This window comes from Citrobacter sp. KTE30 (assembly GCF_000398825.1).
Taxonomy (GTDB): Bacteria; Pseudomonadota; Gammaproteobacteria; order Enterobacterales; family Enterobacteriaceae; genus Citrobacter; species Citrobacter freundii.
This window is the reverse complement of the sequence record NZ_KB976055.1, coordinates 3,430,854-3,488,524: the sequence shown is the minus strand read 5'-3', so window position 1 is coordinate 3,488,524 and position 57,671 is coordinate 3,430,854. Positions and strand designations below refer to the sequence as shown.

Below are 57,671 nucleotides of genomic sequence, written 5' to 3'. Positions count from 1 at the left end.
GCTGACGATATTATCAACTCAACCCAGGAACTGATTGATATCGCCACAGCCACCGGCGTCTGGCTGCATATTTCGCATATGAAAGTTTGCGGCAAGAAAAACTGGGGGCTGATCGACCAAATGCTGGGCATGCTGGAACAGGCGCAGGAAAAGGGGATTCGTATCTCTTTCGACCAGTATCCGTATGTGGCGGGCAGCACGATGCTCGGCGTGATCCTGCCGCCCTGGGTTCACTCCGGTGGTACGGACAAATTACTTGAGCGTCTCGCCTCGCCCGAACTGCGCGCCAAAATGATTGACGATATTCAGCAGGGCATTCCTGGCTGGGATAACTTTATCGATTTTGCCGGTTTGGACCAGATTTTTGTCACCAGCGTGAAAACGGCAAAAAATCAGGATGCTGTCGGTTTGAACCTCGTCCAGTTGGGCGAGCTGCGTGGAAAAGATCCGTACAACGCCACCTTCGATCTGCTCTTTGAAGAGGAAAACGCCGTGGGGATGGTCGACTTCTACGGTACCGAAGAGCACGTGATTAAGTTTCTCTGTCGACCTGAACAAAACGTCTGTACCGATGGCTTGATGGGGGCTGGCAAACCGCACCCGCGCGTGTTTGGCGCATTCCCTCGCGTGCTCGGTAAATATGTTCGTGAAGAGGGATGTCTGAGCTGGGAAGCGGCAATCCGCAAGATGACGGGGAAACCTGCTGAAGTATTGGGTTTGCAGGATCGCGGACTGCTGAAGGTCGGTTATGCAGCGGATATCGTGATGTTCGATCCGAACACAATTGCGGATAAAGGCACTTTTGTTGAACCCAATCAGTACCCGGAAGGGATTGAAATTGTCATGGTTAATGGGCGCATTGCCTTAATCAATGGCACGGAAAGTTATGCCTGTAGCGGTACGGTTATTAGAAAACAATATTAATAAATAACGCTAAACACGCATGGATCTATCGCGACTATTTATGGCCGCGGTAGATCACTACACCCTAAGGACATCACAATGAACCTACAAACGTCTTTACCTTCAGGTAAACCCAAGACCTGGAAAGCAAGATATACCGTCCTGACACTGATCTGGCTGGCGTGGCTGCTCTCTTTTCTCGACAGAATGGTGATGAGCGTTTCACTCCCTTATATTGGCAAAGATTTAAATCTTGATACGACTCAACAAGGTTTAATTATTAGCGCCTTTTTTATTGGTTATGCCGCGTTTCAAATTCCCGGTGGATTACTGGCGGATAAGTTTGGCTCGCGAAAAATCATGGCCATTGGTATTGCATGGTGGTCTGTGTTCACCAGCTTAACCGGCGCTGTGCTGACGCTGCCGCTGATGTTAGCAGTACGTTTCTTCTTTGGTATCGGTGAGGGATGTTTCCCGTCGGCCTCATGGAAGATGATATCAACTTATTTCCCGTCGAAAGAACGTGGCCGCGCCACGGCGATTCAGTCAACGGTAAACACCTTAGGCCCAGCGCTGGCGGTAGTCGTGGCGGCAAGCATCATCGGGGCATTTGGCTGGCACATGGTTTTTATCGTGCTGGGTATTCCCGGTCTGTTTATCGCCGCAGGTATCTACTTATTTACGCGTGACAACCCGAAAGATCACCCTGCCATTACGCAACAAGACCTGGCGGAGCTGGCTGCTGACGACCAGGGGAGCCTGCAAAACACCAGTGCTATCGCGTTTAAAGACGTACTCAAAATGCCGGTGCTCTGGCAAATGGCCAGTATCTGGTTTTTGTTTGATATCACCTTCTGGGGTTTTTCAACCTGGCTGCCAAGCTACCTGATTACCGTACGAGAGTTTTCTCTGGCAAAGACCGGTGTCATGGCGGCCATTCCCTTCCTGTTCGGGGCTGGCGGAACATTATTAGGTGGTTATTGCTCAGACAAATTCAAACCCCAGCGTAAAACGCTGTATGTCGTAACCTCTGTTATTGCCGCGGGTTTCCTGTATCTGACCTTCAGCGTGAGCAGTGCAGATATGGCGGTGGTTTATCAGTGTATTTCAGCCTTGTTCATGTTTTTCGCTATGGCAACGTTCTGGGGTATTCTGATGGATACCATTCCCAGCAACATCATGGGGCGGGCATCCGGTATTGTTAACTTTGGCGGCCAGATGGCAGGGGTTGTATCAGCGCCCATCATCGGCTGGTTGATCCAAAGCAGCGGCGGAAGCTATAACAGCGCCTTTATCTTTATGATTGCCGCACTGTTGTGTTCTGCCGTCGTTACACTGACTGTGAAAAGCTCGCATGCAGTAGGGGCATTGCCCAGTAAAGCCTGATTAATCGCTGCCTCCCTGTGGCACTGCTGCTCCAGAGCTGCAGGGAGTTTCTCTCTAAATTCAGCAGGTTTGTACTCTTGTTCTCCATATTTGACCTGGTATGAAATTTATTTTTAGATAGCTATTCGCATATCCCCCTCGCAGTTCTGATGAACAATATCCCGGTTATATGTCCCAAAGCATTAAGAATAAATCATAATAAATGAGAGATTTGTCCTACGTGTGTAGGAATATTCCTTTTATGTTGTGTTAATGGTTTGATATTTAGATAGGCGCAAGGTTTAAAATTTGTAAATTACAGTGTTGCGTTTATACCTTGTTCTGCATTTTTTATAAAAAATGAATAAAATATACGCGTGATTATGTTAGGATTTACCTGATAAAGCCTTATTTTCAGAAATTATAATGTTGAAGGCTCGCCTGCTCTATAGCCATCGCCTCTCTTTATTTATCGGGATTCTTATACGCAATGAACGCGATAATCGTTGACGATCACCCATTGGCACGCATTGCCATCCGCAACTTACTCGATACTAATGGTATCGCTGTGACCACCGAACTCGACAGCGGAGATCAAGTGGTTCAAACCGTTGAAAAAACTAAGCCGGAGCTGTTGATTATCGATGTAGATATTCCCGGTATCAGTGGCATCGAAGTGCTGGAGCAACTGAGAAAGCGGCACTATGCTGGTGTAATCATTATCATTTCAGCCAAAAATGAATTTTTTTACGGTAAACGTAGCGCCGAATACGGTGCCAACGGATTTGTGAGTAAAAAAGAAGGTATGAATAATATTCTTGCCGCAATCGAAGCAGCAAAAAATGGCTATAGCTATTTTCCCTTTTCCCTTGAGCATTTTACTGGTTCATCCGTCAGCGAGCAGGATAAGCTTGATACGTTGTCGAATCAGGAAATGAGAGTATTGCGTTATATCCTTAATGGCATGGATTACAGCTCAATTGCCAGCAAAATGAATATCAGTAATAAAACGGTGAGTACCTATAAAAGCCGGTTGATGGAAAAATTAGATTGTTCATCATTAATGGAAATCTATGATTATGCGCAGAGAAATAAAATAGGATAGAGTAATGCTGGAACGCTTGTTTATTTTTTTGATGGTCATATTTACCATCGGGTTGTCTACGGGTGTAAGCTCAGCTCGGCAAGTTGAGCTAAAAAGTAACTATAATACTTCAGTACAAAATATCAGCTTGAACAGGGAAGAAACAAACTGGTTAGCGCATAAAAAAACCTTGGTTGTTGGTACCTGGTTACCTGAAGTCTCCCCCATTGTTTATCAAAATAGCGGCGAATATTATCGGGGAGTCAACGCAGATTACCTTGCGTTAATGCAAAAGAACCTCAATCTGAAAATCATTATAAAGCAGTATGATAATGAGCAAGAGGCGCTGGCCGCGCTCGCCAATAACGATGTTGATACGCTGATAACCCAACTGTCCCGACGCCAGGATGTGGGCGGAAATTTGTTGCGTACTTCGGTATTGCTGACGACGTGGCCGACGCTTGTAACATCACTAAAAAACACTATGCTGCCGCTGACCACGAACCATCAGGTTAGCGTCGCGTGCGTGCGGGATTGCCCTTTTCTCGATGTTATCCAGGGGGCTTTTCCTGAGGCTAAAGTCTCATTTTATGACGACGAGTATCAGGCCATGGCCTCGGTAGTGAATGGTGATAACCAATATTATATTGGTAACAATATCACCAGCAGCCATTGCATCTCTCGATACTTCTCACAATCACTGGTTATTACGCACTACTTTGATAAGCAAGAACAATATAATTATTTTGTCGTTAACGAAGATCAGCCGGTATTAAGAAATATTCTTGATGGTTTCATTACGTCAATCAGTAATGAAATTCATATGCAAGTCATGCAGAACTGGCTGAACCGCGGCAACCTTGCCTATCTGAATGCACCTATACCTTTCACCACTCAGGAAAAAGCGTGGTTGAAGAAAAAGCATGTCATCCGCATTTTAATCAACCCAGATTACCCGCCCTATACGCTGGTCGATCGCAGCGGTGAATTACGCGGTATTCTTGGCGATTTACTGAATATTATTCATCTGCAAACGGGGCTCGATTTTGAACCCATTTTAGCTAACTCTAAAAGTGAGCAGACAAAGCAAATAAGCGGCGAACAGTGGGATATGTATCCCACTATCACGCTCACTCATCAAAACCCGCACAATTCGACCTTTAGCGATCCTCTGATGAATGTGGCATTTGTGATGATCACTTCCCGTGAGGAAACCGCCGACTCGCTACTGGAGAAGCCGATACGTATTGCGCTACCAGCCGGGCATGTACTGGAAAGCGAGCTGAAGCAACGCTATCCGCAGGCCACCTGGGTTAATGCTGATACTGGCAGTGTTGCGATGGTCATGGTCAAGGAGGGCAGCGCTGATGCGGCAATTGCTACCGAATTGTCAGCAAGGTTTATGGTCGATCATTACTATCAGAAAAATATGCACTTTTTTAGGCTTCCAGATATGCCTGGTGCCTCTGTAAGTTTTGCGATTTCTTCTCACGATCCTATGTTGAAGTCTGTTATGGATAAAGCGCTACAGGCCATACCGCCACGTGAGATTTTGCAGATGACGGAGAAGTGGTCGAAAATTTCCAATACGCAGGTTGATTTATGGAGTCGATATAGCAAACAGTTCTATCAACTGGGGATATTCGCGCTGCTGCTGATAGCGATTAGCCTGATCTGGGGGATCTCACTCTCCCGTGAGGTAAAGAAAAGGAAACTATCTCAGCGGCTACTGGAAGAGCAGCTTCATCTCAAAGAGGCATTATCTCAAGAACTGGAAAACGAAAAGAATAAAGCGATTGAAGCAACCAAGGCCAAAAGTCGCTTTCTGGCGAGTATGAGCCATGAATTACGTACCCCGGTAAGTTCGATTGTTGGCTTTGTGGAATTACTGTCGAGTTCAGAACTCAGCCCGGCACAGCGAAAAGAGGCGATTGCCCTTACCGGGGCGACAGCCCAGTCATTGCTTGGGCTGATCGGTAAGATTCTGGATCTGGATAAGATTGAGTCTGGTAAATACCAGGTTGTTCCTCAATGGACGGATCTCTCGCAGCTCATTGAATTGCAGTGCCACTCTTTCGATGCTTTAGCCAGACAGAAAGGCATTACGCTGGCTTGCGTTAGCCAGTTGCCGGCAAACGAACGGGTATTTGTCGATCAGCAGGCTTTGCGGCAAATTCTCACCAACCTGGTAGGCAATGCGTTGAAGTTTACCGAGCAGGGCAGTATTCATGTGACGGCCCGTTTGACGCCTGACGGGGAGAATCACGGTACCCTGACCATTGCCATTAGCGACACCGGTTGCGGGATTAGTGAAGAGGAGCAGGCGGGGCTGTTTCATCGTTACGCTCAGGGGCGTTGCGGGCGTCAACAAACCGGTTCCGGTCTGGGGTTATTTATCTGTAAAGAACTGGTGACGCTGATGGGCGGGACGCTGGAGTTGATGAGCGTCCCGTTGCAAGGAACCACGTTTACCATAACGCTGCCGGTTGAAACGGCTCGACAGTCGATTGTACCGGATGGCGATGCGCCTGGTACTCTGTTACCACTTCCGTGTCTGTCTATTTTGATTGCAGACGACAACCCAACCAATCGCCTGCTGCTTAAGCGACAGTTGAATGCCATTGGCTACAACGTGGATGAAGCGTGTGATGGGGAGGAAGCAGAAGCCAAACTGGCGAAAAAATCGTACGATCTGCTGATAACCGATGTAAATATGCCGAAAAAAGACGGGTTTGATCTCGCGGCTTCGCTACGTCGTCAACAGCCGAATTTACAAATATGGGGACTGACGGCCAGCGCACTTCCACAGTCACGCGATCGATGCCTGCAAAATGGTATGAATTTGTGCCTGTTCAAGCCTGTGTCGATTCAGACACTGACACATGAGTTGAGTAAAATCGAAACCGGTTATTCGTCTCCTTGTTCAATCCGGCATTTGAAATTCAATGTGTTGACGGAGAATACCGGCGGCGATCGCGCACTAATGAACGAGATTCTCGAGACATTTCGCGAGGCAACGCTGAATGATATACAAGCGGCTGAGAAAGCTGTTCTGCAAGATGAACCTCAGCTGTTTTTGCGCGCTCTTCACCGGTTGCATGGCTCGGCGCAAATTCTGGGCATCACTGCGCTACAAAACCTGTGCGAACCTTTCGAATCCAGACGACCTGACGATCTTCCTCTGGCAGTACGCCAGGAGGCATTGCAGAAGATTATTGCTGTTATGCGGGAAATTGAGATTGAGATAGACAGTCTGATTAGCCATTAATCCCCCTGATCGGGTGGCCGTAGCTGCCCGATCAGGAGAGAAAGTCCTGGTTCAACACTCCGTAGTGCTGAGTATTACTGGCCTGCGCCGATCATCTCGCTATCGATCACAATACCTTCTTCAGCACCTTTTAACACAAGGTTTGCTTCATAATATTTACCGGAAGACAGCAGTTTTTGCGCGCTGGTAACGGCTTTACGAGTCTGATTCAGGGGCATCAGGTATTGGGTCTGAAGCACGCTGATACCAGCCAGTTGCAGGGTATCCACTGCACCTTTCCAGTCGCCTTTGGCCATTTTGCCATTCGCTGTTTTGATAGCGGATTCTTTGGCTGGAGTGGCAATATAGTCTTCTGACAGCGCGATCGTAGCGTTAATAACCACGTACTGATCGTCAATCATCTTGGCTTTAGGCGCAGTTTTTACAAATTTCGCCCAATCTTTGCTGTCGCCTGCCAGCAGGGAAGCGGCGTCATCGGTTAATTTTTTAGCGCTGTCAGGCTGTCCATGAAACAGGGCCAAACGAGCAAGCTGAATATCACGCATCGCATTTGCGCCTTGCACTGCGACCTGCATAATATCGGCAGCTTCTTTTTGAACATTTGCGGTAGTAGCTTGCGCCGGAGTGGTTGTGGTAGCAGTAGCAGCCATCACTGGTGCTGAACCCATCATGGTTGCAAGCACACCCGCAAGAATAATCTTTTTCATTACTTTCTCCTGAATAAATTTGGTATATGTCACCAAACGCAATAAGCATATTAAATAATGTTAAAGAGCGAAATCAGAACCACGATAGAATAATGACCGTTTAATCTTACAAGTGTCAGATGTCTGACATGTGTAGGAATATACGCATAGCGACATTCTCTTGTTCTTATATACGCTTCCTTAGCGGAAGTCTTATCATTCCATTGTAAGTAACATATGTTGAGTGAGTAATAATTCTTGTGTCAACAGGTTACATTGCGTTTATGTATAACGGAGGATGTATGTTTGTTTTTAATCAGCGTAGCCTGAGAGCGTTTAATGAAAAAACACTCGTTCATTATAAAAAGCATGCGACGATTATGGCGGTGTTGATGTTGGTTTGTGGCATCTGCTGCTTGATTTATCCGATTGCTGCAGGTGTTTATTTAAGCTATGCAACTGGCTTTATGTTCCTGGTATGTGGTTTTTATTCTATTTATAGCCTGTTTAGCTCAAGTAAAAAGCAATTGAAAGCCAAATTTACCTATGCCTTTTTTGCTATCGCGTGGTTACTGCTGGGTTACTGTTTCCTGGTGAATCCTGTGATAGGCATGAATTCATTGGCAATGGTATTTTGCTGCCTGTTTATTCTGGGTGGTATTTTTCGTATCGCATCTGGGGTCAAACTGTTCCACAGTCCGGGTTATGGATGGAACATTTTTATTGGTATTTTTGACCTGCTTATTGCCGGCGTCTGGCTGAATATGGATCCCGACAGATCGTATGTATTTACCTCAATTTTTATTGGTGTCGAGATGATCTTTAGTTCTTTAGCTTTTATCAGTCTGCGTAGAAATGCGACGCTGGTAAAAACTGATAAGCTCGCCGATAAAAAATAATGCTACCTCTGGAGCGCATAGTGAATATTAAAATGATGGTTTCTGCAGCTATTCTTGTGACCTCTGTTATGGCGCCAATGACCCGTGCTTTTGCTACTCAGGCAACGGAAGCTGCGCCACAAGATATGACCTGTAAAGAATTCGTTGATATGAGTCAGCAATACAAGACGGCAATTGCCTTTGTGATTGTTAATAAAAATTCGGACTTTAAAGGCGATGATTATGTTCCCCTGCATGAGGTGGAAACGGAAGCTGTACCGAAAATGGTTAAAATGTGTCATCAGCATCCGAATACAAAACTGGGTGAACTGGCTGTAAATCTGAAAGGTTCCGGTCTGCACTATTGATTAACCGTTTTGATAGCCTGGCTTTAGTTAGAATTGACAACCTCTGTACCTGCCCCAGTTGTTCCCCTACAAGAAAATCTGCGTAATGCTTACCCCGCTATCCACGAGAAACTCGCTGGATAGCCGTGCCCGCTAATAACTGTAGACCTGACAAATGAAGTCCCATCCCTGGATTTAATAATCTAAACCCAGGGATAGGGCAGGGGATCAACGTCGGGCTTTAAATCGCGCTAACGTATTTTCAACGAGTACAAAGAATACTGGAACAAAATAGATCGCCAGTACCGTCGCGGCCAGCATCCCACCGATAACCCCCGTACCGACGGCATTTTGCGCGCCAGAGCCCGCGCCGTTGCTTATTGCTAGTGGAATTACCCCTAGGATGAAGGCCAGTGAGGTCATCAGAATAGGACGTAAGCGCATTTGCGCGGCTTCCACCGCGGCTTCAAGCGGCGTTTTCCCTTCTTTCTGCATAATCTCGACGGCAAACTCGACGATCAAAATAGCATTTTTAGCCGATAGCCCCATCGTGGTGAGTAGGCCGACCTGGAAATAAACATCATTGCTCAGGCCGCGCAGATCGGTGGCCAGCAACGCGCCGACCACCCCGATTGGCACAACCAGCATCACCGAGAACGGGATCGACCAGCTTTCATACAGCGCCGCCAGCGCCAGAAATACGACGATCAGCGAAATGCCGTACAGCATTGGTGCCTGGTTTGTGGATAGCGCCTCCTGATAAGACAGACCGGTCCAGGCATAACCGACGCCTGCGGGCAGTTTATTAATCAGCGATGCCATAAATTTCATCGCATCACCGCTGCTTTTCCCTTCTACCGGCTGACCCAGAATTTCCATTGCTGGCTGACCATTGTAGCGTTCAAGGCGTGGAGAGCCGTAGGTCCACTCGGTTGATGAGTAGGCGGAAAGCGGGGTCATCGCGCCAGAGGCATTACGTACATACCAGTGATTAATATTATCAGGCAACATACGGAACGGCGTATCGGCCTGGACATACACTTTTTTTACGCGCCCCTGGTTCAGGAAATCATTGACGTAGCGACTACCGAACGCGGTGGAGATGGTCTGATTAATATCCGATAACGCAACGCCCATAGCTTCAGCCTTTTTGGCATCGACGTGAATGCGGAACATCGGCGTATCTTCCAGGCCGTTTGGGCGCACCCCGTCGACCTCACCTGAGGACTGATTGGCCAGAGCCAAAAGCTCGTTTCGGGCCTGCATCATTTTTTCATGCCCAAGATTACCGTTATCCAGCAACTCCATATCAAACCCTGATGCGGTGCCTAATTCCGCGACCGCGGGTAAATTGAACGGATAAACGACGGCATTATTGATGGTACTTAAGGCCATCATTGCTCGTCGAATAATGGCGGTAACCGAGTTTTCTTCGCCAACGCGTTCTGACCACGGCTTCAGGCTGATAAACGCCAGGCCATTATTTTGTCCCTGACCGCTGAAACCAAATCCGCCGACGGTGAAAACAGAAGCAACGTTTTTCTGTTCTTTCGTCAGGTAGTAGTCCGTTATTTCCCCGAGCACTTTGCTGGTGTTCACCATCGTTGAACCTGAGGGCAATTGCGCCGTGGTCATGAATACCCCCTGGTCTTCTTCAGGCAAAAAGGAGGTCGGCGTACGTAAAAACAGCACCATCATGCCCGCGCCAATGACTAAGTAAACGACCATGTAACGGCCCGTGCAACGTAACAGTTTTCGGGTGCTGTCCGTGTAGTGCTGAGTGCATTTCTCCATGAAATGATTGAATCGGGTAAACAGAAAATGCGTATTTGCCTGCTCGTCATCATGTGCTTTTAACAGCATGGCGCAGAGTGCTGGCGTCAGGCTCATCGCCACAAACACCGACAGCAGCATGGAGGAGATCAAGGTGATGGAAAACTGACGGAAAATTTCTCCTGTCGCGCCGCTCATAAATGCCATCGGCATAAATACGGCGGATAACACGACGGCAATACCAACCAGCGCCCTCTGGAGCTGGCCCATTGCTTTATGCGTTGCCGCTTTTGGAGACAAGTGCTCTTCAGCAATAATACGTTCTACGTTCTCAACCACCACGATAGCATCATCGACTAACAACCCTATCGCCAGCACCATGCCAAACATCGTGAGCGTATTAATCGAAAAACCGGCGACGTCGAGAATGGCAAAGGTGCCGAGGATAACCACCGGAACGGCGATAGTGGGGATAAGCGTCGCACGAAAACTTTGCAAAAACAGGTACATGACGAGGAATACCAGAATGATTGCCTCGATCAAAGTATGAAAAACACCCTGAATCGAAATTTCGATAAACGGCGTGGTGTCATAGGGATAAACGGTTTTCATGCTGGCCGGAAACCAGGCTGATAATCTGTTCAGCTCTTGTTTAACAGCTTGGGACGTTTCAAGGGCATTGGCGCCTGCGGCAAGTTTAATCGCAATCCCGGCGGCGGGTTTGCCGTTGTAACGTGCAACCGTGGCATAATTTTCCGCACCCAGCTCAATGCGTGCGACATCACGCAGCAGAACCTGAGAACCATCTTGCTGAACTTTAAGGAAGATCTTGCCAAATTCATCGGTTGTTTGCAGACGCGTCTGGACGATTATCGACGCATTTAATTGCTGATCGGCTGACTGAGGCATGCCCCCCAGTTGCCCGCCAGATATCTGATTATTCTGTACTTTGAGCTGGGTAATGACGTCCTCGGGAGTGAGGTTATACTTGTCGAGCTTTTGCGGATCCAACCAGATGCGCATGGCGTATTGCGAACCGAATAACTGCACGCTCCCCACCCCGGCAGTGCGGCTTAGCGGATCTTTAATGTTCGAGGCCACATAGTCGGCAATATCATATTGGCTCAGGCTGTTATTATCAGAGATAAAACCGGCGACCATTAAGATATTGCTGCTGGATTTATCAACGCTGATCCCTTGCTGTTGTACTTCCTGTGGCAAGGAAGGCATCGCCAGCTGCAGTTTATTCTGTACCTGAACCTGCGCAATATCGGGTGATGTACCCGTTTTGAAGGTCAGGATAATCGAGGCATTACCTGCCGCATCACTGGTGGATGACATATACATCAGGCCATCAAGACCATTCATATTCTGTTCAATCACCTGGGTGACGGAGTCTTCAACGGTCTTTGCATCTGCCCCGGGGTAGGCCGCGCTGATGGTAATGGTTGGGGGCGCAATTTGTGGATATTGGGCGACTGGCAGGTTCATTATCGCGATACCGCCCGTAAACATCATGATAATAGCGAGCACCCAGGCGAAAACTGGGCGCTCAATAAAAAAGTTGGCCATAAAGAAAGTGTCCTTAATACCTGAAATATTACTGTTCAGCTACCGTGTCAGGTGTGTTCAGTTTTGAAGGGAGGACCCGGGCTTTGCTTCCCGGACGAATTCTTTGTAATCCGGACACAATGACCCGATCGCCGGGGCGTAATCCCGCGGTCACTAACCATTGATTACCAACGGCCTTCACTGCGTTTATTTCACGCAGTTGCACTACGTTTTCCTGGTCAAGGATCAGCGTGGTGGCTTTTCCTTGCTCGTTGTGCGTAATTCCTTGCTGGGGGACCATCAACACGTTTTGTTGACTGCCTTCGTCCAGCAACGCAGTGACATACATGCCGGGTAAAATTTCACCTTCAGGATTGGGAAATATGGCGCGCAGGGTTACCGAACCGGTGGTCTCATCAACAGCGGGATCGGAAAACTCAAGCGTACCGGTATGGCGATAGGGTTTGCCGTTTTCCAGCATCAGCTCAACCGGAATTTTGCCTTGTTGCTGGGCAATTTTGCCGTTGGCTTTCTCTTCTTTAAGGCGTAAGAAGTCCTGTACTGACTGCGTTAAATCAACATAGATCGGATCTAATCTCTGAACGGTGACCAGCGAGTTTTCCTGATTAGCAGTAACCAGGGCACCCACGGTCACGGAAGATTTGCCGCTAATGCCATCAATGGGCGAGGTAACATTGGCGTATCGAAGATTGATAGTGGCTTGTTCAAGATCCGCTTTAGCGACGGCAACATTGGCTTGCGCTTCATTAAGCTGTGAACGCGTGGTGTCATAGTCCTGGCGGCTGACGTAATTAGATTGTATTAATGCTGACTGCCGATTTAGTGTCAGACGAACATTATTGGCGGTAGCCTGTGCCTTTGCCAACGCGCCTTTGGCTGAGTCCAGTCGTGCCTGCAGTGGGGCTGGATCAATTTGATACAGTGATTCTCCTTTGCTGACTTTATCACCTTCAACAAAGTTGCGTTTTATGATGATCCCACCAACCTGAGGGCGGATTTCGGCGATCTCGAACGCAAGCGCGCGACCCGGAAGTTCACTTTTAATATTTACTGAGGAGGGGGCTAAGGTAACAACGCCGACCTCGGGCTCCATGGTGGTTTTTACTGCAGGTTTATTATCGCAGGCGGTGATGATGACGCTACTAAAGAATAATGGTATCAACAGTAAGCATTTTCTGTTCATAGTAATCCCTGAATAATGTGTAAACACAAATGTTCTTTTATTGCATGCAGGGTGGGGGAGTTGTCGGTAAATAACAAAAGATGGTCAGGCATGAGAAGGGTAAAGCCCATTTCTTCGCTAAAGAATTAGCGGTTAAAAATTATATGTAACAGGAAGAACGCATGTTAAGCGAAGGATCTCATGAAGCAGGATGGCGCAATAAGATAAACGCGGGGTAATGAGAAGGGTTGTTTGCCAACACCTGACTCCGGAATATAGTCGCGCCATCTTACCTCTGGGATTATTTCACTAGCTCCGGAGTTACCTGAGTTACTGTATTAGCGTAGTAAGGCGCTCCCCACATCGGCTCTGGCCAGAACGCACCGTAACCATAATCCCACATATTATAAGTGGTGTTGACAGACTCGGTTAAATGCCAAACCTGGATACCTTGTAAATCAACTTTAACAAAGTTGTACGGGACTTTGTTGATGAATCCTGACTCATCGCCTTGAATTGTTCCCAAAATAGTCACGAAATGGTTTCTGTAGTTTACTGGATCGAGGAAACCTTTCTGCTGGGCAAGAATACGTCCCTGATAGCTCGCGTCAATTTGTGGCTTAGCAGAGTCGTTCAGTGGCAAAACGGCGATTTCCAGCAACGTATCTTTTTTGGTGTTAATCACATTGATGACTTTACCGCCAAAACGGGCCTGCTGACCGGTATATAAACCGGGCTGGTTATGCACGGAGATAAAGTTTTTTTGGATATCGGGTTGATTATTACCTTTGATATTCTCAGGAATGGCGGCACATGATGCCAGGGTGAAAGCAAGGGCAATAATCATCAACCCTTTTGTATTTTTCATTTTACTTTCCTGCTTAAAAAAGACAGGGCTATAGTAAACCTTTGCGTATTATTGTCAGCACACGCATTGTTGATTATCTGAAATTAATATAATTGTAGCTCATGGTAATAACGGAATGTATTTTATCTGGCCGCTGAATGATGGCGATATTTTCAACGACCATAAAAGTAACTGCAGACATCACGATTTCACGTCACGCTGGCGGGAATGTAATAAAGCGGATCATCAATTTTCGCGGCGCTCCTCAACCGACAGAATGACCGCGTTCATTACTCCCGTCACCTAGCCGGTAAGCCAGCGCCACGACCAGTGACTGTACCAGGCACAGCGTCGCTGACTGGGAACGAAACGCGTCGACCTGCGCCTCTTTCACCACAAAGCAGAGATCGCTGAATGTTGCCAGCGGGCTTATCTGGCTGTCGGTAATCACGATCTGGCGCGCGCCGGCATTGGCCGCAGTTTCGCTGACCATCACCGTTTCTTCCGCATAAGGCGAGAAGCTTATCGACACCACGATATCGCGCGCTTTAATGCGGTTAATTTGCTCGCGCAGCATTCCGCCCATTCCGTCGAGCAAAATAGGGCGACACTCAAGATGGCTCAGGGCGTAGGTGAGATAGGCGGCGACGCTAAACGAACGACGTAGACCGGCGATGTAAATGGTGTCGGCTTCTGCCAGCAATTGTACGGCGCGTTCCAGCATTTCAGGTTCGGCACGGGCTGCCAGCTGCTGGAGCGCTTGAGTATTCGAACGGGCGAACTCCTGCAGGATATCGAGCGGGGTTTCCGGCACGGCTTCGCTTTCCATCTCACGGAACATGCGCGCGCGGTCGCTGTAGCTGGCGGTTTCCTCCACCAGGTTCATACGAAACAGCTGTTTCATTTCGTTGAAGCCGGTGAAGTCAAAGGCATTGGCGAAGCGGATCAGCGTTGAGGGTGGCACTCCGGCACGTTCAGCAATGACGGCAACCGTATCAAAGGCCACGCTATTGGTATTATCCAGCACATAGCGGGACACCTGCTGCAGCCGCTTACTCAGGCTATCGTAGCGATCGCGGATTTGCTGCTGCAGCTCGTTCAGGCTGGTTGCTGTTGTCATTTTACCTCCTGGTACATAGTTTTATGATTCTAAACGCAAAACCGCGTCTTTGAAATGTCACTCATTCATCTGGCTGTAAAAACGAAACAAAAGCTTCAGGTTTGCCGTTCTCTGAAACGTTCTGCCAGTGCACGCTAATCATGCGATTCCGCTTGTTAACATAAAAACCCATCCTTGATCACATTAATCATTATTTATTTTATTTCAACTTAAAATGGAATGTTTGTTTCATATATAGTACACAGATAACAGTGTTCAGGTAACAGTCACGTATCAACAGCGAGAGGTTAAGGATGGAGACAGTAGCGAATTTTATCTACGGCGAATGTGTCACCGGTTCAGGCCAGCGCGTTCAGGCAATCTTCAACCCGGCCACCGGCGAGCAGATCCGCCAGGTGGTGATGAGTACGACACAGGAAACCGAGCTGGCCATTGCGGCAGCGCACGACGCATTCCCCGGGTGGGCGCGCCATTCTCCGTTAAAACGTGCGCGAGTGATGTTCCGCTTTAAGGCGCTGTTGGAAGAAAACATGGAGAGGCTGGCTCGCATCATCAGCGAAGAGCATGGCAAGGTGTTCTCTGACGCAGTTGGTGAGCTGACCCGTGGCCTGGAAGTGGTGGAGTTTGCCTGCGGCATCCCACATCTGCAAAAGGGTGAACACTCAGCCAACGTAGGCACCGGCGTCGATAGCCATTCGTTGATGCAACCTCTCGGGGTTTGCGTCGGGATCACGCCGTTTAACTTTCCGGCAATGGTACCAATGTGGATGTTCCCCATCGCGCTGGCAACCGGGAATACCTTTGTGCTGAAACCCTCGGAAAAAGATCCTTCTCTCGCCCTGGCTCTGGCGAGACTGCTGCAAGAGGCGGGCCTGCCGGACGGCGTGTTCAACGTCGTACAGGGAGATAAAGAGTCCGTCGACGTGCTGCTGACTGACCCGCGCGTGCAAGCCGTGAGCTTTGTCGGCTCTACGCCGATTGCGGAATACATTTATCAGACAGCGTCAGCCCACGGTAAGCGTTGCCAGGCGTTAGGTGGTGCTAAAAATCACTGCATTTTAATGCCGGATGCCGACATGGATATGGCGACCAACGCCATTATGGGTGCCGCTTACGGCGCGGCGGGTGAACGCTGCATGGCGCTTTCTGTCGTGCTGGCGGTGGGTGATAAAACGGCAGATGAGCTGTGCTCGAGACTGGAAAAACAGATTGCGGCGCTGCGTGTCGGGCCGGGGCTTGATCAGACACCGGAAAACGAAATGGGACCGCTTATCTCCTCGGTGCATCGGAATAAAGTGCTCGGGTATATCGACAGTGGGGAATCTCAAGGAGCCAGCCTGCGTGTGGATGGTCGACGTTTTAGCGTCAAAGGTCATGAGCAGGGCTATTTTGTTGGGCCGACCCTGTTTGATAACGTCACGCCGGAGATGACCATTTATAAAGAAGAGATTTTTGGACCGGTGCTTTCTGTGGTGCGCGTAGCAGATTACAGCAGCGCGGTGGAACTGATTAACCGTCATGAATATGGTAACGGCACGGCAATTTTCACACGTGATGGCGGCTGTGCGCGTCGCTTCTGCGAAGAGGTGCAGGCGGGCATGGTGGGCGTTAACGTGCCTATTCCGGTGCCGATGGCGTTCCACAGTTTTGGCGGCTGGAAGCGGTCCATTTTTGGTGCGCTCAATGTTCACGGCAATGATGGCGTGCGCTTCTACACCCGGATGAAAACCGTCACCGCACGCTGGCCGGAGATGCTGCAGGACACAGGGGCAGCGTTCTCCATGCCAACGCTGGGCTGACAGGAGGGTTTATGCAAACCGAACGTATGACCATGGCTCAGGCGCTGGTCAAATTCCTTAATCAACAATATATCTGTGTCGATGGCGTGGAAACCCCCTTTGTCGAGGGGGTCGCCACCATCTTTGGTCACGGTAATGTGCTTGGCATTGGCCAGGCGCTTGAGCAGGATCCCGGTCATTTGCAGGTGATGCAGGGATGTAATGAGCAGGGAATTGCGCACATGGCGACCGGATTCGCCAAACAGCATCGGCGCCAGCGTATTTTTGCCGTGACGTCATCGGTTGGGCCGGGAGCGGCGAATATGGTGACCGCAGCGGCGACCGCAACGGCGAACCGTATTCCGCTGTTGCTGTTGCCCGGGGATGTATACGCCAGCCGTCAGCCGGACCCGGTATTGCAGCAAATTGAGCAATACCATGACCTTGGCATCAGCACCAACGACTGCTTCCGCCCGGTCTCGCGTTACTGGGACCGGATTAACCGCCCGGAGCAGTTAATGAGTGCGATGCTAAACGCGATGCGAACGCTTACTGACCCCGCAGATACTGGTGCCGTGACTATCTGCCTGCCACAGGATGTACAGGGAGAAGCCTGGGACTATCCACAGAGTTTCTTTGCGCGCCGCGTTCATCTGATTGAACGTCGACCGCCCGACCCACAGCGTCTGGCGATGGCGCGGGCGCTGATTGCCCGCAAACGCCGTCCGCTGGTGGTATGCGGCGGCGGGGTACGATATTCCGGCGCGCATGAGGCGTTTCGTACGTTTGTTGAAACGCTGCAACTGCCGTTTGCCGAAACTCAGGCCGGAAAAGGCGCACTGGTTAGTGACCACCCACTTAACCTCGGAGGCATTGGAGTAACTGGAGGGATGGCAGCGAATCAGCTCGCACCGCAAGCCGATCTGGTGATCGGCATCGGTACGCGCCTCACCGACTTTACCACCGGTTCGAAAGCGCTGTTTTCTCATCCGGAGGTTGAGTTCCTGCTGCTGAATGTGGCGGAGTTTGACGCGCTGAAGCTTGATGCCACCGCGCTTATCGCCGACGCCCGTACCGGGCTGACGGCGTTAACTGAAACGCTGAAAGACTACCGCAGCGGTTGGGGGAAGGAGGTCACGCAGGCGCAAGAGGCCTGGCGCGATGAGTGCCAACGTTTATGGGATCGCGACTGGCGTCCCGGCGACGAACCCGAAGTGGCAGGGCATCTTGACGCTCAGTTGGCGGAATATGGCGACACGCTAAACACCCGGTTGACCCAGACGAAGGTGCTGGGACTTATCAATCAGCACATTGAAGATAACGCTATCGTCGTGGGGGCCGCTGGATCGCTGCCTGGCGATTTACAGCGTATCTGGCAGGTCAAAACCCCGGACAGCTATCACCTGGAATACGGCTACTCCTGTATGGGCTATGAAATTGCGGCTGCTATTGGAGCCAGGCTGGCGAAGCCACGGCAGCCGGTTTATGCCATGGTGGGGGATGGCTCATACATGATGCTGCATTCCGAGCTACAAACCGCCGTTCAGGAGGGGATAAAAGTCACTATCCTGTTGTTTGATAACGCCAGCTTCGGGTGCATTAACAACCTGCAGATGGGGCATGGGATGGGGAGTTTCGGTACGGAAAACCGCCACCGCAACCCGCAAACCGGACGGTTAGATGGACCGTTGGTGAAGGTCGATTTTGCCAAAAACGCGGAAAGCTACGGCTGTCGGGCATGGCGCGTACATGACGAGCAAAGCCTGCTGGCGGCGCTGGAAGCCTCCCGTGTGCATTCGGGGCCTGTGCTGCTGGATATCAAAGTTCTGCCGAAAACCATGACCCACGACTATGCCTCCTGGTGGCGCACTGGCGATGCGCAGGTGGCAGACTCTCCGTCGGTGCGAAAAGCGGCTGAGCAGACGTTTGAGCAGGTGAAAAACGCACGTCAGTACTAAAAGCGATTAATGCCGGATGGCGCTGCGCTTATCCGGCCTACAGCGGATTCTACCTTCTGGCGGGATAAGGCGTTAGCGTCGTCATCCGGCAACCTGCGACAACGAAATTTTCATTTCATTTTTCCTTTCTCTTCATCCATCACCTCCTTCCTGAACGGAAGGGGGCCAATTCCTTCATCTTTCCTGTCTTTATGTTGTGATATTGATAACAAATTTTATCTCGATCATCTCAAAAGTGTTAACTTGCACCCAAAAACATAATTTTCACTATTTATAAAAATGAAATAAATGTTTTATTTAAGGTGTCGTTAGTTCATCGCATTCACCAACACCGGGAGCCGTTATGTTTAACATTGCTTTACTGGGCGCTGGCCGAATTGGCCAGGTACATGCAGCTAACATTGCCAGTCACAGTGCTACTACCCTCTGGTCGGTCGTCGACCCGAATCAGGAATTTGCCACTCGTCTTGCCACACAGTACCAGGCTCGTTTGCAAAGCCTGGATGAGGCGATGACGGACCCTAACGTTCACGCCGTGCTGATTGCCTCCGCGACCGATACCCACGCGGATCTGATTGAAATGGCCGCACGCCACGGCAAAGCCATCTTCTGTGAAAAGCCGGTCCACCTGGATCTGGCCCGTGTACGCGACTGTCTGAAAGTGGTCAAAGAGTACGACGTACCGTTGTTTATCGGTTTCAACCGCCGCTTCGATCCGCAGTTTCGCCGCGTGAAAACTGACGCACTGGCCGGGCGTATCGGTAAACCGGAATCGCTGCTGATCATCTCCCGCGATCCGTCGCCGCCGCCTGCGGAATATGTGCGCGTATCCGGCGGTATGTTCCGCGATATGACCATCCACGATTTTGATATGGCGCGCTTTATCATGGGCGAAGAGCCGGTTTCGGTGTATGCCCAGGGCAGCAATCTGGTGGATCCGGCGATTGGCGAAGCGGGCGATATCGACACCGCGTTCATCGTACTGAAATACGCCTCCGGCGCGATGGCGACCATCGTCAACAGCCGCCGTTCTTCTTACGGATACGATCAGCGCCTTGAGCTGCACGGCTCTGAAGGGCTGCTGTGCGCGGGCAATATTCTCGAAAACCAGGTGCAGCACTACGGCAAACAGGGCTGCACCAGCGCGTTACCTGAACACTTCTTCCTGCAGCGTTATAAATCGGCCTATGCCGCGGAATGGGAACACTTTGTTGCGGTACTGCGCGGCGAAGCGGTCCCTGATTGCAGCGGGGACGATGGCGAGCGTGCGCTGTATCTGGCGGATAAAGCGCTGGAGTCACTGCATAGCCAGCGTGAAGTTCTCCTCTGATTGTCACCACAACCTACCCTACACAGAGAGACATAATAATGAAAAAATTGATCTTAGCTGTCCTCATCGCCATGACATCCGGGGCAGCCATTGCTGAAAACGAGCAAATTGTTTTCAGTACGCCAAACCTGGCGATGCCATTTGAAGTTCACATGCAGCGCACGGCGGTGAAAGCCGCAAAAGAGATGGGCGTGAATTTACAGGTCCTGGACGGGCAGGGTAGCTCGCCAAAACAGGTCGCTGACCTGGAAAACGCCATAACTCGTGGCGCACAGGGCTTTATTGTTTCGCCGAACGATGTCAACGCGGTATCCAGCGCGGTAGATGAAATTCAGGATGTGAAACTGCCCGTGGTCACGCTCGACCGCTCCGTTGACAGCCAGAAAAAAGTGCCGCACTTCGGCGCGAACAACTACAAAGGCGGCCAGGCGATTGGCGACTTTGTCAAAACCAAATTCCCAGACGGGGCAGACATTATTCTGCTGACCGGCCAGCCAGGCTCCTCCTCCAACATTGAACGTACTAAAGGTATTCGCGACAGCCTGAAGGCGGGCGGTGAAAAGTACAAGATCGTTGCCGACCAGACGGGTAACTGGATGCGTTCTGAAGGGATGCGCATTGTTGAAAGCGTGCTGCCTTCGCTGCCGAAACGCCCACAGGTGATCCTCTCCGCTAACGACGATATGGCGCTGGGCGCGATTGAAGCGTTACAGGGACAAGGACTGAAGCCGGGTGAAGTTCTGGTCACGGGATTCGATGCCGTGCCGGAAGCACTGGCGCGTGTGCGCGACGGTTGGCTGGCAGTGACGGCGGATCAACGTCCTGGCTTTGCGGTGAAAACGGCCATGAGCCAGTTGGTGAATAACGTCCGTGAGAAGACTGCGATCACCGGGGCTGACTACCCGCCAACGCTTATCACTAAAGAAAATTTGCAGCAGGCCGAGCGTATTAGTGAGGCCGGTAACTGATATGTCCGGAGCCGCCGTTACGGCGGCTCACTCTAAAGGAGGAGCAGACCGATGTCGCAACCCTTACTGAAAGTGACCGACCTAGCGAAAAGCTTTTCCGGCGTTTGGGCGCTGAGCAGCGCACAACTGACTGTCGGAGCAGGCGAAATTCATGCGCTGTTAGGTGAGAACGGTGCCGGAAAATCGACCCTGCTGAAAGCGCTGGCGGGCGCACAGCCGCAAACACGCGGGGATATTTGGTTCAACGGCGAAACATTGCCGGTAGAAGACTCTCCGGTTGAGCGGCAGAACAAGGGCATTATCACGATTTATCAGGAATTTAATCTGCTGCCCAATATGACCGTCGCCGAGAATATGTTCCTCGGACGCGAACCGCGTAAACGCAATCTGATTGTGGACGAAAAGGCGGTAAATCAGGAGGCGCAGGTGATTCTGGATTACCTGCAACTGAACGTTGCGCCAACCACGGCCGTGGCCCGACTGAGCGTGGCGCAGCAGCAAATGGTGGAAATTGCGCGGGCGCTGACGCTGAACGCAAAGCTGATCATCATGGATGAACCTTCCGCCGCGCTGAGCGACAGCGAAGTGGAAAGTCTGCACCGGGTGGTGCGGGAACTTAAAGGGCGTGGCGTGAGCATTATCTACGTCACCCATCGCCTGCATGAAGTTTTTCAACTCTGCGACCAGTTCACCGTTTTTCAGGATGGACGATTCACCGGGAATGGCGCGGTTGCACAGACCACCGTAGAACAGCTGATCCGTCTGATGGTGGGGCGCGATGTGGCCTTTAATCGCCGCCCGGCCAGCGAAACTCACCATGAAGATAAACCTGTGCGTCTGGCGGTGAAGGGGCTTAGCCGCGAAAAACCGCCGCTGGATCCGCATGGCATCGCGCTGCACGACATTAGCTTCCACGTGCATGCTGGCGAAGTATTAGGTATTGCCGGACTGGTGGGTGCCGGGCGCACCGAAGTGGCCCGCTGCCTGTTTGGCGCCGACGGTTTTACCTCCGGCAGCTTTGAACTTGATGGTGTGCCGTATCAGCCGCGCGATCCGCTGTTTGCGCTGGATCAGGGGCTGGCGCTGGTACCGGAAGATCGTAAAAAAGAGGGCGCAGTGTTGGGACTGTCGATCCGCGACAACCTGTCGCTCTCCAGCCTGTCGTCACTGCTGCACTGGCGCTGGTTTGTGAATACCGGCAAAGAAGATGCCCTGATTGAGTCTTACCGCCAGGCGCTGCAGATCAAAATGGTCAACAGTGCGCAGGAGGTGCGCAAGCTCTCCGGCGGAAACCAGCAAAAAGTGATCCTCGCGCGCTGCATGGCGCTTAACCCTCGGGTGTTGATTGTGGATGAACCGACGCGCGGCATCGATGTTGGCACCAAATCAGAAGTCCATCAGGTGCTGTTTGATATGGCGAAAAAGGGCGTGGCGGTGATTGTGATCTCCTCCGATCTGCCGGAAGTCATGGCGGTTTCCGATCGGATCATCACGTTGAGTGAAGGTCGGGTGACTGGCGAGATCCACGGCGATGACGCCAACGAAGAGCGGCTAATGACGATGATGGCCATCAACCATAACGCCCTGAATGCGGCATAACGGAGTGACTCATGACGCAGATTATTTCTAAAACGCAGGTTCCAGCCAAACGCGGTGGACGTCTTGATCCCATTGCCTTTTTTGAGCGCTTTGGGGTGCTGATTTTTATGATCCTGCTGCTGATTTTCTTTCAGTTGCAGAACAGCAATTTTCTTTCTGAACGCAACATTTTCAACATTCTGACCGAAGTCTCCATCTACGGGATCATGGCGGTGGGGATGACGTTTGTCATTCTGACTGCCGGCATCGATCTGTCGGTGGGCTCTATCCTGGCGGTCTGCGCTATGACCGCCGCGTATGTGATCAAGGGCGACAACTTCACCACCGTCGATCCGAACGCCTGGGGCGGCATGAGCTGGCTGATTGGTCTTGGTATCTGTATGGCGATGGGCACCGCGATTGGTTTTCTGCATGGCCTCGGCGTGACCCGCCTGCGTCTGCCGCCGTTTATCGTCACCCTCGGCGGGATGACCATCTGGCGCGGCCTGACGCTGGTGATCAACGACGGCGCGCCGATTGCCGGTTTCGACGCGGGATACCGCTGGTGGGGACGCGGCGAGCTGCTCGGCATTTCGATTCCAATCTGGATCTTTGCTCTGGTCGCCATTGGCGGTTACCTGGCACTGCATAAAACCCGCTGGGGGCGCTTCGTATACGCCATCGGCGGCAACCCGGAGGCGGCGCGTCTGGCAGGGGTCAATGTGAAGCGCGTGCTGGTGAGCGTCTACGTGCTGATTGGCTGTCTGGCGGGGCTGGCGGGCTTCATCCTCAGTGCGCGGTTGGGCAGTGCGGAAGCGGTCGCCGGGATCTCCTTTGAGCTGCGCGTCATCGCTTCGGTGGTCATTGGCGGCACGTCGCTGATGGGTGGATACGGGCGTATCGGCGGCACCATTATCGGCTCGATCATCATGGGCATCCTGATTAACGGTCTGGTGCTGATGAACGTCTCGGCTTACTACCAACAAATTATTACCGGCTTAATTATCGTTCTGGCGGTGGCGTTCGATACCTACGCCAAGAGCCGTCGCGGCGCACTGTGAGGATCATGATGAAAGAAGTTCGTATTGGATTGATTGGCACCGGGTATATCGGCAAGGCGCATGCTATCGCCTATGCCCAGGCCCCGACGGTGTTTAACCTGCGCGGCAAACTGGTGCGTGAAATGGTAGCGGAAGTTTCTCCGGAGCTGGCGGCCGAGCGGGCACAGGCGTTTGGCTTCAATCGTTCAACCGGAGACTGGCGTGCGCTGGTGGCCGACCCGGCCATTGATGTCGTGGATATTTGCTCTCCCAACCATCTGCATAAAGAGATGGCGCTGGAAGCGATTCGCCATGGCAAGCATGTGTACTCGGAAAAACCGTTGGCGCTGAACGCCCACGACGCGCGTGAAATGGTTGAGGCCGCACAGCGGGCAGGAGTGAAAACCCTGGTGGGGTTCAACTATATGAAGAACCCAACGGCGCAGCTGGCGAAAGAGATCATTGAGCGCGGAGAAATTGGCGAGGTGATCCATTTCTACGGCACCCACAACGAAGACTACATGGCCGATCCGCTTGCGCCGATCCACTGGCACTGTTTTAAAGAAACGGCGGGTCTGGGGGCACTTGGCGATCTGGCGGCGCATATCGTCAATATGGCGCAGTACCTGGTTGGCGATATTCATCAGGTCTGCGGCGACCTGAAGATCGTGGTGCCACAGCGTCAGGCGCAAGTCGGTTCCTCGCAAATGGTGACGGTAGAGAACGAAGATCAGGCCCACGCGATGGTGCGCTTTGCAGGCGGTGCGCAAGGGGTGATTGAAACCTCCCGCGTCGCCTGTGGCCGCAAGATGGGGTTGTCGTATGTGATTACCGGGACCAAAGGAACCATCAGTTTTACCCAGGAGCGCATGGCTGAGCTGAAGCTCTATTTGCATGACGATCCGGTCAACCGCCAGGGGTTTCGCACTTTACTGGTTGGTCCTTCGCATCCGGACTACGGCGCGTTTTGCATGGGAGCCGGGCATGGTATCGGTTTTAACGACCAGAAAACTGTGGAAGTGCGCGACCTGGTGGACGGCATTGCCGCCGATGCGCCGATGTGGCCGGACTTCGAAGAGGGCTGGAAGGTGTCGCGTGTGCTTGACGCTATCGCACTCTCGCACCTGGAAGGCCGCTGGCTGAATGTGAACGATATTGTCTGAAGAGGTATCAACGTGGAAAAGCAGTTTGATGTGATATGCATGGGCCGCGTGGCGGTTGACCTCTACAGTCAGCAGATTGGCGCACGCCTGGAAGATGTGTCGAGCTTTGCCAAATATCTTGGCGGATCGTCCGGCAACGTGGCCTACGGAACGGCGCGGCAGGGACTGCGTTCATCAATGCTGGCGCGGGTTGGCGACGAACATATGGGGCGTTTCCTGCGTGAAGAATTAAATCAGGTAGGCTGCGATACCAGCCATCTGATTACCGATAAAGACCGCCTGACAGCGCTGGTGCTACTCGGCATTAAAGACCGGGACACCTTCCCACTGATTTTTTACCGTGATAACTGCGCGGATATGGCGATTACAGCCAGCGATGTTGATGAACAGTACATCGCTTCTGCTCGTTGTCTTGCCATCACCGGGACGCATCTTTCTCATCCGCAAACCCGCGAGGCGGTGTTGACGGCGCTCGCTTACGCCCGCCGTCACGGCGTGCGTACGGCGCTGGATATCGACTATCGCCCTGTGCTGTGGGGGCTTACATCCTTAGGCGACGGCGAAACGCGTTTTATCGCCGCCGATCAGGTCACCCGTCAGTTGCAGGAGGTGTTGCATCTTTTTGATGTGATTGTCGGCACCGAGGAGGAGTTTCATATCGCGGGCGGCAGTACCGATACGCTGCAGGCGCTGTCGCAGGTTCGCGGCGTGAGTAACGCGACGCTGGTCTGCAAGCGCGGTGCGCTCGGTAGCTCGGTGTATACCGACGCGATCCCGGCCCGGCTGGACGATGGCCTGACGGTGACCGGCGTACGCGTGGAGGTGCTGAACGTGTTGGGGGCGGGGGATGCGTTTATGTCCGGCCTGCTGCGCGGCTACCTCAACGATGAGGGATGGGAGCAGGCGTGCCGCTATGCTAATGCCTGTGGTGCGCTGGTGGTATCGCGTCACGGCTGTGCCCCGGCGATGCCGAGCAAAATCGAGCTGGATGATTATCTCTCCCGCGCTGCGGAGGTTCCGCGTCCGGATCTTGACCCGCGTCTAAACCATCTGCACCGCGTCACCACCCGTCGCCGCGAATGGCCGGAACTGTGCGTGATGGCTTTCGATCACCGCAGTCAGCTTGAAGAGATGGCGCTACAGTGCGGCGCGTCTTTGAAGCGTATTCCGGCATTGAAACAGCTTATTTTGCAGGCCAGCCGTGAAGCAGCCAACAGCGCCGGGCTGGAGGGCAAGGCCGGGCTGCTTTGCGACGGTACGTTTGGTCAGGATGCGCTGAATTCGATAACCGGAGAGGGCTGGTGGATAGGTCGCCCTATCGAACTGCCGGGATCTCGCCCGCTGGAGATGGAACACGGCAATATTGGCTCGCAGCTCATCAGTTGGCCGCAGGAACATGTGGTGAAGTGTCTGGTTTTTTTCCATCCGGAAGATGCCCACGCGTTGCGTCTGGAGCAAGAACAGAAAATCGCCGAGGTGTACCGCGCCTGTTGTCAGTCAGGTCATGAGCTGCTGCTGGAGGTGATTTTGCCGGCCAGTATGCCGCGCAGTGATGAACTGTATTTGCGCGCTATTTCCCGCTTCTACAACTTAGGGATTTACCCCGACTGGTGGAAACTCCCACCGCTGACTTCTGCTGGCTGGACGGCGTTGAGTGACATTATTGAACGGCGCGATCCGCACTGCCGTGGCGTGGTGATCCTTGGTCTGGACGCACCGGCAGAGCAACTGCGCGCTGATTTCAAAGCGGCTGCGGGTCATGCGGTGGTGAAAGGATTTGCCGTGGGACGCACGCTGTTTGGCGACGCTTCCCGCGCGTGGTTGAAACACGATATTGACGATGCGCAACTGGTGGCGCGCATTAAAGATAACTACCTGCAGCTTATCGCCTGGTGGCGCGAGCGCGGACAAGCATAATTCAGGAGAAGATAATGACGGTACAATTAGGTATTAATCCACTGACATGGACGAATGATGATCTTCCTTCACTGGGCGCTGAGACGTCGCTTGATACTTGTCTGAGCGAGGGTAAAGAGGCCGGATTTGCTGGTTTCGAACTGGGTAATAAATTCCCGCGCGAGGCGCGACTGCTCGGCCCCATTTTGCAGCGTCACGACCTGCAACTGGTTTCCGGCTGGTACTCCGGACGTCTGCTGGAACGCAGCGTGGAGGAGGAGATTGCCGCCGTGCAGTCACATCTGATGTTACTGCGCGAGCTGGGGGCCAAGGTGCTGGTCTTTGCCGAAGTCAGTGGCTGCATTCACGGCGAGCAGCAGACGCCGGTACATCTGCGTCCGCGCTTCCCGCAAGAGAGCTGGCAAGAATACGGTGAAAAGCTCACCGAGTTTGCGCGCTACACCCAGCAGCAGGGGGTACAGATTGCCTATCACCACCACATGGGAACGGTGATTGAATCTGCTGAAGATGTGGGTAATCTGATGACGAATACCGGTGATGAAGTTGGATTGTTGCTCGACACGGGACACTTGACCTTCGCCGGGGCCGATCCGCTGGCGGTGGCGCAGCGCTGGGCATCGCGTATCAACCATGTTCACTGTAAAGACGTGCGTGCCGACGTGCTGGCGGATGTCAAAAATCGCAAAACCAGCTTTCTCGATGCGGTACTGAGTGGGGTCTTTACAGTGCCGGGCGATGGCTGCGTTGACTATCCGCCGATCATGGCCTTGCTGAAGGCGAACCAGTATCAGGGGTGGTTAGTCGTGGAGGCGGAGCAAGATCCGGCTATCGCGCATCCGATGACGTATGCGCGTCTGGGCTATAACAACCTTAGCCGTCTTGCGCGTGACGCTGGTCTTATCTGAGGAGGTGATATGTCACGTTTATTATCACGTTGGCAGCAGCTGGACGCGCAGGGGCGTACGCAGTCAGTGACGCCGGAAAGCGCCGGTTGGGAATATGTTGGCTTTAAAGCGTACGAACTGGAAGAGGGGCAGCAGCTTACGCTGCCCGCCGTCAGCGAAGAACGTTGTCTGGTATTGGTCGCCGGACGCGCGACCATCACCACGCCGGGTGCAACCTTTACAGATATCGGCGAGCGGATGAGCCCGTTCGAACGGATAAAACCGTGGGCGGTCTATGTCACTGCTGGTGAAACCATACAGGTTCAGGCAGTGACCAGACTGGAGCTGGCGGTCTGCGCTGCGCCGGGGAAAGGCACACACCCAACACGGCTGATCGCCCCTAAGGATATCGACGGGGAAGCGCGCGGCAAAGGTCACAACCAGCGTTACGTGCATAACATTTTACCGGAAGATAAACCCGCCGACAGCCTGCTGGTGGTGGAAGTGTGGACCAACGAAGGCTGTACCAGTTCCTGGCCAAGTCATAAGCATGATACCGACAATCCGCCGCAGGAGACCTATCTGGAAGAGACTTACTACCATCGCCTCAACCCGCCGCAGGGATTCTGTCTGCAGCGGGTATACACCGACGACCGGTCGCTTGACGAGTGTATGGCTGTCTATAACCGTGATGTCGTGATGGTGCCAAAAGGGTATCACCCGGTGGCAACCCTGGCAGGATATGACAGCTACTACCTCAACGTGATGGCGGGCCCGGTACGCAAATGGATGTTCACCTGGGAAGATGAACATGCGTGGATTAATCGCGAGTATCCAGTTGATAAGTAAGGTTTTGAATGGCTTTGTTAAAAGCGAGTCGTTTTTTCCCCTCCTTTTGATCAGTAAAATGGGAGGGATGGGATGACGGTTGGTACTATTTAAGTGCTCATTATTCTCATAGCTCGCCTGGCTATGAGAATAATGCAAGCGTCGATATATTTGGGATTATGGCAGTAGCCAGGGTGCTGTCGAAAACACCCCAGCTATCTTTTGTTGCGGGCTGATTAGAAATGATATTTCAGTCCTAACGTTGCCGCGCTGTTGTTGTAACCGTTGTCTCCCATCTGGACGCCCACATTACCCCACAGATTTAAATCTGGCGTAATCTGGCCTTCGACACCCAGTTTAATCTCTCCCAGATTGCGTGCACCTTCCTGGCTGACGCTAACGTCGTCCATTTTTGTGCTAAAACTGCGTGTATTATGGAGCCAGTTAGCTTCAATAAATGGCTGGAATTCGCGGCCTTTGCCCTCATCCATTTTATTAAAGCTTTTCAGATAGACTCTGGCTCCAAGACGGGTTTGAATATTACCGTTACCATTCATCTCGATACGCGTTCCGTTAGCTTCCCGATGGTCATCAGATTTGACCCCCATCCAGGTAACCTGCGCCTGCGGTTGAACATACCACTCATTAACGGTTCCTTTGCTGCCAGAGAATTCGCCAACTTTAAAGGTATACCCTGTTTCAACAGATGCCGTCAGACCTTTGGATTTATAGGACTCAGAAGCCAGTCCTTCACCTTTGACATGGTTATCAAACCATCCATATTGTGCCCAACCGTCGAAGTACAGGCCTTTATGATCAGTGTTATCGGCAAACCACGTGGCATAAAGGCCAGTGCTGTAGCCATTGACGCTACCTCGCGAGGCGTAACTCGTTGCTGATGAGCGGGTCTGATTATTGTCATGGCCATATCCGGCCATGATCCCGAGACGCCAGCTATCATGCCCGTTGGTTGAGCCCTGCGCGATATCGCTGCCGAGCTGCATCACATAGCGATTACTTTGAGTACGCAACTGGCTGCTACCGTCATACCAACTTTGGTGGCTACCTGCCTGACGCATCCACATACCGGTGGTTTTCATCTCTCCGGTTGACACATCTGTGTACTGAGCTTTGCCCGAGCGATCGTGTAGCTGCATGTTGAACATGGTGTTTACTGCAGCATGGTTCGCGGTATAGGTTCCTCCTTCCGGGCGAAGCATATGCTCTGTGGGCGAAACCGGTTTTTCGGGATTTTCAGGCTTAATCAACTGACTGGTCAGATACCAGTGATTATTGTTAGCCCCCTGACCTCGAACCAATGAATAATCATACGCACCCGCAGTGATACGTCCGCTCTGAGCAAAATCACCATCAGAACGGCCATCAACATGAATAAGCTCAATCCCCTCCAGAGTTTGTGAGCCCTGGCCTCCTGCATTGGTGACACTTACTTGAGTATTGCCAGTAGTATCACCTTTTACAATAAGCTTATCGGTGGCCGAACGATCGTCCCCCAGAACCGTATCAAAATTAATATGACCATTGTTGCCGTGGTAATTTCCTTCAACAATCAGCTGGTTGCCGGCGGACTGTCCAATATTCCCCAAAGATATCGCACCCTGATTGGTGAGATCTCCGCCAACAGTAAAGTGGCCTGATGCTCCATTTCCGGCAACAAACAGTCCGGCATTATGGATACTGCCTAGTACCGTTCCCGCGCCTGAAAGCGTACCGGCAGAAGATATATTGACCTGCTGGCTCGCTAAAGTAACAGGTGCATCCTCCTGACCCAGCATCAGCCCCCCTTGTTGAATATCCGTGGTGCCGGTATAGGTGGAATTCGCAGTCAGAGTGACAGTGCCCTGGCCTTGCTTGATGATATTACCGCTGCCATCTACCTGGTTTTGCATGGTCCAGTCATCCATGCTGTTAAGGATCATGTCACCCTGATTGTGAATCGTCGCCTCCCCCAGATGTTCGGCGGCTGACGCCACTAATTGTGTGTTTTTATCCAGGTTAAGCTGGCCGCTAAATCCACTGTTATCCCCCTTAAGAGCGACGTTAGATTCGCTGAATGAAACTTCACCCTTACCGCTAAGGTTGTTGGACAAGTGTCCCTCAACGGCATTGAGGTTGAGATGACCATCGGCAATAATCTTCCCGGTTCCCAATCCCTGAGCATTATCCAGAGCGACCTCTGCGCCGGAGGCAATGGCCGTTGTTGCGTTTAAGGACGCATTACAGCCCTTCACGCTAAAGACACCGTTATCGATATTCAGATTACCGCTGCCGACCAATGCCCCCGCGGATGTTCCGCCGTTAGAAATCGTCAGGCTACCGCCATTAATATTCAGAACTGATCCCGCTGCGCTGGTTAGCTGCCCAATCGTCTGGCTATGCCCATTCATATCCAAAACGGTCTCTTCTGCCATCTGCAGACCTGCTGTATGGCCCAGAACATTATCATTGAGCATCAGTAGATTACCGCTGCGCAAATCGGTCAGACCGGTGTAATCATTATTCAAACCAGATAGTGAAACTGTGTGGCCTTTCTGGCTGTCGAGCGCCAGATCCCCGGAGCCGGTCAGGCGGGAACTCAATTCCGCAGCCGCCCCGATTTTTCCGTTGGCGTTCAGGAGCAGTGCATTCTGACCCTGTCCTTGTAGTTCAATCTGCGTCAGACCGTAGCCCACATAAAGGCCGTCATGGTTTTGCCCGCTGGTCAGGCGATAGTCGTATGTTCCCTTTGCTACAACCTGCCCGTCCTGGCTGATGTCATGCTGAACAGCGTCTGTTATCGCGTTACCGTTCAGATCCTGCAGTTGCAGGTTTCCGGCATCTCCTGTTACAACGGTTGCTGAATTGGTGGAAACCAGTTTAATTTCCGCATTGGCGTCTTCCTGCTCCATTAAGGAGAGACCGGTATCAATACCTTGAGATATGGCGTCCACTACGCCCACAGGATTCACCTGCACAGCACCAGATCCCGTCAGGTCTAACTGGTCTTTAACATTCACCATTTTGTCGGTTTGGTGTATGCCGGGGGTAATGTTACCAAACTCAATGGTACCGCCAGAAAAGGCCAGGCTTCCAATGGACTGTGTGCCTGTGCCCAGTGAAATTTCACTCCCTTTTCCTGCAATCAGCCCTGCTTTTGCAAGAGCATCGGTGTTGGTTCCCTGCAGGTTGAATGTCGTATTTTGTAATGCCAGAGCACCAGTGAACCCAGAGGTCGCTGTACTATTTTTAAAAGAGAAAGCGTGATTTCCCGTATCGACCCCCAGGATGCCAGACCCAGAAATCTGGTGGCTAAACAACCAGTCGCTGGTGCTATTGAGCTGCAGTTTCCCGTCAACGGATAACCCGGCAGAGCCCAGGTTTTTCTGATCGGACACGGTTGCAACGGCACCCGATTCAACATTGATCTTTCCTTTAAAGGCGGTGTTATCACCTAATAACGCCACATTTCCGGCGCCGACGAAGATAATGCCGTTCCCCGCAACCTTATTGGTAAACTCCATGTTGTCCTGGGCGTTCAGTAAGAGTTTGCCGCTATTGCTAATATCAGCGGTTCCCAGGTTCTGCGTAACCCCAAGGGTGGCATTCCTGGCAATTTTTACGTTGCCGCTAAATTTTGAGTTATCACCAGATAAAAACGTTGTACCATTTAGCGCATTGATATTACCCAGCCCCTCACTGCCGCTTGATATATCAGCTGTTATATTTGCGTTATCACTGGTGTGGTTCAGTGTGATTTTTTTATTGTCTGTGCTAGCCCAGACAAACTCTATTTTCTTGGCGTCAATAACCCCAGCAGATTTAGCTTTCTCACCTTCTTGAGCGCCTAATGCTAATTCTGAGTTCGTACTCAAGCTAATTTCTGGGGCAGATATTTTCCCCATGTCAGATACCACCAGCGTGGTATTTGAATCTTGATTGTAATACCCCAGGCTTAATTTCTCACTGGCGTTAATTTCACCCTTGTTATTAACCGACAGGAATTGATCACCACCGTAGCTCTTGAAAACACCCATAAAGAATGTTTGTGTATTTACCTGGCTACCTTCGCCGCTAATGTTTCCCCTTTCATAGGTAAGACGACTGGTCCCTTTAACATGAATCTTACCGCCATCAGACACGTTAAAATAACCGCCAGTTCGCCAGTTGTCTGATGCACTGTCATATAAGTCGTCAGCATAGAGTTCGCTGCCTGCATTGGACACGTTAAGGTAACCCGTACCTCTCAGCAGAACGTTTAGCTCACCATTGATACGCACTGTTCCTTGGGTAATATCCAGCCCACCACCTGATGTGAAGGTCAGGCGGGGGCGAGAGTCCGGCGCATTGATTACCAGGTTAGCATTATCTTTTACATTGATATGGTAATTAATAGACTGGTTTTTTTCGCCGAAATCAACGGTGTTATCTGTGCTGACATCAATATCATTAGCAAAGGCCATTGATGAACATAGCGCTACAGCACCGGCTAATAACGCCCTGGACTTTTTTTTCGTGTTCTTCCTTCCCAGTTCGGAGCACACACACCAGCAATTACGGACTTTACTCCATTTTATTTGATATATTTTGTTCATAAACTCTCCGCAAAATAATCATAATAAAAATTTAACACTTTTGGGGTAAGGTATTTATCGGGCCACATTTTTGAGAGTGAAAATGCAGATCTCCGAATTGATGATATATGTCATGTGTCATTAATGTGGTGTAAACATCAGTACTGGATACTTGATTCAAGTCTCCCTGCGTAGTTTGTCACGTGATAAATTAATTTTGATAATGTAGCCATCAGTCTGAAAATATTTTACCTGAGGCTTTGCCGATATTTCCAGCCCCTTTATTATATTGCTGCTTGTTTTAAAATCAACGGGGGAGGGGGAATCGTCGAGAGTGAACTTAGCTTTGCTATACCTATTACAGTTCTGAGTCTTAGTGGGTAGAAGACGTGTGGACAATATATAGAAAGGGAGATAGCCGCCATGCTGCGGCTATCTCCTGTTTATATCCCGATCAGGAATTCGGTTGATGATTCTCAACTACCCAGACGGTGAGTTCTTTTTCCAACGTTTTATCTCCCGTCGTTGCCTTCACTTTCACCCAACTTTCACCAGCAGTATCCGTTCTCAGTTCAGAGTAGGCATTTCCTAACTTAAAGTTGGTTTTATCCGGTGTCATCGTAAAGGTTCCGCTGTCGGGTTTGGCTCTGCTGCCTGCGCTAAATTCGACACTGCCGTTTAACGGATTGCCAAATTTATCCCGCAATCGGGCCATAAAGCCCACCGGCTCAAGGTTGGCAACGACGTAGCCAAAATCCTGCTCCAGAGTGAGTACTGGATTCTGGGCATCAGCATTCAGCATCAGCGAAGCATTTGCCGAGACGTTGCTACCGTGTTCAGCCAATGTGGCGGTCAGCGTGTAACGACCCGCCTTTTGACCGTGGACATTTACGGTCGCAGTACCGGAAGCATTGGTGGTGACAAGCGTATTATCAATCACCAGAGGATCGCGTGGCGATGGGCCTGTGGCCGTAATCTTCAGCTTACGGTTGCTGACGCTGTTCCCCGATGTATCGCTCAGATGCAGGGTAAACGCCACGTTATCAACATCACTCACTACGGCGGATGTGGTTGACGGTTCGATCGTCAACGCTGCATTTTGCAGATCTGATACCACCTCAATCGCCTTACCCGCCGTAACGCGTTTACCCTCTTTGATAAAGGTTGCCTGCAATTGATAGTGCCCGGCTTCTGTGGCAACAAAGGTTGTCGATGCCATTCCTTTCTCATCCAATGTCAGTTCTGACTGGCCCAGTTTTAATCCATTGGCAGGGGTACTGGTCAGGTGCACGTCGCCACTAAATGGGTTGTTCTCACCGTCGACAACCTGTACCTGAATTTCATGCGTAGCTGATGCGTTTGCCACGATGCTCTCAGCAGGTGCCGCTAAATTCAGCACTGCGCTGTTAATATCAGGTACGAATTCCAGGTCAACGCTTGAGGACTCAACGCTGTGCTGCCCATCTGTAACCCTGGCATTAACAGTGTAATGACCCGCCTTAACCGTTGTTATCGTTACCGTCGCGTAACCCTCTTTATTGGTGGTGATTTTGTCCGGGTACACGAGCCCTTGTGGCGTTACGATAAGCTCCACTTTCTGTCCTTCAACCGACGCGTTGGTATTGTTGAGCATGATCTCAAGTGTGGCTCCATCGCGACCGTTTGCTGCAATATTGGTGATTGCGCCATTGTCTTTGGCTGTCAGAGACAATGTTGCCCCCTCCATTGCAGAGGCAAATGTGACGCTTAGGGATGAGCTGATGTTCCCCACGTTCAGCGTAACCTCATAGGTTCCCGGTGTTGAACTGGTCAGTGAGAATCTTGCTTCACCTTTGGCATCGGTGGTGGCAACGTTCTCGCCATTCGCAACCTTGACCTGTGACGGTAACGCCAGGGTGACCGTGTATCCGGATAGCGCGTTACCATAAGGGTCGGTCAGGGTAACGACCGCGACATTACTCTGTTTGCCATCCGCCAGCGCATTGTCTCTGGTCAGGTTAAAAGCCTGCACCACCGGCTGCGTTTTGTCTGCAATCCAGTTGGCTTCTTTTTCCAGTCCGGAGAAATCATGTTTTTGTGACGTCACACCAATGCGTGTCGCCTGAGCCAGTTCAGACGTTGCCTTAGCGCTGTACACGCCGTCTTTCTCTTCTACTGCAGTAAAACGGATCTCGCCGCTGGCTGAAACAGCATAAAAACGTAAGCTGTCGTCGCCGGTGATGGCATTCCCGTCTTTATCTTTTGCTTCTAACACCAGGTTAATCGGGTGCCCTACGACCTGCTCCATGGGCATTACCGTGAATGTCGATTTTGCCGACTCGGCGGAAACCGCTTTTAGTGTCACTGTCAGGGTTTCTGTTTTACCCAGGACTTTAGCGGTTATGCGTGCCGTCCCCGCCGTTAAACCCGGCGTCAGCATCGCGGTATACACCCCGGAACGGGTTTCCTGCACTTCACCAAGCTTTGGAGCCTGTGCCGAACGCTCACGATTTCTCTGTGCGTCAGGCGTAAATGCCAAAGACAACTCAATGTCATGTGCAAGCCCTGTTAACGGATTGCCATTGGTATCTTTAAGCACCAGCTTAACCGGATGCTGTGACTTCCCATCAGCCGCGATGATCGGTTGCTGCTCGTCGTTCAATGTAAAATCCATTGTGCCGACAGAGGCTGAATTCCCCGTCACCGTTACGCTCATCACTGCATAGTTAGAGACGTTTCCTTTAACATCTCGCGCCGTTGCGCCGATCTGCCACTGATTGGTGCCGCCTGGTGTATAAGCGGGTAACGTCAGTTGCCATGACGTGCCGCTACCGGAAATGCGCCCGCCAGCGGCGGCAAATGCGCTATCGTTCCACTCTACCGACTGAATGCCCCAGTGGGATTTATCCAGTGAAATAGTCACCGGAACAACGGCGCCACCTTCCCCCTGTACGCTTTCAGGCAGGCGGATTTTCAGAACCGATTTTTTGAGGTATTCCAGAACAATATTGTTATTTCGTTCGACAAAATCGTAGCGTCCGTGCTGAACTTCGCGCATCAACGCAACATTGTCGCTATCCAACTGCTTCGCCAGCGGGATGCCGGGGCGATAGTTAATCTCTACGCCGAAGCGTGAATCATGAGTATTGCTCTGCCCCTGCTTGTGTTCAGCGGAAAGCGTAACTAGCGGAACCGGCGTATAGCTGATCCCGCCTGTAAAGGCGTACGGATTTTCCTGAAGATGATCGCTGCCAAAGAGGCCGACATTCTTGCCGTAATACTTTTCATATTTAAGCGATGCGCCCAGTTGCGGATACGATGGCAACCAACCTTGGGTATAGATATCCCATCCATCCGCTGGACGTTCCTGATAATCATCCAGATCGTGGGAATCCTTCCATTTTGATAATCTTAAATAAGCATTTGCGCCTGCATGTAAATAATCTCGCCAATACTCAACGCCTGCACCCATACGTGCGTGATGACGACTTAAATCGTAGTCATAAAATAAGTTTGCGCCCAGCATTGAATTATCCGCCGTGAAGTAGCGATAACCCATACCGATATTAGTTTGGGTTCTGTCATCGGTACGGTGAAGCGATGTCTGGCTAAATAAAACATGCTGCTTTGTATCAATCCACGGATAAAGGAAATCGAACGACGAATCTTTCAACGAGAAAGCGTCATCGACGTTGAGTTGAATACGCGCATTACCGTACTTCTGTAGCCACTCTACCACCTCCTTCGTTGCCTGTGCTGAGACGGTATTGGCAGCAAAACTGCCCGCATGGCCGTTTTCAATACTTCTGCCAGCTTGCGCGGCGAGAGAAGACAGGCCGCGCAGTTCTTGCTGTTCTGCGGCGGTCTGCGATGCCTTAACGGCTGACGCATGGCTAATGGTTGGCGTGAAGCTAAGAAGGGCAGGATACAGGGCCTGCAAAGCGATTGTTGACCATGCGACAACCTTATTAACGGGGCCTGTTGCCCCATTGCTCCGCGAAATTTTCTTATTTGACATTCGTAACTCCAATATCAATTAAAAAAATCAAAGGTTATTCTATGTACTGAACGGGCTGCGTAATATATGTATTTAGTAGGAAAATTCAAGAGTTGTTCATGGAGAAGTTAACTGGATATTTTTACACTATGTGGCGTGGGGGGGGCTAACTATGTCGAATGTTTAAATGACAAATATATTTAAAAAATATGTTTCTTTTTATCGTGACGATTTTAAGTTTGTAGGGGTGTTATTTAACCATGGTCGTTCACTGTTAAATATAAAGGGGTGTCAGGAAATTAATCTGCTTGTTCGTATTCAGCTATCATCACGTTCTCCGGATTTAAGTCTGGAACGTGCCAACGCTATTCAGGACGGGTCAAAGAGCATAAAAAAGCCCGCTTAAGCGGGCTTTTATGTCACTCGGGAGCCGCGGCTCCTTTGCGTATCCTTTTTTGACCCCTCACCGTCTGGTCGGTGTCCTGCTGAGACTGCTAACTTCCTGTTTTTGCTAGTGCTGTCCTGGCACTATCCAATCATGATTGGTGGAGCTGGCGGGAGTTGAACCAGCATCCGTAATCCTATAACATGCTGTTTTTATTGAAGTCTTTATCATTGATGAATTCGGCGTATCTTTTGCGGATACCTTCAAGTCCCTTTACTGTCTTTTCCTTTATACCAATTTTGTTGAAAGTAATTTTCCCATTCATCAAGATATCATCGTCGTTATTAACTATGTTATAAAAGTCTACTTCTATATCGTATTCCTCTTTGAATTTACTACCACCTATATCTTTATAGCTTATTGTGAGTGTGAGTTTTGGTAAATCTCTATTTACCTTACCTTCGGCACTTAGTGAGTAGATTAAAATCGCACAATTTAAAGATATGCAGGGAAATGGGATTAGTATTTCTGTTAGTGCAGGGTTTTGATTGAATGATAGAATATAATCATGAGTATCCTCTCCATAACGTGAGGCAAATTGATATCCAATCTCGGGATCTGCGTTATCAATTGTTAATTCATTGTCATACAACGAAATCTTAGTCGGCCTTTCTAATTTACTGAAGTATGAGTTTATTGTATCTATAGATTTTTGATATTCATACTCCCAATGGATAACTACATCCAGCGCGGCTCCAAGTCCAATGTTTATAGCTATGTTACTTTTATTTAGATGAGTGTTATTACTTCTTTTTAGATGGATTCTGTTGAATATGTCATTTTTATTATTGTTTAGTTTATAAGTAAATGACTGAGGGTTAAATACAACTTGTGGTTTATAAGATAGTTTTCTTTGTAAACTAGCCTGTCCAACAACCATTAAAGCAGCTATTGCAGATACCAATGCTGCAATAGCTGCTACTAAGGCTATCACTCTATCTGGGGTCATCTTCACATCTCTACTCTATTCAAGAGCAGAGATTATTCTTTAGTTTTGTTTGCAATTCAATGTTTGTAGTGAAGTATTATTATCGTACTCTTTCAGATATCGACCATAATGCCTAAACAACATTTCTGGGCCTTTATGGCCCATCTGAGTTGCCAGCCAAAATAGGTTGGCTCCACGGCTAATATGGCTGGTGGCGAATGTGTGTCTTGTCTGGTAAGGGTTACGATATCAGTGTTGATCGCTGGCAGTGTCATCATCGGTTTAACCCGAACATCAGCATCGGGGAAGATCCGGTGAACCCTCTTGGTCAATTCGCCCAGAATGATATCTTTTGCACCGGGCAGACCATCAAAATTCCTTTTGTCATAAATGAGTTCCACGAACATTGCTCATTGCCTCTTTACTGGATGAATATGCAGTACTTGTACTGTGTTTTTATCCAGTGTTCAAGAGAGGGTGTAATGATGCCACGACGTAGCGATATTGAAATAGCCTGGCATGCTTCGATACAGCAAGAACCGAATGGCCGGAAGACTGTCACCACACAGCGATTTGTCCAGGAACTGAGCAAGGTTAACTGGCACTGGACGATGAAGCAGGCCAACGAATGGATCGAGTGGTATGTGACAACGTTCCGCGATGTATCAACGCAGGAAGGCGAGAACCGTACCTTTCAGTTGTTCAATCCAAACAAACGGAGGACTATAGCCATGGGGTTCCCTTCATCTGCCAGTGATTACGTTGAAACAAGGATCTCCCTCGATCAGTTGCTTATCAGCCAGCCTGCAGCGACTTATTTCATGCGGGCATCACGTTCACATTTCAGGGAAGGAATACTTCAGGGGGCGCTGTTGGTTGTGGATGCGTCACTTACTGCCTGTGATGGCTCATTGCTGATATGTGCAATCGACGGGGAATTCAGGAGCAAGCGATATCGAACTCACCCTCAGCCCCACCTGATAAATCTGGAGAACGGGAGAAGGGAAGCGCTACCAGAAGATGGTGATGGCTACAATTCCTCACACGCAATATTTGGAGTTATCACGTACATCATTAATGATGCCAGGAACGCGGAGTTTGATGACTGCCCGGTTATGTGAATAGCTTAAACTTTACGGTAAAGCCGATGTTTTGTGTCGGGGTTTTTCCCCGATTATTCCCCGTTCAGAAAACAGGCATAAAAAAACCAGCCGTAACAGGCTGGTTCTTCGAGGATTTTTGGTCGGCACGAGAGGATTTGAACCTCCGACCCACGACACCCCATGAAGGATATGATGGTAGTTCTAAAGCTATCTTGAATTAATACCCCAACTCTCAATCTTAAGTAAAAATAGCCAATCGAAAATATCTCATGATTAAGTGTTTTTTTTAGGTCTTTTAGCTTTGGGGGGAATTTTTTCAGTTATATGCTCAAGTGATTTTTTACCTAAAAGAGTTCTTTGAACAAAACTTTCAAGAGCTTCTAACATTTGTTCAAATTCGCTTTTGTTTGGACTCCAACCTCGATGTGCGGCTGCATTACCAGCATTAATTACTGACGTTAAAACAAGTGCTTCAGTTTCTCCGATAAATCCATCCAGCTTTAATTTTTCTACTTTTTCGCCAAGAGGCAGACCCGGATGGATTTGTAAGAGTTCAGCTGTACGATCGAAGATCGTGCGCAAACCAATGGAGGATAGAATGAAATGACTAGAGTTATAAGAGGAATACATTTCATTGAATATTTGGAATAGTTGACCATCGACTGATTCAAGTTTGGATAGCCAAGCTGGTGGTTGAAATGTTTCACTTGATGGGTAGGTAGTGACCATATCAATCGGCGTTTCTATAAGCTCACCATTGCTGTATTCATGAGTAGTATGTTCGCTAAAGTGCTCATTATGATGATAAAAAACCGTTTCACAGCCATTGCATTGAAGAAGGTGGTGGTAATGATATCCATAAACTGGATATTTTTGATCTTCCCAACTGGTGGTCAACTCTCCATGTATGGTGCAGTTACGTAGACCTCCACAAGTGGGACACAGGGCTTTAAGCAGTTCCTTAGTCATAAAAATTTCTGACCCCTGATTCAACAAAAAGTTACATACCAAAAGTTATCAATCGTCTTCAGATATAAAAAAGCCCGCATAAGCGGGCTTTTATGTCACTCGGGAGCCGCGGCTCCTTTGCGTATCCTTTTTTGTCCCCTCACCGTCTGGTCGGTGTCCTGCTGAGACTACTAACTTCCTGTTATTGCTAGTGATGTCCTATCACTGTCCAATCATGATTGGTGGAGCTGGCGGGAGTTGAACCCGCGTCCGAAATTCCTACATACCATTTTTACATCAGCAAAAACATACATTTACGTTTTAAATCATTACCTTATTGTTTTTTGTGTTCGTCGGGTTTTATGTGATTTTAAGTCTATGCCGCCAAAGTGCCGCCATAATTTAGCGGTTCCAGTTGAGATTGTGAAGGGGGTTTTTCGTCACTGCATCTTCCAGGTGATCGGGCGCAAAGTGGGCGTAAACCATCGTCATTTTAATGTCTGCATGGCCCAGAATATCGCGGAGGACCAGTATGTTTCCGCCGTTCATCATAAAATGGCTGGCGAAGGTGTGGCGCAGCACATGAGTACATTGGCCCTCTGGCAAATCGATACCAGCCCGCTTAACAGCACGCTCAAAGGCTTTTCTACACGGTGTGAATAACTTCCCCCGGTTCTTGGGGAGTTCGTCATACAGATCCTGTGAAATCGGGACGGTTCTATTTTTCTTGCCTTTGGTTTTGGTGTAGGTGATGCGGTATTTTGATAATTGATGGCCCTGCAGGTTTTCGGCTTCACTCCAGCGCGCACCGGTAGCCAAACATATTTTTGCAATCATCAGCAAGCTGGGGCTTTGAGAATCGGCGCAGGCATCCAGCAGGCGTTTAATTTCCTCCGGTGCCAGGAACGCCAGTTCACCCTCTGCGATCTTGAATGTTGGTAGCCCGGCGAGTGGGTTGGGTGCTGACCAGTGGCCCAGCTTTTTCAGCGTGCCAAAAACTGATGATAGGTTGCGTTGTTCCAGGTTTACCGTGCGGGGCTTAACTGGCGACATAAGCACGCCATCTTCATTTTTGACCTCACCCTTTAGGCGCGCTTCACGGTATTTTGTAAAGTCTCCGGCAGTTAGCTCCGAGGCAATGGGATCGCCCAGGCCATTACAAATAATGCTAAGTTTTGCCATCAGTCGCTTGGGGTCGGCAAGGGTCTGTCCATATAGCGAATGCCACTGCTCGATTACTTCTGACAATTGCCGCCGGTCATCCTTTTCACCTAACCATGGCTTTTTGTTCACTTCATCCATTGTGAAGTTTTCAAACGCTATAGCCTCGCCTTTCGTCGCAAACTGCTTACGGACGCGCTTACCGTCACGCCCGCTTGGGTAGCACTCGCACAACCATTTCCCGTTTGGCTGTTTTCTGATGGTCATATCAAAGGCTCTTAATTATTTTTAAGGCATGGCCTACTATCTCGATATCATCCAGGCTGCACTCAAAAGATGATTCATCCTGATGCACAACTAACCTGTTTCCTGGCAGGCGAGTTAACTTCACAATGCTTTTTATTCCGTCAATATCAACCAGCCATACTCCGTTAACTGGTGGTGTTTGGCTGCGATCGACCAAATATGAGTCACCACTGGTATTAACCAAAAGTAGGTTACTGGAGCTGGGAGGTAGCAGGCTGCTGTCAATGATTGCTTTGCCTTCCTCAACTAACGAGCCATTAGTAAGAGCCGCTTTGTCAATTTCAGGAGAAACAAGGTCCGAAAGATGTTTAACTTTGCCGGAGTTCACGAAATTGATATCTTTTTTTGTGTCAACATTTGAGCCTGGCTCGCCTTGCCCGGTGGTTAGCCAGAGCAAAGATACCCCTGTTTCAAGAGCGCACTGAATTACCCATTCCGCAGGAAAGCTGTCTCTTAAGTATCTGTTTGCCATGGTGCTTTTAGACGCACCAAGATGATCGCATAGTTGCTGTCTTGACTTGAAATCGTAGGCAGCCATTAGCCTATGGATAGCTTCTCTTCCCCCAGTATTCTCGCCCGCCTTTACCTGTATCATTATTTAATCCTGTTGACGTATCAAATATTGGATCGTAGTATCTCTGTGTATCAACTTTTGAATCATATAAAACAAGATAAAACGACGTAAACCAAACCTTAACCGAGAGATACTGCACTATGAGCACTGATATTTCAATTCGTGTACCAAAAGTTATAGCGACTCCTGCTGAGTTCGCTGAATGGGAGGGGTACTCCCGTGGCTCGGTTTATCAGATGATTCATAACGGTAAACTGGCCAACTACATTGAAAAGAAAGAAAAAAACAAAGGGCGCGTATTCATTCTTTACCTCAAATACAAAAAGGACCAAGCGAGCAAAAACATGGACAAGTCTGCATTCAATTACAACGTTGTAGTTGGTTGTTAAGTTCAATTATGTGAACTTTTGAGGTATGAAACATGTTTGATTATAAGATTTCCAAACATCCACATTTCGACGATGCCTGCCGTGCTTTCGCGTTGCGTCACAATATGGCGAAGTTGGCAGAACGCGCAGGAATGAACGTCCAGACGCTGCGTAACAAACTGAATCCGGATCAGCCGCATCAGCTCACAGCACCGGAAATTCATCTGCTTACCGACCTGACTGAGGACCCCGCGCTTGTTGACGGTTTTCTGGCTCAAATCCATTGCCTGCCGTGCGTGCCATTGAATGAAGTGGCAGAAGAGAACCTGCCACATTACGTCATGAGTGCAACTGCGGAGATTGGGCGAGTAGCTGCAGGCGCAGTATCCGGTGATGTAAAAACCAGTGCGGGCCGCCGCAATGTTCTCAACAGCATCAACTCTGTCACGCGCTTGATGGCACTCACCGCAGTTTCATTACATGCGCGTTTGCAGGCGAATCCGGCGATGGCAAGCGCAGTAGATACCGTGACGGGCCTCGGCGCGTCGTTCGGTCTGATCTGAGGTGATTATGCTGAATAAAGAACCATCTTTCGCGTCACTTCTCATAAAGCAAAGCCCGGCAATGCACTACGGTCACGGCTGGATCATGGGCAAGGATGGAAAACGCTGGCACCCGTGCCGCTCTCAGGATGCGCTGCTGGAAGGTTTAACCGGTAACAGGAAAAGAATGTCATGGCTTTCAAAGCTGAAGATATCACTATCAATATGAGCGCCGGGCAGCGTGCCAGTGCGTTAAATCATATTTCTGTATTACGCACCGCTCTATATGGCGACTGTGAAAAAGAACTTAATCGTTTTATTAACGAAATGCGTGATAAGCGTGATGAAAAGTACGAGCTGAATAATCGTGTGCTTGCTGCATTATTTTTTCTTGCAAATATTAGCAAGGAGCGTCACTGCGTTGAATTTAGTGAGCTGACGAGTGACGAGGTAACCGCACTTATTGGTGTGATGAACCATCTTCGCGCAGTCGTGAGTTTATTTCCAAAACGGCTAGCGATGCCGAATTAACCAGTAAGTGAAATTAATGGCGTAAACCCGCCGGGCATTTTTTTGCCCAAATTCAGGAGAAACAACAATGCGAAATATCGAAACCCGTTCCAACAAAATCGGCCCGGATGATGCAGGTCTTAACCAGATACTGACAGAGGCCCGCATGGAAGAACGCCGCGCACGTGCTGCGGCAATGGCTGCCCGTCTTGATAGCCTGGCTAGCCGCATTAGTTCCCGCCAGCTTAACCACGTTGAGGCTGCAGAGCTGCTGCGCGCCACGGCTGAAAACATCCAGAACGAAGCGCAGGAGATCCACTGATGGCTGATTCAATGGACCTTGTACAGCAGCGCGTTGAAGAAGAACGTCAGCGCCACATCCACACCGCCCGCAATAGAACGCCGGGCGTTTCCCGTGTGCTTTGCATTGATTGTGATGCACCGATCCCGCCAGCACGCCGTCGCGCCATTCCAGGCGTGCAGTGCTGTGTCACTTGTCAGGAAATCGCAGAGCTGAAAGGCAAACATTACGTAGGGGGGGCTGTATGAGCACTATCCTGAAATGGGCGGGTAATAAAACCTCCATCATGACAGAACTGAAAAAACACCTTCCAGCAGGCCCGCGACTGGTTGAGCCTTTCGCGGGGTCGTGCGCTGTGATGATGGAGACAGACTATCCTCATTATCTTGTCGCGGATATTAACGCCGACTTAATCAACCTTTATCAGAAAGTTGCGCAGCACACTGAGGAATTAATTGCATGTGCTCTGGTATTTTTCAGTGAAGACAATAACGCTGAAAGTTATTACCAGCATCGCCTGCGATTTAATACCGATACGACGCTGACCGCGCTGGAGCGCGCGGCACTGTTTTTATATTTGAATCGTCATTGTTATCGCGGGCTGTGCCGTTACAACCTGAGCGGGCAGTTTAATGTTACGTTTGGTAACTATAAAAAGCCCTATTTCCCTCATGCCGAAATTCTCACCTTTGCGGAAAAGGCCCGCCGGGCCACGTTCATCTGCGCCAGCTATGACGAAACGCTGGCAATGCTGCAGGCGGGTGATGTGGTGTACTGCGATCCACCGTATGACGGCACTTTCACTGCATACCATACCGCTGGCTTTAACGAGGATGACCAGTATCACCTGGCCTCTATTCTTGAGCGTCGCTCATCAGAAGGGCATCCAGTCGTCGTATCAAATAGCGATACCTCGCTGACCCGTTCCATTTATCGCAATTTCACCCGCCATGGAATTACCGCAAAACGCAGCATGGGCGTAGCTGCAGGTGATGGCAAATATGCTGCAGAAATCATTGCTACCAAATCAGCACGTTGGTTTGGCGTTGATGATTCACTGGGCCGTGACCGTACTGTTGAGGTGCGTGCATGAATATCATCGATAAGCGTTGCCTCTCCACCGACACAATCAACATCATCAGTATTTCAGGTGGCAAGGATAGCCTTGCCCAGTGGCTGCGTGCCATTGAAAACGATGTTCCGCATATTTCAGTCTTTGCGGATACGGGGCATGAACACCCGCAGACGATGGACTATCTGGATTATCTGGAATCAAAACTGGGTAAGGTGATTCGTGTCAGAGCAGATTTCACGCGTCAGATAGAAGGCAAAAGAAAGTTCATAGCGGAGAAATGGCCTGTTTCTCTGGTGGAAGAATGTGGAATGTCGCTCGATGAAGCGGCTGAACGTGTAAGCCGGGCACTGGAAGTCCTCAAACCCACGGGCAACCCGTTCCTTGATTTATGTATGTGGAAAGGGCGTTTTCCTTCAACTAAGGCAAGATTTTGCACGTTTGATCTGAAACACGAACCCGTTCGCACGCAGGTTGTTGTGCCTGCGCTGGAGGTATACGACGAGGTAATCAGCTGGCAGGGCGTCAGAGCCCAGGAGTCACCTGCTCGCGCATTGCTGCCTGAGTGGGAGGAGGATGCTGATAATACGCCGGGTCTGCATGTCTATCGTCCCATTCTTAACTGGCTCCATGAAGATGTTTTTGCCATTGCGAAGCGTCATGGCATCAAACCAAACCCACTCTATCTGCAGGGCTGCAGCCGTGTCGGATGCATGCCATGTATCCACGCCCGCAAGTCTGAACTGGCAGAAATTTTCCAGCGCTGGCCTGAAGAAATCCAGCGGGTTGCTGAATGGGAGAAAATGGTAGCTGAGTGCTCACGCCGGGGTAATTCAACGTTCTTCCCCTCTACGCACGATCCGCGCCGGGCTGAAAAACGTATTGAAGTCATTACAGTTGATGCGTATGGCATTCAGACTTATCGCGACTGGGCTTTAACGACACGCGGCGGTGCGCAGTTTGATTTGCTGGCATCCATGAATGACAGCACGGTATGCAGCAGTGTCTATGCAGGGGTTTGTGAGTGACTGAAAATATTTCAGGCTGCCTCACAGCCTTTTCCCCTGCGCAGGCCCACGGTGGTGTAGAAAATGCTACCGGGGGTTATGCCTGGAACTCCGCCAAAAAAGCCGTCAATCCATACCACGACCCGGCAGAACTTGCGCCGGGTTCTGCGCTTTCAAACCTGATCACTCTTTACGCAGCGGACAACGAGCAGGAAAAGCTGCGCCGCGAGGCATTGAGTGATCAGGTATGGGAACGCTATTTCTTTAATGAGTCCCGTGATCCTGTCCAGCGTGAAATGGAGCAGGATAACCTCATCAGCCGCGCCAAAATGGCGCGGGAACAACAGCGAGCAAATCCCGACCTGGTGATTATCGCTGATGTAAGCGCTGAGCCATCCCACATCAGAAAACCGCTGCTGGAACGGATTAAATACTTTCATGACCTGGGCAGGGCAAAGGCGTATTCCCGTTATCTGCGCGAAACTATCAGGCCATGCCTTGAGCGCCTGGCGCGTGTGCGTGACAGCCAGGTGTCTGCTTCCTTCCGTTTTATGGCAAGCCATGACGGGCTGGAAGGCTTGCTGGTTTTGCCTGAAATGAATCAGGACCAGGTGAAACGTCTGTCTACCCTGGTTGCGGCGCACATGAGCATGTGTCTGGATGCGGCCTGTGGTGATCTGTTCGTCACGGATGACGTAAAGCCAGAAGAAATCCGCCAGTCATGGGAGAGGGTAGCGGCAGAGGCCATGCGTCTTGATGTTATCCCGCCAGCCTTTGAACAGCTCCGCCGCAAAAGACGCCGCCGTAAGCCCGTGCCCTATGACCTCATTCCGGGATCGCTCGCACGGATGCTGTGCGCAGACTGGTGGTATCGCAAGCTATGGCGGATGCGTTGCGAGTGGCGCGAGGAGCAGCTGCGCGCCGTCTGCCTGGTCAACAAGAAAGCATCCCCGTATGTCAGCTATGAAGCTGTGATCCATAAGCGCGAACAGCGCCGCAAGTCGCTGGAGTTTTTCCAGTCGCATGAACTGGTGAATGCCGACGGCGACACGCTGGACATGGAAGACGTGGTGAACGCCAGCAACAGCAATCCGGCGCACCGTCGCAACGAGATGATGGCCTGTGTTAAAGGGCTGGAGCTTATCGCCGAAATGCGTGGTGACTGTGCCGTGTTCTACACCATCACCTGCCCGTCACGCTTCCACGCGACCCTCAACAACGGTAGGCCAAATCCAAAGTGGACCAGCGAAACGGTCCGGCAGAGCAGTGACTATCTGGTTGAAACGTTCGCCGCATTCCGCAAGGCCATGCACAAGGCCGGGCTGCGCTGGTATGGCGTCCGCGTTGCAGAGCCACACCATGACGGCACCGTACACTGGCACCTGCTGTGCTTCATGCGCAAAAAAGAGCGTCGGACCATCACTGCGTTGCTGCGTAAATTTGCCATCCGGGAAGACCGCGAGGAGCTGGGCAACAACACGGGGCCGCGTTTCAAGTCTGAGCTGATTAACCCCCGTAAAGGCACGCCGACAAGCTACATTGCAAAATACATCAGCAAGAACATCGACGGGCGCGGGCTGGCTAAAGAAGTCAGCAAGGAAACGGGCAGATCACTGCGCGACAGCGCGGAGCACGTCACCGCCTGGGCGTCACTTCATCGCGTCCAGCAGTTCCGTTTCTTTGGCATTCCGGGCCGCCAGGCATACCGCGAGTTGCGTTTGCTGGCGGGTCAGGCTGGCAGAGTGCAGGGCGATAAAAAAGCAGGTGCGCCGGTTCTGGAAAATGCACGACTTGATGCTGTGCTGGCTGCGGCAGATGCCGGGTGTTTTGCCACTTACATCATGAAGCAGGGCGGCGTACTGGTTCCCCGCAAACATCATCTGGTCAGAACGGCATACGAACTTAACGATGAGCCGAGCGCCTACGGCGACCACGGTATTCGTATCTATGGCATCTGGTCCCCGATCATTGAGGGCCGGATCTGCACGCACGCAATCAAGTGGAAGATGGTTCGTAAGGCCGTTGACGTTCAGGAGGCGACAGCCGACCAGGGCGCTAGCGCCCCTTGGACTCGTGGCAATAACTGTCCCCCTGTTGAAAATTTGAACCAGACAGGGGGGGATCTGCCGGATATAAAATCCATGAATGAGAAGGAATTGCACGATTACCTCCACAGTATGAGCCAGAAAGAACGGCGGGAGCTTACAGCCAGGTTGAGACTGGTTAAACCTAAGCGGAAAAAAGCATACAAACAGAGTATTTCGGAGCAGCAGCGCCTGCAGCTTGAGGCAGAACTGACTGCCAGAGGGTTTGAAAGTCGTGCATCGGAGATTGATTTGCTTCTGCGTGGTGGCAGTATTCCATCCGGTGCCGGTTTACGTATTTTTTACCGTAACCAGCGGCTGCAGGAAGATGACAAATGGCGCCAGTGGTACTAAGACTGCTGTTTAACATTTCGTGCTTTATTGACAGGGGGCAATGCATCCAATTAACTGACAAAAAACAGTTTTACATTTTTTCGTTCCTATTATACTGTTTATATAAACAGTGGGTATGCATACAGTATTCGTGTATCCGTGTAATGATAGGAGGGAAGATGCAGGACTATCTTTTGGAGTCATTGAAGCTCCAGCGTATTGATTTTTTTATCAAGCTTGTAGCGGCTAGTGAGTGCAGCGACGAAGAAAAGCGGCTGGCTATCCAGTGGGTGTCCGAACTGACAGACGAGTTGATGGCGAAAATTCGCAGCCATGAATACAGCCGGTCAATGGACGTTACCAGTTAAAGGGAATCTGTATGCGCATTGAAATAATGATCGATAAAGAGCAGAAGATTAGCCAGGCCACACTGGAAGCCCTTGAATCCGAGCTTTACCGTAATTTGCGCCCTCTGTATCCCAAAACAGCAATTCGTATCCGCAAGGGCAGCGCCAATGGTGTTGAACTGAGCGGGTTAAAACTGGATGAAGACAAAAATCGAGTGATGGAAATTATGCAGCAGGTCTGGGAGGACGATAGCTGGCTGCATTAAGAAACATTGCAGGCGTCAGAACTTGATTCTGACGCCTGCTAGGTTGAACAACGAATAAGGCGAGGCGTTAGGTGAAGGAACTCCTTATAAGCCATCTATGAATGAAGGGTGACTTTTTTTAACGTATCAAAAACGATTTTCGTAAACTCATTTTCATTTCTGACATCAATATAAGCAAGGCCGCTATTGGTGATCTTGAGCTTACCGGAATACTCTAATGAATTAACAGAGCAAACCAGCCTGTCAATTCGTATTTTTTTACCCTCTAATTCCTCTTTATAATATTTTCTAAGGTCACTGTTGCCAATTATTTGCATTTTAGCCGTGGCGTAATCAGAGACTCTAACCCTTGAAATATCAAGCTGTGTTAAATTTATATTTACACTTGAAGATATTTCATTAAGCCAGTCTATAGGGTTTATGTCAATTTCTTCCAAACTGACACCTAAGCCAAGATTTTTTACCAAAGCCTGCGAGAAAGGCTTTAAAGTTCTGGGGGGGTTAGTAATCTGCATTACAGGAAGAGAGTCTAAAGCCACACTGAAATTTGTAGTGCGATATTCGATTCTTTCAACGGTAGTTTCACTTCCGTCAAAGCTTGATATTTTATCGTGATAAACAATACGCTCAACAAAACGCCCATTTGCAAAGTCATGGCGTATTTTATCAAAAATGAATCCTTTCCCTTTATCCTCTGTAAAAGAATCAAGGGAAAGACGTCTAACGGCTGTTTCAAACTCAAGCCGTATGTTTAACTTAAGCCATTTAACCTTTTTCATCTTCGTTCACCTCTGATCCTATTATTATATTATAGGCATTTTCAGCGGCGGACTCAATTAATTCACTAATATGTTTTTTCTCTTGTGCCGTTGCCGCGCGAATAGTTACATTGAAACCATCTTCTTTTTGATTGTTTATCCCTTTAATTTGATAGGCAAAGTCACAGCATTTCTCTGAGTCTTTGAAAAATGCTTCGACGTTGATTCTATCTCCAATTCCACTTGTCGGTTTTGAAGACCATGCAATACGCCCGATATAATAACCCTTCTCATGTAATTGAGAAAATATAGCTGAACTATTTACCCCTTCACCATTCAGGACTGCTCTCTTAACAAATCCGGTATCAATAGTTTCTTCCTTGTCTTCATCTTCACTAGCATCAGTACTGCGATTTAATTCGACTTTTGTTACGTCATCAGTCTCATAACCACGTAGGCCATTCATTAATTCTTGAAAGAACTGGCTTCGCAATGTAGGATCAGTTATTGCTAGTAATGATATTTCGAAGCGTTCGATAGGCTCGGATTTGATTTTAGATAGCTCGTTTTGCAAGCTCTCAATAACTTTTTTTGCCTCGGGGTTTTGAGGCATACGTACTTCAACTTTGTCAGTTCCAGGGCGAAGTTCTATTATAACATTCCGCTTGTCGATCTGGCGTAATGCAGTTTTAGACAGGTCTATTTCTTCATATTTGTATTCTACTGTAAGCGAACCATCCTTTTTAGCTACAATATTCAGGCTTTGACCTTTACTAGGGGAGCATGTTTTTTTCAGTGCTTCAGCAGCACTTTTTAACTCAGCCTGATTTGTTGAGGTTTGGAAACTTACACTAGTAGTACTTTCTCTTGGGTCATATGTTTTGACCAGTTTTTTTATGTGTTCTAATTCATTGAAGCCGTGAGGAAGTTTAGATATTTCCTCAATTAGTATTTCCTTGTCGAGTTCTGGTGATAAAAACACACCTCTATTCAACAATAATTCATGTAACTTTGCAGCGGTTATCCTTTTATGATGCAATGCATCATAAATATTTTTGTCAGTTGCGAAGTATAGTTTTTTAGCCATTATCGTTGCTCCATGCCGATTTGTTCAAGATTATATTCAACAACAATTTTGTCCGTTTTGTCGAAGTCAATTTTAAGAAAAAGTCTTTCATCCTCGCCTAAGAGCCAGTCTGTACTGTATTTCTTTTTCGCTCTTTCAAAGTGATGAATAGCATTTTCATTTGGATGAATGTGACAATGGCGTAATACGATTGGTTTACCTTCGGTTAGTATTTGATAAGTTGATAACATATCAAAGAAGTAAACAAATTCGTCTACTGAATCCCCCGGTTGATTGTAATAAACAACATATCCCTCAGGTTTTTTATCTCTGAGCCAACTAAAAGCCTCATGTTTTATTATAATATATGGTGATGTTAATAATTCAATTGTTGCAGGTGTTGTCTGATTAATAGGGTGTTTTATTCTTGTTAGGGAAAGATCTGGATAATAATATGTGAACTTATCAGGCTGGGGAAGTTTGCCTGAACCAATTAATTTGGTTATGTCAGAAGATATGTTTATCAAATCTGATATTTTATAAGGGTCAAGTAAATGTAGTTTGATGTTTGGAGGGCAATTTATAGATGAGTGATCTAATTTTTTTGTGATGTTCTCATAGAAGTCCTTATCATATAAATTATCATGGTTATATAAGAATAACAACCCTCTGACGTTATAACCTAAAGAATCATCATGAACATATTTCAATCGCCATTCTTCACTCACATTTGCACACTCGGTAGCTAAAGCAAGCGATGTTAAAGCTCCCTCGACTATTTTTTTCCCAATAGTACCTTCTGCATAACTTTTGAGGTCTGTGTTGAGATAGACCATTTCCTCCTCATATGGATCAATGTAGAAAAATACAACATCGCTTGGATGCGTTTTCTTGGAATGAGCCTCTTGGCAACAGTCCCAGTTCATGTCCGCTCTAGCGGCACGATCCCATTTGAACACTGAGAAAATATCATCAGAAATCTTACCCGCGACTCGTTGTATAGCCGAAGTCTCTCCACCCATTTCAATCTCGCTCCTTTACAATTGCTGTGGCAATCTACCTGAAAATCCATCTGACTTGATGAGTAATCTAACCATATGGTTCGTATGCGTTTGTTGCATGACTATAGCGCATGAAAATGAATGATCGCAAAAGGATCGTTTTTGCTCAGGCCCGCCAGTTCTGGCGGGCTTTTGCTTATGCCATGCAGGTGCATGAAAACCACTACACAAAGCGGGCAGGCGTGGCGGGGATACGAGCGCGCGGTTTTGGGGTTAATCGTGGTTTTGGCGCCTCAATGTTGGGCGGGCATGGTCATTTTTTGGGGCTGGTCGTGCGCGCCTGCGTCGTGGTGAGGCGCTGCGTTTCGTCGTGAGATGCCAGGTGGCGAAAGCTCAGGACCGCTCAGCGAGGCGCTGAGGCGCTCTGATGGTGAGGCAGGGCATAAGGGAATAAAAAAACCGCCCGGGGAAGGGCGGTTGATATCAAAGGCTGGCCAGGTGGGCGTCAGTCTTCATCGGTCAGGTAGGGGTCAAAGCGTATCACCTCATCACCCAGCCACTCGTTAACTTCTTTGATGCGGCCCTGCAGGGGGGTAAGTTCGTTGCGAACGAAAACGCGCGCCGCTTTTTCCACATCGCCAAACCCGCCGGTATTCGTTGGAATAATCCCCATCAGCTGCGGCGGCACGCGGTGAGCTGCCAGCATGTCATCACGGCTCACATTCTTGATGTTAAGAAACTCATCTTTCGCTGCGACTTCTGACAGCGGGATGATCTGAATGCCGTCTTTCTTGCCGTTCGGGCTGTACATAAACAGGTTGCGGAAGTTGCCTGGCCCTTTCGATTTTTTCAGCGCTTCGCGTATGTTGTCCACGTCTTTCTGATCGGCGGCGGGGTCGCTCATGTACATGATAAAACCAGCATGGCTACCGTTTAGGTAATACTTACGGCGAAACAGCGTGGCCGATTCATTCAGCAGGGCGGAGGGAATGGCGGAGAGGTATTCCGGCATCCCGTAAAGCTCCTGGTTAACGTCGGGTTCCATCAGGTGAAACACGCCTCCCTCATCGAACTGATAGGGCTGCGAGTTGTAGCCATACTGTGCAAACCAGTAGGTGTCCGGGTCAATGCCACGACGGGTATATTTGGCAAGCGAGGCGCGCAGCTCCATGATCTGCCCTAACCGGTTCATGCGTTTTTCAAGGTAGGCATTACCGAATACCAGAAAGTCCTGGGCGAACCGGGAAAAGGCTTGTTTAGACAGCCAGCGGTGAGGGATGAAGGTACTGGTAAGAATATTGCGTTTTACCTGAATAGCGCTGGAGTGATGCACGGCGGCGCGGTAAGTTCGCGCCAGGCCATCCATGCTGATCGGTGGTTCGTACCAGCGGTCTACCTGCACGCACTCCAGGTAATCAAATAACTCCCGGCGGTCCATCACGGGGATCGGATCGCCAAACGTAAACGCCTCCGCATGTGCATTACTGACCATGTTGGCCGTATCGGTGGCGGTCTGGCCGCTCGATGCCTTGCTGCGGTTTTTGCGGTTAGCCATTAAAAAATCTCCACGATGTTGCTGGTACTGGCGGAAGCTCCTGCCAGTGGTTCGTTATAAAGTGCGTGCATGGTTGCCCAGGCTAAATCCGCGTGGCTGGCTTCCTCTGTGCGGGCTGCTTCGTAGGTTGGCCGGTTGCCGCTGGCGGTGGTTGAACGGCGAATGGACATAAAGGACTGCGCTATATCCAGCATCCCCGCGTCAAACTCCAGACGGCGCCCGCTGATGATGTCGTAGGCTTTAAGCACCAGGGCATTTTTTACGGTCGGGTTGTAGACAAACTCACGCGCGGCAGGGAAAAACTGCTTAACCGTTTTGTAAACGCCATCGCCAACGCCGGTCGAGTCAATGCCGATGTAGGTCACGTTGTAGCGTCTGGTGATTTCCTCAATCGCTGAAGCCTGGGCGCGAAAGTCCATCCCGCGCCACTGGTGACGCTCAAGGATGCGGAATTTACCGCCGGGGACGACGGGAGGCGCAATGACAACGCAACCGGCGCTGTCACCGTTCTGCGTTCCTTTTGCCGGGTCATAGCCGATCCAGACCGGGTGGTATGCAAACGGCCGCAGTAAAAGCGGTTCGAAATCGTCCCACACGTCCCAGCTGTCAACCATGCAGGACTGCAGCAACGCCAGCGGGAACACGGACGCCAGGTCGTCAACAAACTGACACATCAGCAGGTTGTTGTATTCGTCCGGGCTGTACTCCAGGCGCAGCTGGTCCAGGTCGAAAAGGTTACACCCGCCGTTTACGGCATCTTCAATGGTGACTATCTGGCGGTACTGGCCGTCAGGACATAAAACGCCGTGCGCCAGGCTACTGTGAGAAAGGTCAAATTCTACCCTGTCGGCTTTCGGGCGCCCTTTATTGAACAGGGCACCAGACCAGAACGGGTAGGCGCTGTGCGTCAGGCTGGAAGGTGTTGAAAAATAGGTCTGACGCCATTTTTTGTGCAGCGCCATACCGGAGGCCACCTTGCGCAGTTCCTGGAATTTCGGTATCCAGAAATACTCATCAAGATACAGATTGCCGTGATAGCTCTGCGCGGTACGAGCATTTGTACCGAGGAAGTAAAGACACGCGCCGTTAGGCAGCACCATCGGATCGCCTTTCAGTTCAACGTCCACCTCTTTTGCGAAGTCGATGATGTACTGTTTAAAAACGTGCGCCTGCGCTTTACTTGCTGACAGAAAGATTTGATTTCGCCCCGTGGTGAGCGCGTCTATCAACGCTTCACGGGCGAAATAGTAGGTTGCACCGATCTGGCGTGACTTTAAGAGGTTGCGGATACGGTGCTTGATGCCAGCGTCCCACCAGTGGCGCTGGTACTCGAACATACCGGCGCGGAAAATCTCTTCCAGCTTTTCGATCTGCTCGTCGGTAAACAGGTTTTTTTCCGGCGGCTTGCGCGGACCTTTATTGCGGTTCGCCACGTTCGGATTCAGGTCTGCTTCATTCCCGCCATTGTTAAATTTGCCGATTCTGGCCTGTCGTTCGGACTGACGCGCCAGCAGGTCAATTTCTTTAAAATCCTTTCCTTCCTTCTGCTCCTTCATGACGAGCTGGCAGTAACGTGCGGCGGTGGTGAGCTGCATCTGATCCAGTGGGCCATATTCGCCCCACTTATCGCGTTTTTTCCAACTGTGAACGGTTGCAACTTTCTCGCCCAGCATTTCAGCAATGCGGGCTACGCGGTATCCCTGAAAGTACATCAGCATTGCCTGACGACGGGGATCGAGGTCTGCGGGGGTCAGTGTTGTCATGGCACAAACATACGGCCTCAAATCAGCACTTTCCCCGGCTTCGCATTGTGTGGGAGTTCGCACAAGCCCAACGCGTTGTTTACACGCGCCCATCACCGCAAACATAAGGCTCTGAACGTGTTACGAACTAACTAACCGGAGCCGGACCGATGGCAAAAAAATCTAGGCGTTTTCGTATTGGGGTCGAAGGGGCCACTACTGACGGGCGCGTTATTGAGCGTGAATGGCTCACCCAGATGGCGGCGAGCTATAACCCGCAGGTATACACCGCGCTGATCAATATGGAACACATCAAGGGCTACACCCCAGATGGGCCTTTCCGTCGTTTTGGCATGGTGGAAAAGCTGGAAGCGGAAGAAATCACCGAAGGGGCATTATCCGGGAAAATGGCGCTGTATGGCTGGATTGCCCCAACTGACGATCTGGTCTCGATGACCAGCAACTGGCAGAAGCTTTTCACCTCAATGGAAGTTAACACCAGCTTTGCCGATACCGGCTCCGCTTATCTGGTTGGCCTGGCGATTACTGACGATCCGGCAAGCCTCGGCACTGAAATGCTGCAGTTCAGTGCCAGCGCAGAACATAACCCACTGGCGCGCCGCAAGCTGGACAAAGACAACCTGTTTACCGCTGCTGTTGAAACGCTGATCGAGTTTGAGGACGTGCCGGAAAAAACCAGCCTGTTTACCCGCGTGAAAGAGCTGCTGTCCCGCAAAGGCGCCGATGATAACGTCCGCTTTGCTGATGTGAATCAGGCTGTTGAAACCATCGCGCGTGAGCATCAGACGCTGGCGGAGCAGGTCAGCACCCATCAGACCGATTTCAGTAACAAGCTGAGCGATATGCAAAAGGTTGTTGATGAGACAACCAGCGCACTCTCCACCCTGCGTGAGCAGCTTTCCACTCAGGACAGCCGCAGCGAACGCCGCCCTAATGCGACCGGCAATAACGGCGCAGAACAAACCACCGATTGCTGACGGAGCAAAAGCACAATGAAAAAAGAGACACGTTTTAAATTCAACGGCTATCTGACGCAGCTCGCCAAACTCAACGGCGTATCTGTGAGCGATATCGCCTCGAAATATACGGCTGAGCCGTCAGTGGCGCAGACGCTGGAAACGAAAATCCAGGAGTCTTCCTCGTTCCTGCAGAAAATCAACATTATCCCGGTTGATGAGCAGTCCGGCGAGCGTCTGGGGCTGGGTATTGGTTCCAGTATTGCCGGAAATACTGATACCACCCAGAAAGACCGTGAACCCGTTGATCCGACTTACATCGACGGTGAAGGGTACAAGTGTACCCAGACCAACTCTGATACGGCGCTGCCCTATGCGAAGCTGGATTTATGGGCCAAATTCCAGGACTTCCAGACGCGCATCCGTGACGCCATCATTACCCGCCAGGCTCTTGACCGCATCATGATCGGCTTCAACGGCGTGAAGCGTGAAAAAACGTCAGACCGCGCGACCTATCCACTGCTGCAGGATGTGAATATCGGCTGGCTGGAAAAAATCCGCCAGGAGAAACCCGTTCAGGTGATGGATAAGATCGTGTCCGAAGGCGAGGTTATTTCTCAGACTATCCGTGTCGGTAAAGGCGGTGATTTCCTGAATCTGGACGCGCTGGTTATGGGCGCCGTGAATGAGAAAATCGCGCCGTGGTATCAGGAAGATACGGAGCTTGTGGTTATCGTCGGGCGCCAGTTGCTGGCGGATAAATATTTCCCGATCGTCAACCGTGACCAGCCAAACAGCGAAACGCTGGCGGCCGATCTTATCGTCAGCCAGAAGCGTATCGGCAACCTCCCGGCCGTTCGTGCGCCGTTCTTCCCGGCGAATGCCATGCTGATCACCCGCCTGGATAACTTGTCTATTTACTGGCAATCAGGCTCCCGCCGCCGTTCGGTCATCGACAATCCGAAGCGTGACCGCGTGGAGAACTTCGAGTCCGTTAACGAGGCGTATGTTGTCGAAGATTACGACGGCGTTTGCCTGGTTGAGAACATCGAACTGTTGCCCGTGCAGGCAGGTGGCAATGCCAGCCCAGCGCTGACAACTGAAACCATCCAGGAAATCGTCACGGCAGCGGTGAAAGGCGCGCTTGATGCGCAGGCAGCTGGCGGTGCTGGCGCCGGAGCGTGATAAATGAATCCGTTCCGTGCTCACACTCAGTATGTACAGGCACAGGATGCCGCCCGGCAGGGCGGCAGTAATGCCAGCCTGACGGGCTACAACCAG

At 50.3% G+C, this 57,671-nt stretch carries 48 protein-coding genes and 3 pseudogenes (2 of these 51 cut by a window edge); 32 read left to right on the top strand and 19 right to left on the bottom strand.

Translation table 11 applies throughout. The annotated features are described in order from the left end of the window. The 4 genes from WC1_RS06620 to WC1_RS06635 all read left to right on the top strand — a co-directional run. Window positions 1-924 carry the 3' portion of an N-acyl-D-amino-acid deacylase family protein gene (locus WC1_RS06620; protein ID WP_008321492.1) on the top strand. Its footprint begins 669 nt before the window's first position, so 924 of the gene's 1,593 nt are visible here — the last part of the coding sequence; the start codon falls outside the window, past its left edge; its stop codon occupies window positions 922-924. Window positions 925-1,002: 78 nt separating this feature from the next. Then, the gene (locus WC1_RS06625) at window positions 1,003-2,289 is read left to right on the top strand and encodes an MFS transporter (protein ID WP_003839760.1); all 1,287 of its coding nucleotides are present in this window, start codon (window positions 1,003-1,005) and stop codon (window positions 2,287-2,289) included. A gap of 469 nt (window positions 2,290-2,758) precedes the next feature. Further along, window positions 2,759-3,373: an acid-sensing system DNA-binding response regulator EvgA gene (evgA, locus tag WC1_RS06630; RefSeq protein WP_003839762.1), complete on the top strand. Its 615-nt coding sequence runs from the start codon at window positions 2,759-2,761 to the stop codon at window positions 3,371-3,373. 4 nt (window positions 3,374-3,377) lie between these two features. Further along, window positions 3,378-6,620, top strand: a complete 3,243-nt coding sequence (locus WC1_RS06635; RefSeq protein WP_016150841.1) for an ATP-binding protein — start codon at window positions 3,378-3,380, stop codon at window positions 6,618-6,620. A gap of 74 nt (window positions 6,621-6,694) precedes the next feature. On the opposite strand, the gene WC1_RS06640 is transcribed toward WC1_RS06635, so the two are convergent. Further along, the gene (locus WC1_RS06640) at window positions 6,695-7,327 is read right to left on the bottom strand and encodes a YfdX family protein (protein WP_016150840.1); all 633 of its coding nucleotides are present in this window, start codon (window positions 7,325-7,327) and stop codon (window positions 6,695-6,697) included. A 281-nt stretch (window positions 7,328-7,608) separates the two neighbouring features. On the opposite strand from WC1_RS06640, the gene WC1_RS06645 reads away from it, so the two are divergent. Together WC1_RS06645 and WC1_RS06650 are read left to right on the top strand one after the other, a co-directional pair. Beyond that, a complete protein-coding gene (locus WC1_RS06645; protein ID WP_003845975.1) occupies window positions 7,609-8,205 on the top strand; it encodes a DUF308 domain-containing protein in 597 nt (198 codons plus the stop codon). After that, a complete protein-coding gene (locus WC1_RS06650; protein WP_008321512.1) occupies window positions 8,205-8,552 on the top strand; it encodes an HdeA/HdeB family chaperone in 348 nt (115 codons plus the stop codon). Before WC1_RS06645 ends, WC1_RS06650 begins: the two co-directional genes overlap by 1 nt. Before the next feature lie 207 nt (window positions 8,553-8,759). Here WC1_RS06650 and WC1_RS06655 read toward each other — a convergent pair whose 3' ends face one another. The 4 genes from WC1_RS06655 to WC1_RS06670 all read right to left on the bottom strand — a co-directional run bounded on the left by WC1_RS06655 (window position 8,760) and on the right by WC1_RS06670 (window position 15,005). Next, on the bottom strand, window positions 8,760-11,876 hold the full coding sequence (locus WC1_RS06655) for an efflux RND transporter permease subunit (RefSeq protein ID WP_003839771.1): 3,117 nt from the start codon (window positions 11,874-11,876) through the stop codon (window positions 8,760-8,762). 28 nt (window positions 11,877-11,904) lie between these two features. Then, window positions 11,905-13,059: an efflux RND transporter periplasmic adaptor subunit gene (locus WC1_RS06660; RefSeq protein ID WP_016150839.1), complete on the bottom strand. Its 1,155-nt coding sequence runs from the start codon at window positions 13,057-13,059 to the stop codon at window positions 11,905-11,907. Between the two features lie 280 nt (window positions 13,060-13,339). After that, a complete protein-coding gene (locus WC1_RS06665) occupies window positions 13,340-13,906 on the bottom strand; it encodes a Slp family lipoprotein (RefSeq protein WP_003839775.1) in 567 nt (188 codons plus the stop codon). 244 nt (window positions 13,907-14,150) lie between these two features. After that, entirely contained in the window at window positions 14,151-15,005 is an 855-nt protein-coding gene (locus WC1_RS06670) for a MurR/RpiR family transcriptional regulator (RefSeq protein WP_003839777.1), read from the bottom strand. A gap of 293 nt (window positions 15,006-15,298) precedes the next feature. Between WC1_RS06670 and WC1_RS06675 the strand changes: the two genes are divergently transcribed. The 10 genes from WC1_RS06675 (at window position 15,299) to iolB (ending at window position 28,470) form a co-directional block, all read left to right on the top strand. Next, a complete protein-coding gene (locus WC1_RS06675; RefSeq protein WP_016150838.1) occupies window positions 15,299-16,804 on the top strand; it encodes a CoA-acylating methylmalonate-semialdehyde dehydrogenase in 1,506 nt (501 codons plus the stop codon). A gap of 11 nt (window positions 16,805-16,815) precedes the next feature. Further along, the gene (gene iolD, locus WC1_RS06680; protein WP_016150837.1) at window positions 16,816-18,741 is read left to right on the top strand and encodes a 3D-(3,5/4)-trihydroxycyclohexane-1,2-dione acylhydrolase (decyclizing); all 1,926 of its coding nucleotides are present in this window, start codon (window positions 16,816-16,818) and stop codon (window positions 18,739-18,741) included. A gap of 343 nt (window positions 18,742-19,084) precedes the next feature. Beyond that, window positions 19,085-20,071 (top strand): inositol 2-dehydrogenase, encoded by a 987-nt coding sequence (iolG, locus tag WC1_RS06685; RefSeq protein ID WP_003845960.1) that lies wholly within the window; start codon window positions 19,085-19,087, stop codon window positions 20,069-20,071. Between the two features lie 38 nt (window positions 20,072-20,109). Continuing rightward, entirely contained in the window at window positions 20,110-21,039 is a 930-nt protein-coding gene (locus WC1_RS06690) for a substrate-binding domain-containing protein (protein WP_003845958.1), read from the top strand. Window positions 21,040-21,090: 51 nt separating this feature from the next. After that, a complete protein-coding gene (locus WC1_RS06695; protein WP_016150836.1) occupies window positions 21,091-22,638 on the top strand; it encodes a sugar ABC transporter ATP-binding protein in 1,548 nt (515 codons plus the stop codon). Window positions 22,639-22,649: 11 nt separating this feature from the next. Continuing rightward, window positions 22,650-23,678, top strand: coding sequence for an ABC transporter permease (locus tag WC1_RS06700; RefSeq protein ID WP_003839791.1), 1,029 nt, complete (start codon window positions 22,650-22,652; stop codon window positions 23,676-23,678). Window positions 23,679-23,686: 8 nt separating this feature from the next. Continuing rightward, a complete protein-coding gene (locus WC1_RS06705) occupies window positions 23,687-24,820 on the top strand; it encodes a Gfo/Idh/MocA family protein (protein WP_016150835.1) in 1,134 nt (377 codons plus the stop codon). Between the two features lie 12 nt (window positions 24,821-24,832). After that, window positions 24,833-26,737 (top strand): bifunctional 5-dehydro-2-deoxygluconokinase/5-dehydro-2-deoxyphosphogluconate aldolase, encoded by a 1,905-nt coding sequence (gene iolC, locus WC1_RS06710; protein WP_016150834.1) that lies wholly within the window; start codon window positions 24,833-24,835, stop codon window positions 26,735-26,737. Window positions 26,738-26,751: 14 nt separating this feature from the next. Further along, window positions 26,752-27,642, top strand: coding sequence for a myo-inosose-2 dehydratase (iolE, locus tag WC1_RS06715; protein WP_016150833.1), 891 nt, complete (start codon window positions 26,752-26,754; stop codon window positions 27,640-27,642). Between the two features lie 9 nt (window positions 27,643-27,651). Continuing rightward, window positions 27,652-28,470, top strand: coding sequence for a 5-deoxy-glucuronate isomerase (gene iolB, locus WC1_RS06720; protein ID WP_016150832.1), 819 nt, complete (start codon window positions 27,652-27,654; stop codon window positions 28,468-28,470). Between the two features lie 215 nt (window positions 28,471-28,685). Here the strand turns inward: iolB and WC1_RS06725 are convergent, their stop codons facing one another. The 6 genes and pseudogenes from WC1_RS06725 to WC1_RS24775 form a co-directional block, all read right to left on the bottom strand. Further along, window positions 28,686-33,041, bottom strand: coding sequence for an autotransporter outer membrane beta-barrel domain-containing protein (locus WC1_RS06725; protein ID WP_016150831.1), 4,356 nt, complete (start codon window positions 33,039-33,041; stop codon window positions 28,686-28,688). 433 nt (window positions 33,042-33,474) lie between these two features. After that, window positions 33,475-37,017, bottom strand: a complete 3,543-nt coding sequence (locus WC1_RS06730; protein ID WP_016150830.1) for an inverse autotransporter beta domain-containing protein — start codon at window positions 37,015-37,017, stop codon at window positions 33,475-33,477. 560 nt (window positions 37,018-37,577) lie between these two features. Then, window positions 37,578-38,390 (bottom strand): hypothetical protein, encoded by an 813-nt coding sequence (locus WC1_RS06735; RefSeq protein WP_016150829.1) that lies wholly within the window; start codon window positions 38,388-38,390, stop codon window positions 37,578-37,580. A 39-nt stretch (window positions 38,391-38,429) separates the two neighbouring features. Beyond that, a pseudogene (locus WC1_RS25010) lies at window positions 38,430-38,618 on the bottom strand (integrase); the annotation flags it as partial. Next, window positions 38,618-38,776 (bottom strand): annotated as a pseudogene (locus tag WC1_RS0122930) (DinI-like family protein); the annotation flags it as partial. The pseudogenes WC1_RS0122930 and WC1_RS25010, both read right to left, overlap by 1 nt. A gap of 93 nt (window positions 38,777-38,869) precedes the next feature. Beyond that, window positions 38,870-38,950: pseudogene (locus tag WC1_RS24775) on the bottom strand (DinI family protein); the annotation flags it as partial. A gap of 30 nt (window positions 38,951-38,980) precedes the next feature. On the opposite strand from WC1_RS24775, the gene WC1_RS0122925 reads away from it, so the two are divergent. Beyond that, window positions 38,981-39,490 (top strand): HumD family translesion DNA polymerase, encoded by a 510-nt coding sequence (locus WC1_RS0122925; protein WP_096890364.1) that lies wholly within the window; start codon window positions 38,981-38,983, stop codon window positions 39,488-39,490. 255 nt (window positions 39,491-39,745) lie between these two features. On the opposite strand, the gene WC1_RS06740 is transcribed toward WC1_RS0122925, so the two are convergent. The 3 genes from WC1_RS06740 to WC1_RS06750 all read right to left on the bottom strand — a co-directional run bounded on the left by WC1_RS06740 (window position 39,746) and on the right by WC1_RS06750 (window position 42,482). Beyond that, complete coding sequence (locus WC1_RS06740) at window positions 39,746-40,441, bottom strand: DUF4145 domain-containing protein (RefSeq protein ID WP_016150826.1); 696 nt, start codon at window positions 40,439-40,441, stop codon at window positions 39,746-39,748. 381 nt (window positions 40,442-40,822) lie between these two features. After that, entirely contained in the window at window positions 40,823-41,848 is a 1,026-nt protein-coding gene (locus tag WC1_RS06745; RefSeq protein ID WP_016150825.1) for a site-specific integrase, read from the bottom strand. Between the two features lies 1 nt (window position 41,849). Beyond that, window positions 41,850-42,482 carry a phage repressor protein CI gene (locus WC1_RS06750; protein ID WP_016150824.1) on the bottom strand — a complete coding sequence of 211 codons (633 nt, stop codon included), beginning with the start codon at window positions 42,480-42,482 and terminating at the stop codon, window positions 41,850-41,852. A 119-nt stretch (window positions 42,483-42,601) separates the two neighbouring features. On the opposite strand from WC1_RS06750, the gene WC1_RS06755 reads away from it, so the two are divergent. The 11 genes from WC1_RS06755 (at window position 42,602) to WC1_RS06800 (ending at window position 49,291) form a co-directional block, all read left to right on the top strand. Continuing rightward, window positions 42,602-42,850, top strand: coding sequence for a hypothetical protein (locus WC1_RS06755; RefSeq protein ID WP_016150823.1), 249 nt, complete (start codon window positions 42,602-42,604; stop codon window positions 42,848-42,850). Window positions 42,851-42,882: 32 nt separating this feature from the next. After that, entirely contained in the window at window positions 42,883-43,392 is a 510-nt protein-coding gene (locus WC1_RS06760; protein WP_016150822.1) for a phage regulatory CII family protein, read from the top strand. Window positions 43,393-43,399: 7 nt separating this feature from the next. Then, the gene (locus WC1_RS23970) at window positions 43,400-43,600 is read left to right on the top strand and encodes a phage filamentation protein Fil family protein (protein ID WP_016150821.1); all 201 of its coding nucleotides are present in this window, start codon (window positions 43,400-43,402) and stop codon (window positions 43,598-43,600) included. Next, window positions 43,564-43,902, top strand: coding sequence for a DUF5347 family protein (locus tag WC1_RS06765; RefSeq protein WP_004144796.1), 339 nt, complete (start codon window positions 43,564-43,566; stop codon window positions 43,900-43,902). The genes WC1_RS23970 and WC1_RS06765 overlap by 37 nt, the downstream gene beginning before the upstream one ends. Before the next feature lie 67 nt (window positions 43,903-43,969). Next, a complete protein-coding gene (locus tag WC1_RS06770) occupies window positions 43,970-44,203 on the top strand; it encodes a DUF2732 family protein (RefSeq protein WP_016150820.1) in 234 nt (77 codons plus the stop codon). Then, entirely contained in the window at window positions 44,203-44,430 is a 228-nt protein-coding gene (locus WC1_RS06775; protein ID WP_016150819.1) for a TraR/DksA family transcriptional regulator, read from the top strand. Before WC1_RS06770 ends, WC1_RS06775 begins: the two co-directional genes overlap by 1 nt. Then, the gene (locus WC1_RS06780; protein ID WP_016150818.1) at window positions 44,427-45,275 is read left to right on the top strand and encodes a DNA adenine methylase; all 849 of its coding nucleotides are present in this window, start codon (window positions 44,427-44,429) and stop codon (window positions 45,273-45,275) included. The genes WC1_RS06775 and WC1_RS06780 overlap by 4 nt, the downstream gene beginning before the upstream one ends. Continuing rightward, on the top strand, window positions 45,272-46,282 hold the full coding sequence (locus WC1_RS06785; protein WP_016150817.1) for a phosphoadenosine phosphosulfate reductase domain-containing protein: 1,011 nt from the start codon (window positions 45,272-45,274) through the stop codon (window positions 46,280-46,282). Before WC1_RS06780 ends, WC1_RS06785 begins: the two co-directional genes overlap by 4 nt. Beyond that, on the top strand, window positions 46,279-48,699 hold the full coding sequence (locus WC1_RS06790) for a replication endonuclease (RefSeq protein ID WP_016150816.1): 2,421 nt from the start codon (window positions 46,279-46,281) through the stop codon (window positions 48,697-48,699). The genes WC1_RS06785 and WC1_RS06790 overlap by 4 nt, the downstream gene beginning before the upstream one ends. Before the next feature lie 158 nt (window positions 48,700-48,857). Continuing rightward, window positions 48,858-49,046, top strand: a complete 189-nt coding sequence (locus tag WC1_RS06795; RefSeq protein ID WP_001154444.1) for a hypothetical protein — start codon at window positions 48,858-48,860, stop codon at window positions 49,044-49,046. Window positions 49,047-49,057: 11 nt separating this feature from the next. Beyond that, window positions 49,058-49,291 (top strand): DinI family protein, encoded by a 234-nt coding sequence (locus tag WC1_RS06800; protein WP_016150815.1) that lies wholly within the window; start codon window positions 49,058-49,060, stop codon window positions 49,289-49,291. A gap of 95 nt (window positions 49,292-49,386) precedes the next feature. Here WC1_RS06800 and WC1_RS06805 read toward each other — a convergent pair whose 3' ends face one another. Genes WC1_RS06805 through WC1_RS06815 form a run of 3 tightly spaced genes read right to left on the bottom strand, consistent with a single transcriptional unit; the run spans window position 49,387 to window position 52,137 of the window. Continuing rightward, entirely contained in the window at window positions 49,387-50,070 is a 684-nt protein-coding gene (locus WC1_RS06805; protein ID WP_016150814.1) for a hypothetical protein, read from the bottom strand. Further along, window positions 50,057-51,136, bottom strand: a complete 1,080-nt coding sequence (locus WC1_RS06810; RefSeq protein WP_016150813.1) for a hypothetical protein — start codon at window positions 51,134-51,136, stop codon at window positions 50,057-50,059. The genes WC1_RS06805 and WC1_RS06810 overlap by 14 nt, the downstream gene beginning before the upstream one ends. Further along, on the bottom strand, window positions 51,136-52,137 hold the full coding sequence (locus WC1_RS06815) for a PD-(D/E)XK nuclease domain-containing protein (protein WP_016150812.1): 1,002 nt from the start codon (window positions 52,135-52,137) through the stop codon (window positions 51,136-51,138). The genes WC1_RS06810 and WC1_RS06815 overlap by 1 nt, the downstream gene beginning before the upstream one ends. Window positions 52,138-52,247: 110 nt before the next feature. On the opposite strand from WC1_RS06815, the gene WC1_RS0122920 reads away from it, so the two are divergent. Next, entirely contained in the window at window positions 52,248-52,490 is a 243-nt protein-coding gene (locus WC1_RS0122920; RefSeq protein ID WP_032948021.1) for a hypothetical protein, read from the top strand. A 131-nt stretch (window positions 52,491-52,621) separates the two neighbouring features. Here WC1_RS0122920 and WC1_RS06820 read toward each other — a convergent pair whose 3' ends face one another. Both WC1_RS06820 and WC1_RS06825 read right to left on the bottom strand, forming a co-directional pair. Beyond that, entirely contained in the window at window positions 52,622-53,671 is a 1,050-nt protein-coding gene (locus WC1_RS06820) for a phage portal protein (protein WP_015386364.1), read from the bottom strand. Continuing rightward, on the bottom strand, window positions 53,671-55,434 hold the full coding sequence (locus WC1_RS06825; RefSeq protein WP_017382378.1) for a terminase ATPase subunit family protein: 1,764 nt from the start codon (window positions 55,432-55,434) through the stop codon (window positions 53,671-53,673). The genes WC1_RS06820 and WC1_RS06825 overlap by 1 nt, the downstream gene beginning before the upstream one ends. A gap of 149 nt (window positions 55,435-55,583) precedes the next feature. On the opposite strand from WC1_RS06825, the gene WC1_RS06830 reads away from it, so the two are divergent. The 3 genes in view from WC1_RS06830 to gpM are tightly spaced (at most 15 nt apart) and all read left to right on the top strand, a layout consistent with a single transcriptional unit that may run on beyond the window. Further along, window positions 55,584-56,411 carry a GPO family capsid scaffolding protein gene (locus WC1_RS06830; protein ID WP_016150810.1) on the top strand — a complete coding sequence of 276 codons (828 nt, stop codon included), beginning with the start codon at window positions 55,584-55,586 and terminating at the stop codon, window positions 56,409-56,411. Window positions 56,412-56,426: 15 nt separating this feature from the next. Then, window positions 56,427-57,575, top strand: a complete 1,149-nt coding sequence (locus tag WC1_RS06835) for a phage major capsid protein, P2 family (protein ID WP_016150809.1) — start codon at window positions 56,427-56,429, stop codon at window positions 57,573-57,575. 3 nt (window positions 57,576-57,578) lie between these two features. Continuing rightward, on the top strand, window positions 57,579-57,671 hold the 5' portion of the coding sequence (gene gpM / locus WC1_RS06840) for a phage terminase small subunit (protein WP_006777754.1). Its footprint extends 561 nt past the window's final position; only the first 93 of its 654 coding nucleotides appear in the window; its start codon is at window positions 57,579-57,581; the stop codon falls past the right edge of the window.

Excerpts from the sequence above, each read along its gene's own strand:
- WC1_RS06625 (WP_003839760.1), top strand. The coding sequence starts at position 1,003 with ATGAACCTACAAACGTCTTTACCTTCAGGTAAACCCAAGACCTGGAAA.
- evgA (WP_003839762.1), top strand. The coding sequence starts at position 2,759 with ATGAACGCGATAATCGTTGACGATCACCCATTGGCACGCATTGCCATC.
- WC1_RS06635 (WP_016150841.1), top strand. The coding sequence starts at position 3,378 with ATGCTGGAACGCTTGTTTATTTTTTTGATGGTCATATTTACCATCGGG.
- WC1_RS06640 (WP_016150840.1), bottom strand. The coding sequence starts at position 7,327 with ATGAAAAAGATTATTCTTGCGGGTGTGCTTGCAACCATGATGGGTTCA.
- WC1_RS06645 (WP_003845975.1), top strand. The coding sequence starts at position 7,609 with ATGTTTGTTTTTAATCAGCGTAGCCTGAGAGCGTTTAATGAAAAAACA.
- WC1_RS06650 (WP_008321512.1), top strand. The coding sequence starts at position 8,205 with ATGCTACCTCTGGAGCGCATAGTGAATATTAAAATGATGGTTTCTGCA.
- WC1_RS06655 (WP_003839771.1), bottom strand. The coding sequence starts at position 11,876 with ATGGCCAACTTTTTTATTGAGCGCCCAGTTTTCGCCTGGGTGCTCGCT.
- WC1_RS06660 (WP_016150839.1), bottom strand. The coding sequence starts at position 13,059 with ATGAACAGAAAATGCTTACTGTTGATACCATTATTCTTTAGTAGCGTC.
- WC1_RS06665 (WP_003839775.1), bottom strand. The coding sequence starts at position 13,906 with ATGAAAAATACAAAAGGGTTGATGATTATTGCCCTTGCTTTCACCCTG.
- WC1_RS06670 (WP_003839777.1), bottom strand. The coding sequence starts at position 15,005 with ATGACAACAGCAACCAGCCTGAACGAGCTGCAGCAGCAAATCCGCGAT.
- WC1_RS06675 (WP_016150838.1), top strand. The coding sequence starts at position 15,299 with ATGGAGACAGTAGCGAATTTTATCTACGGCGAATGTGTCACCGGTTCA.
- iolD (WP_016150837.1), top strand. The coding sequence starts at position 16,816 with ATGCAAACCGAACGTATGACCATGGCTCAGGCGCTGGTCAAATTCCTT.
- iolG (WP_003845960.1), top strand. The coding sequence starts at position 19,085 with ATGTTTAACATTGCTTTACTGGGCGCTGGCCGAATTGGCCAGGTACAT.
- WC1_RS06690 (WP_003845958.1), top strand. The coding sequence starts at position 20,110 with ATGAAAAAATTGATCTTAGCTGTCCTCATCGCCATGACATCCGGGGCA.
- WC1_RS06695 (WP_016150836.1), top strand. The coding sequence starts at position 21,091 with ATGTCGCAACCCTTACTGAAAGTGACCGACCTAGCGAAAAGCTTTTCC.
- WC1_RS06700 (WP_003839791.1), top strand. The coding sequence starts at position 22,650 with ATGACGCAGATTATTTCTAAAACGCAGGTTCCAGCCAAACGCGGTGGA.
- WC1_RS06705 (WP_016150835.1), top strand. The coding sequence starts at position 23,687 with ATGAAAGAAGTTCGTATTGGATTGATTGGCACCGGGTATATCGGCAAG.
- iolE (WP_016150833.1), top strand. The coding sequence starts at position 26,752 with ATGACGGTACAATTAGGTATTAATCCACTGACATGGACGAATGATGAT.
- iolB (WP_016150832.1), top strand. The coding sequence starts at position 27,652 with ATGTCACGTTTATTATCACGTTGGCAGCAGCTGGACGCGCAGGGGCGT.
- WC1_RS06725 (WP_016150831.1), bottom strand. The coding sequence starts at position 33,041 with ATGAACAAAATATATCAAATAAAATGGAGTAAAGTCCGTAATTGCTGG.
- WC1_RS06730 (WP_016150830.1), bottom strand. The coding sequence starts at position 37,017 with ATGTCAAATAAGAAAATTTCGCGGAGCAATGGGGCAACAGGCCCCGTT.
- WC1_RS06735 (WP_016150829.1), bottom strand. The coding sequence starts at position 38,390 with ATGACCCCAGATAGAGTGATAGCCTTAGTAGCAGCTATTGCAGCATTG.
- WC1_RS0122925 (WP_096890364.1), top strand. The coding sequence starts at position 38,981 with ATGAAGCAGGCCAACGAATGGATCGAGTGGTATGTGACAACGTTCCGC.
- WC1_RS06740 (WP_016150826.1), bottom strand. The coding sequence starts at position 40,441 with ATGACTAAGGAACTGCTTAAAGCCCTGTGTCCCACTTGTGGAGGTCTA.
- WC1_RS06745 (WP_016150825.1), bottom strand. The coding sequence starts at position 41,848 with ATGACCATCAGAAAACAGCCAAACGGGAAATGGTTGTGCGAGTGCTAC.
- WC1_RS06750 (WP_016150824.1), bottom strand. The coding sequence starts at position 42,482 with ATGATACAGGTAAAGGCGGGCGAGAATACTGGGGGAAGAGAAGCTATC.
- WC1_RS06755 (WP_016150823.1), top strand. The coding sequence starts at position 42,602 with ATGAGCACTGATATTTCAATTCGTGTACCAAAAGTTATAGCGACTCCT.
- WC1_RS06760 (WP_016150822.1), top strand. The coding sequence starts at position 42,883 with ATGTTTGATTATAAGATTTCCAAACATCCACATTTCGACGATGCCTGC.
- WC1_RS23970 (WP_016150821.1), top strand. The coding sequence starts at position 43,400 with ATGCTGAATAAAGAACCATCTTTCGCGTCACTTCTCATAAAGCAAAGC.
- WC1_RS06765 (WP_004144796.1), top strand. The coding sequence starts at position 43,564 with ATGGCTTTCAAAGCTGAAGATATCACTATCAATATGAGCGCCGGGCAG.
- WC1_RS06770 (WP_016150820.1), top strand. The coding sequence starts at position 43,970 with ATGCGAAATATCGAAACCCGTTCCAACAAAATCGGCCCGGATGATGCA.
- WC1_RS06775 (WP_016150819.1), top strand. The coding sequence starts at position 44,203 with ATGGCTGATTCAATGGACCTTGTACAGCAGCGCGTTGAAGAAGAACGT.
- WC1_RS06780 (WP_016150818.1), top strand. The coding sequence starts at position 44,427 with ATGAGCACTATCCTGAAATGGGCGGGTAATAAAACCTCCATCATGACA.
- WC1_RS06785 (WP_016150817.1), top strand. The coding sequence starts at position 45,272 with ATGAATATCATCGATAAGCGTTGCCTCTCCACCGACACAATCAACATC.
- WC1_RS06795 (WP_001154444.1), top strand. The coding sequence starts at position 48,858 with ATGCAGGACTATCTTTTGGAGTCATTGAAGCTCCAGCGTATTGATTTT.
- WC1_RS06800 (WP_016150815.1), top strand. The coding sequence starts at position 49,058 with ATGCGCATTGAAATAATGATCGATAAAGAGCAGAAGATTAGCCAGGCC.
- WC1_RS06805 (WP_016150814.1), bottom strand. The coding sequence starts at position 50,070 with ATGAAAAAGGTTAAATGGCTTAAGTTAAACATACGGCTTGAGTTTGAA.
- WC1_RS06810 (WP_016150813.1), bottom strand. The coding sequence starts at position 51,136 with ATGGCTAAAAAACTATACTTCGCAACTGACAAAAATATTTATGATGCA.
- WC1_RS06815 (WP_016150812.1), bottom strand. The coding sequence starts at position 52,137 with ATGGGTGGAGAGACTTCGGCTATACAACGAGTCGCGGGTAAGATTTCT.
- WC1_RS0122920 (WP_032948021.1), top strand. The coding sequence starts at position 52,248 with ATGAAAATGAATGATCGCAAAAGGATCGTTTTTGCTCAGGCCCGCCAG.
- WC1_RS06820 (WP_015386364.1), bottom strand. The coding sequence starts at position 53,671 with ATGGCTAACCGCAAAAACCGCAGCAAGGCATCGAGCGGCCAGACCGCC.
- WC1_RS06825 (WP_017382378.1), bottom strand. The coding sequence starts at position 55,434 with ATGACAACACTGACCCCCGCAGACCTCGATCCCCGTCGTCAGGCAATG.
- WC1_RS06830 (WP_016150810.1), top strand. The coding sequence starts at position 55,584 with ATGGCAAAAAAATCTAGGCGTTTTCGTATTGGGGTCGAAGGGGCCACT.
- WC1_RS06835 (WP_016150809.1), top strand. The coding sequence starts at position 56,427 with ATGAAAAAAGAGACACGTTTTAAATTCAACGGCTATCTGACGCAGCTC.